This window comes from Ruegeria sp. BF10 (genome assembly GCF_056538725.1).
Genome location: NZ_JBQFTR010000008.1, coordinates 1 through 57,671, shown reverse-complemented (window position 1 = coordinate 57,671; position 57,671 = coordinate 1). Strand labels below are relative to the sequence as shown.

General features: G+C 57.3%; 43 protein-coding genes (1 of these 43 running past the window's edge). 23 read left to right on the top strand and 20 right to left on the bottom strand.

Annotation, left to right across the window (positions count from 1 at the left end):
• The 3 genes in view from ACR0DJ_RS19320 to rfbF are tightly spaced (each overlapping or abutting the next) and all read right to left on the bottom strand, a layout consistent with a single transcriptional unit that may run on beyond the window.
• Positions 1–1,183 carry the 5' portion of a class I SAM-dependent methyltransferase gene (locus tag ACR0DJ_RS19320; RefSeq protein ID WP_170347028.1) on the bottom strand. Its footprint begins 50 nt before the window's first position, so 1,183 of the gene's 1,233 nt are visible here — the first part of the coding sequence; the start codon lies at positions 1,181–1,183; its stop codon lies beyond the left edge, outside the window.
• Positions 1,180–2,265 (bottom strand): NAD-dependent epimerase/dehydratase family protein, encoded by a 1,086-nt coding sequence (locus ACR0DJ_RS19315; RefSeq protein ID WP_480686055.1) that lies wholly within the window; start codon positions 2,263–2,265, stop codon positions 1,180–1,182. The genes ACR0DJ_RS19320 and ACR0DJ_RS19315 overlap by 4 nt, the downstream gene beginning before the upstream one ends.
• Positions 2,247–3,020: a glucose-1-phosphate cytidylyltransferase gene (gene rfbF, locus ACR0DJ_RS19310; protein ID WP_170347026.1), complete on the bottom strand. Its 774-nt coding sequence runs from the start codon at positions 3,018–3,020 to the stop codon at positions 2,247–2,249. The genes ACR0DJ_RS19315 and rfbF overlap by 19 nt, the downstream gene beginning before the upstream one ends.
• Before the next feature lie 672 nt (positions 3,021–3,692).
• Here rfbF and ACR0DJ_RS19305 point away from each other — a divergent pair.
• Positions 3,693–5,177, top strand: a complete 1,485-nt coding sequence (locus ACR0DJ_RS19305) for an NAD(P)/FAD-dependent oxidoreductase (RefSeq protein ID WP_254440093.1) — start codon at positions 3,693–3,695, stop codon at positions 5,175–5,177.
• 15 nt (positions 5,178–5,192) lie between these two features.
• On the opposite strand, the gene asnB is transcribed toward ACR0DJ_RS19305, so the two are convergent.
• The gene (asnB, locus tag ACR0DJ_RS19300) at positions 5,193–7,139 is read right to left on the bottom strand and encodes an asparagine synthase (glutamine-hydrolyzing) (RefSeq protein ID WP_480686054.1); all 1,947 of its coding nucleotides are present in this window, start codon (positions 7,137–7,139) and stop codon (positions 5,193–5,195) included.
• A 157-nt stretch (positions 7,140–7,296) separates the two neighbouring features.
• On the opposite strand from asnB, the gene ACR0DJ_RS19295 reads away from it, so the two are divergent.
• Entirely contained in the window at positions 7,297–7,962 is a 666-nt protein-coding gene (locus ACR0DJ_RS19295) for a response regulator transcription factor (protein ID WP_170347020.1), read from the top strand.
• The gene (locus ACR0DJ_RS19290; protein WP_425080221.1) at positions 7,952–9,337 is read left to right on the top strand and encodes an ATP-binding protein; all 1,386 of its coding nucleotides are present in this window, start codon (positions 7,952–7,954) and stop codon (positions 9,335–9,337) included. Before ACR0DJ_RS19295 ends, ACR0DJ_RS19290 begins: the two co-directional genes overlap by 11 nt.
• A 38-nt stretch (positions 9,338–9,375) precedes the next feature.
• Here the strand turns inward: ACR0DJ_RS19290 and ACR0DJ_RS19285 are convergent, their stop codons facing one another.
• The 3 genes from ACR0DJ_RS19285 to ACR0DJ_RS19275 form a co-directional block, all read right to left on the bottom strand.
• On the bottom strand, positions 9,376–10,401 hold the full coding sequence (locus ACR0DJ_RS19285; protein WP_480686053.1) for a glycosyltransferase family 2 protein: 1,026 nt from the start codon (positions 10,399–10,401) through the stop codon (positions 9,376–9,378).
• A complete protein-coding gene (locus ACR0DJ_RS19280; RefSeq protein WP_480686052.1) occupies positions 10,398–11,891 on the bottom strand; it encodes a hypothetical protein in 1,494 nt (497 codons plus the stop codon). The genes ACR0DJ_RS19285 and ACR0DJ_RS19280 overlap by 4 nt, the downstream gene beginning before the upstream one ends.
• Before the next feature lie 194 nt (positions 11,892–12,085).
• Positions 12,086–12,796 carry a methyltransferase domain-containing protein gene (locus tag ACR0DJ_RS19275; protein WP_170347013.1) on the bottom strand — a complete coding sequence of 237 codons (711 nt, stop codon included), beginning with the start codon at positions 12,794–12,796 and terminating at the stop codon, positions 12,086–12,088.
• 632 nt (positions 12,797–13,428) lie between these two features.
• On the opposite strand from ACR0DJ_RS19275, the gene ACR0DJ_RS19270 reads away from it, so the two are divergent.
• Positions 13,429–13,995, top strand: a complete 567-nt coding sequence (locus tag ACR0DJ_RS19270; RefSeq protein ID WP_170347011.1) for a VPLPA-CTERM sorting domain-containing protein — start codon at positions 13,429–13,431, stop codon at positions 13,993–13,995.
• A gap of 59 nt (positions 13,996–14,054) precedes the next feature.
• On the opposite strand, the gene ACR0DJ_RS19265 is transcribed toward ACR0DJ_RS19270, so the two are convergent.
• Genes ACR0DJ_RS19265 through ACR0DJ_RS19250 form a run of 4 tightly spaced genes read right to left on the bottom strand, consistent with a single transcriptional unit; the run spans position 14,055 to position 18,179 of the window.
• Complete coding sequence (locus tag ACR0DJ_RS19265; RefSeq protein ID WP_480686051.1) at positions 14,055–14,939, bottom strand: glycosyltransferase family 2 protein; 885 nt, start codon at positions 14,937–14,939, stop codon at positions 14,055–14,057.
• Complete coding sequence (locus ACR0DJ_RS19260) at positions 14,920–15,747, bottom strand: CpsD/CapB family tyrosine-protein kinase (protein WP_170347007.1); 828 nt, start codon at positions 15,745–15,747, stop codon at positions 14,920–14,922. Before ACR0DJ_RS19260 ends, ACR0DJ_RS19265 begins: the two co-directional genes overlap by 20 nt.
• 31 nt (positions 15,748–15,778) lie before the next feature.
• Entirely contained in the window at positions 15,779–17,320 is a 1,542-nt protein-coding gene (locus ACR0DJ_RS19255) for a GumC family protein (RefSeq protein WP_170347005.1), read from the bottom strand.
• Position 17,321: 1 nt separating this feature from the next.
• Positions 17,322–18,179 carry an ExeA family protein gene (locus ACR0DJ_RS19250; protein WP_480686050.1) on the bottom strand — a complete coding sequence of 286 codons (858 nt, stop codon included), beginning with the start codon at positions 18,177–18,179 and terminating at the stop codon, positions 17,322–17,324.
• A 655-nt stretch (positions 18,180–18,834) separates the two neighbouring features.
• Here ACR0DJ_RS19250 and ACR0DJ_RS19245 point away from each other — a divergent pair.
• From ACR0DJ_RS19245 to ACR0DJ_RS19215, 7 genes are all read left to right on the top strand, one after another.
• Positions 18,835–19,524, top strand: coding sequence for a sugar transferase (locus ACR0DJ_RS19245; RefSeq protein ID WP_368040377.1), 690 nt, complete (start codon positions 18,835–18,837; stop codon positions 19,522–19,524).
• A gap of 69 nt (positions 19,525–19,593) precedes the next feature.
• Complete coding sequence (locus ACR0DJ_RS19240) at positions 19,594–22,047, top strand: tetratricopeptide repeat protein (RefSeq protein ID WP_480686049.1); 2,454 nt, start codon at positions 19,594–19,596, stop codon at positions 22,045–22,047.
• Between the two features lie 105 nt (positions 22,048–22,152).
• Complete coding sequence (locus ACR0DJ_RS19235; protein ID WP_170346999.1) at positions 22,153–22,764, top strand: polysaccharide biosynthesis/export family protein; 612 nt, start codon at positions 22,153–22,155, stop codon at positions 22,762–22,764.
• Between the two features lie 156 nt (positions 22,765–22,920).
• A complete protein-coding gene (locus ACR0DJ_RS19230; RefSeq protein ID WP_170346997.1) occupies positions 22,921–24,354 on the top strand; it encodes a hypothetical protein in 1,434 nt (477 codons plus the stop codon).
• Positions 24,355–24,555: 201 nt separating this feature from the next.
• On the top strand, positions 24,556–26,106 hold the full coding sequence (gene xrtD / locus ACR0DJ_RS19225; RefSeq protein WP_480686048.1) for a VPLPA-CTERM-specific exosortase XrtD: 1,551 nt from the start codon (positions 24,556–24,558) through the stop codon (positions 26,104–26,106).
• A gap of 178 nt (positions 26,107–26,284) precedes the next feature.
• Positions 26,285–27,832, top strand: coding sequence for a hypothetical protein (locus ACR0DJ_RS19220; RefSeq protein WP_480686047.1), 1,548 nt, complete (start codon positions 26,285–26,287; stop codon positions 27,830–27,832).
• A gap of 44 nt (positions 27,833–27,876) precedes the next feature.
• Positions 27,877–28,977 (top strand): acyltransferase family protein, encoded by a 1,101-nt coding sequence (locus ACR0DJ_RS19215; RefSeq protein ID WP_170346991.1) that lies wholly within the window; start codon positions 27,877–27,879, stop codon positions 28,975–28,977.
• Between the two features lie 6 nt (positions 28,978–28,983).
• Here ACR0DJ_RS19215 and ACR0DJ_RS19210 read toward each other — a convergent pair whose 3' ends face one another.
• Together ACR0DJ_RS19210 and ACR0DJ_RS19205 are read right to left on the bottom strand one after the other, a co-directional pair.
• The gene (locus tag ACR0DJ_RS19210) at positions 28,984–30,240 is read right to left on the bottom strand and encodes a glycosyltransferase family 4 protein (protein WP_425080214.1); all 1,257 of its coding nucleotides are present in this window, start codon (positions 30,238–30,240) and stop codon (positions 28,984–28,986) included.
• Positions 30,227–31,489: a nucleotide sugar dehydrogenase gene (locus ACR0DJ_RS19205; RefSeq protein WP_170346987.1), complete on the bottom strand. Its 1,263-nt coding sequence runs from the start codon at positions 31,487–31,489 to the stop codon at positions 30,227–30,229. The genes ACR0DJ_RS19210 and ACR0DJ_RS19205 overlap by 14 nt, the downstream gene beginning before the upstream one ends.
• A gap of 375 nt (positions 31,490–31,864) precedes the next feature.
• Here ACR0DJ_RS19205 and ACR0DJ_RS19200 point away from each other — a divergent pair, with 375 nt between their 5' ends.
• On the top strand, positions 31,865–33,412 hold the full coding sequence (locus ACR0DJ_RS19200) for an oligosaccharide flippase family protein (RefSeq protein WP_170346978.1): 1,548 nt from the start codon (positions 31,865–31,867) through the stop codon (positions 33,410–33,412).
• A gap of 7 nt (positions 33,413–33,419) precedes the next feature.
• On the opposite strand, the gene ACR0DJ_RS19195 is transcribed toward ACR0DJ_RS19200, so the two are convergent.
• From ACR0DJ_RS19195 to ACR0DJ_RS19185, 3 genes are read right to left on the bottom strand one after another with little or no spacing between them, the layout of a single operon-like run.
• Positions 33,420–34,583 carry a DegT/DnrJ/EryC1/StrS family aminotransferase gene (locus ACR0DJ_RS19195; protein WP_480686045.1) on the bottom strand — a complete coding sequence of 388 codons (1,164 nt, stop codon included), beginning with the start codon at positions 34,581–34,583 and terminating at the stop codon, positions 33,420–33,422.
• 14 nt (positions 34,584–34,597) lie between these two features.
• Entirely contained in the window at positions 34,598–35,230 is a 633-nt protein-coding gene (locus ACR0DJ_RS19190) for a GNAT family N-acetyltransferase (protein WP_170346974.1), read from the bottom strand.
• A gap of 27 nt (positions 35,231–35,257) precedes the next feature.
• On the bottom strand, positions 35,258–36,277 hold the full coding sequence (locus ACR0DJ_RS19185; RefSeq protein ID WP_480686044.1) for a GNAT family N-acetyltransferase: 1,020 nt from the start codon (positions 36,275–36,277) through the stop codon (positions 35,258–35,260).
• 234 nt (positions 36,278–36,511) lie between these two features.
• Here ACR0DJ_RS19185 and ACR0DJ_RS19180 point away from each other — a divergent pair, with 234 nt between their 5' ends.
• From ACR0DJ_RS19180 to ACR0DJ_RS19165, 4 genes are read left to right on the top strand one after another with little or no spacing between them, the layout of a single operon-like run.
• Positions 36,512–37,471, top strand: coding sequence for a glycosyltransferase family 2 protein (locus tag ACR0DJ_RS19180; RefSeq protein WP_480686043.1), 960 nt, complete (start codon positions 36,512–36,514; stop codon positions 37,469–37,471).
• Positions 37,468–38,670: a GNAT family N-acetyltransferase gene (locus ACR0DJ_RS19175; protein ID WP_480686042.1), complete on the top strand. Its 1,203-nt coding sequence runs from the start codon at positions 37,468–37,470 to the stop codon at positions 38,668–38,670. Before ACR0DJ_RS19180 ends, ACR0DJ_RS19175 begins: the two co-directional genes overlap by 4 nt.
• Positions 38,671–38,677: 7 nt before the next feature.
• A complete protein-coding gene (locus ACR0DJ_RS19170) occupies positions 38,678–39,721 on the top strand; it encodes a lipid II:glycine glycyltransferase FemX (protein WP_480686041.1) in 1,044 nt (347 codons plus the stop codon).
• Positions 39,718–40,398, top strand: coding sequence for a polysaccharide deacetylase family protein (locus ACR0DJ_RS19165; RefSeq protein ID WP_425080208.1), 681 nt, complete (start codon positions 39,718–39,720; stop codon positions 40,396–40,398). Before ACR0DJ_RS19170 ends, ACR0DJ_RS19165 begins: the two co-directional genes overlap by 4 nt.
• On the opposite strand, the gene ACR0DJ_RS19160 is transcribed toward ACR0DJ_RS19165, so the two are convergent.
• Positions 40,395–41,753: an O-antigen ligase family protein gene (locus tag ACR0DJ_RS19160; protein WP_170346963.1), complete on the bottom strand. Its 1,359-nt coding sequence runs from the start codon at positions 41,751–41,753 to the stop codon at positions 40,395–40,397. The genes ACR0DJ_RS19165 and ACR0DJ_RS19160 overlap by 4 nt on opposite strands.
• 115 nt (positions 41,754–41,868) lie before the next feature.
• Positions 41,869–43,098 (bottom strand): right-handed parallel beta-helix repeat-containing protein, encoded by a 1,230-nt coding sequence (locus ACR0DJ_RS19155; RefSeq protein WP_170346961.1) that lies wholly within the window; start codon positions 43,096–43,098, stop codon positions 41,869–41,871.
• Between the two features lie 504 nt (positions 43,099–43,602).
• Here ACR0DJ_RS19155 and ACR0DJ_RS19150 point away from each other — a divergent pair.
• The 6 genes from ACR0DJ_RS19150 (at position 43,603) to ACR0DJ_RS19125 (ending at position 52,454) form a co-directional block, all read left to right on the top strand.
• Positions 43,603–45,678 (top strand): right-handed parallel beta-helix repeat-containing protein, encoded by a 2,076-nt coding sequence (locus ACR0DJ_RS19150; protein WP_480686040.1) that lies wholly within the window; start codon positions 43,603–43,605, stop codon positions 45,676–45,678.
• A 268-nt stretch (positions 45,679–45,946) separates the two neighbouring features.
• Positions 45,947–46,660 carry a class I SAM-dependent methyltransferase gene (locus tag ACR0DJ_RS19145; RefSeq protein ID WP_170346957.1) on the top strand — a complete coding sequence of 238 codons (714 nt, stop codon included), beginning with the start codon at positions 45,947–45,949 and terminating at the stop codon, positions 46,658–46,660.
• Positions 46,661–46,835: 175 nt separating this feature from the next.
• Entirely contained in the window at positions 46,836–47,663 is an 828-nt protein-coding gene (locus ACR0DJ_RS19140) for a class I SAM-dependent methyltransferase (RefSeq protein WP_480686039.1), read from the top strand.
• A 48-nt stretch (positions 47,664–47,711) separates the two neighbouring features.
• Positions 47,712–49,562: a hypothetical protein gene (locus tag ACR0DJ_RS19135; RefSeq protein WP_425080205.1), complete on the top strand. Its 1,851-nt coding sequence runs from the start codon at positions 47,712–47,714 to the stop codon at positions 49,560–49,562.
• A gap of 221 nt (positions 49,563–49,783) precedes the next feature.
• Complete coding sequence (locus ACR0DJ_RS19130) at positions 49,784–51,403, top strand: glycosyltransferase family 39 protein (protein WP_480686038.1); 1,620 nt, start codon at positions 49,784–49,786, stop codon at positions 51,401–51,403.
• 52 nt (positions 51,404–51,455) lie between these two features.
• Positions 51,456–52,454: a glycosyltransferase family 2 protein gene (locus ACR0DJ_RS19125; protein ID WP_170346951.1), complete on the top strand. Its 999-nt coding sequence runs from the start codon at positions 51,456–51,458 to the stop codon at positions 52,452–52,454.
• A 10-nt stretch (positions 52,455–52,464) separates the two neighbouring features.
• Here ACR0DJ_RS19125 and ACR0DJ_RS19120 read toward each other — a convergent pair whose 3' ends face one another.
• Complete coding sequence (locus tag ACR0DJ_RS19120; protein WP_425080246.1) at positions 52,465–53,928, bottom strand: glycosyltransferase family 39 protein; 1,464 nt, start codon at positions 53,926–53,928, stop codon at positions 52,465–52,467.
• A 214-nt stretch (positions 53,929–54,142) separates the two neighbouring features.
• Entirely contained in the window at positions 54,143–55,330 is a 1,188-nt protein-coding gene (locus tag ACR0DJ_RS19115) for a glycosyltransferase family 4 protein (protein WP_480686037.1), read from the bottom strand.
• Positions 55,331–55,540: 210 nt separating this feature from the next.
• On the opposite strand from ACR0DJ_RS19115, the gene ACR0DJ_RS19110 reads away from it, so the two are divergent.
• Positions 55,541–57,331: a B12-binding domain-containing radical SAM protein gene (locus ACR0DJ_RS19110; protein WP_480686036.1), complete on the top strand. Its 1,791-nt coding sequence runs from the start codon at positions 55,541–55,543 to the stop codon at positions 57,329–57,331.
• Positions 57,332–57,671: the final 340 nt, after the last annotated feature.

Below are 57,671 nucleotides of genomic sequence, written 5' to 3'. Positions count from 1 at the left end.
CTTTCAGGTCGGACAGTTGATCCGTGACCTCGTCCCGGATGTTCCAGGGCAGGATCAGCACGTAATCCGGCGGCGTCTCGCGCAGGGCTTCGACCCCATGCACGGGGATATGGCTGCCGGGCAGCAGCGTGTTCTGTTTGGCCGGGTTGCGATCAACGCAGTAGGAAATCAGGTCGGGGCCGATCCCGGCATAGTTCAGCAGCGTGTTGCCCTTGGCGGCGGCGCCATAGGCGGCAATTGTATCCCCCCTGGCATTTGCTTCGCGCAGAAAGGCGAGCAATCCGTCGCGCAGCGCTTCGACCTGAATGGTGAAATTCATATAGCCCTCAGGCCGGTCGAACTGCGCCGCAGCCTCATCCGCACGGACCTTGGCCAGACCGGGCCCTTCGCGGTGGCTGGCACCCTCAAGGCAGGCGAACACCCGCAGCGAACCGCCATGGGTGGGCAGTTCCTCGACGTCGAAGACCCGCAGGCCCGCCTTGGCAAAAATCTTTTCCACCGCCAGCAGCGACAGATAGGAGTAATGTTCGTGATAGATCGTGTCGAACTGCACTTCCCTGATCAAGTTCAGAAGATGCGGGAATTCGACCGTATAGACCGCGTCGCCGGTCAGAAGCGTGGCGATCCCGGCGACGAAATCGTTGATGTCAGGCACATGCGCCAGCACATTGGCCGATGCGATCAGCGCCGGAGGTTTCTCGGTCGCGGCCACCTTGCGGGCCAGCGCCTCGCCGAAATAATCGACCAGCGTGCGCACGCCTTTTTCTTCGGCTGCCGCCGCCACGCTGCCCGAAGGTTCGATTCCCAGAACCGGGATGCCTTTCTCGACGAAATACTGCAACAGATACCCGTCATTCGAGGCGATCTCGATCACCAGATCATCCGGTCCCAGATCAAGCCGGTCGACCATCTGTTCGACATAGGCCCTGGCATGGGCCAGCCAACTGTCCGAATAGCTCGAGAAATAGGCGTAATCGGCATTGAAGATCTCATCCGCCGGTACGGCGTCTTCGACCTGTACCAGATAGCAGTCGTTGCAGACCCAGGCATGCAGCGGATAGCGCGGACAGGCCGTGCCCGCGCGCTCGGGCGGGACATAGGAATTGGCCAGCGGCGAAAGCCCCAGATCGACCAGCGTCTGGGTCAGGGCTGCGCCACAGCTCCGGCAAGCGGGGTGTGTCATTGCGGCATCCTCCAGCGCAGATCCTCGCTCAGTGTGCCTGTGCGGATATGCTCTTCAAGCGCTTTCAGCCGCATCAGCGGAGATGACCTGAAATCGGCATCGCCAAAGTTGATATCGTTCAGCAATTGCAGCAAATCCCGGATGGTGCCTGCAAGCGTCTGCACCGGCTGATGTTCGGGTGCCAGTTGTTTGTAGAGCGAAAAGTCGACCTTGTAAGATCGGTTGTCGGGCGAGGCATCGGGATTGATCGAGTAACTGGCCCCGGGGACCGCCTCGGCCACGGCCTGCGCCAGATCGCGGATCTGATAGTTCCACACATCCGACCCGGCATTGACCGCCAGCCATTGACCTCCGGCATCCTCGGTCCGGGTGATGGCCCAGTCGATGGCTCGGGCCATGTCGCGCACGTCGATCAGCGGCCGCCAGGGGCTGCCGTCGCTCAGCACTGTGATCTTGCCGGCGGTGACCGCACAGGCGGCAAAATCGTTCAGCACCAGATCCAGCCGCAGCCGGGGCGACGGCCCGCAGGCAGTGGCGAAACGCAGCGCGGTGCGCAGCATCCCCGGCGTGTCCATGGCCGCCAGCGCGCGCTCGGTCCCGATCTTGCTGCGGGCATAGGCGGTCAGCGGGTTCAGGGGCGCGTCCTCGGATCGCGCATCGCCTTCGGCGAAGCCATAGACCGAACAGCTGGAGGCAAACACGAAGCGTGACACCCCGGCTTCGGCGGCCAGATGAGCGGCCTGCACGATGGCATCCTGATTGATTTCCGTGGTGACTGTTTCGAACCGGGCACCCATCGGGTCGTTCGAGATGGCCGCCAGTGCAACAACCGCATCCGCCCCCTGGAACAGTGACGCATCGATATCGCGAATATCCGCGATGATCTGCTGGTTCAGAACCCGCTCGGGCCACGCATCATGCGTGGTCAGCCGGTCCGAGAAAAACCCGGGATCAAGGCCGATCAGATTGGCGTTGGGATAGGATTTCCGCAAGGCCGCCGCCACGACCGGACCAATATAGCCCAGATTGCCAAGCAGGATGATTTTCGGAGCGGAACCCAGCATCATTCCCAGACCTTCCATGGAGCATTGCCTTCCTGCCAGCGGGCTTCGAGCTGACGGCGGTCGCGCAGCGTATCCATCGGTTGCCAGAATCCCTTGTGGCGAAACGCCATCAGATCGCCGTCTGCGGCCAGCGTTTCAAGCGGAGCGCGTTCCCAGATTGCGCTGTCCCCGTCCAGCAGATCACCTACCGAAGGATGCAGCACGAAGAACCCGCCATTGATGAAACCACCGTCACCGCCCGGTTTTTCGGCAAAGCGTTCGATCTGATCGCTGGCCAGCTCCAACGCGCCGAAACGCCCCGGTGGCACGACTGCGGTGAGCGTGGCGCGTTTGCCGTGGCTTTTGTGGAACGCGACCAGCGAACTGATATCGACATTCCCGACCCCGTCGCCATAGGTCATGCAAAAGGCCTCTTCATCCTTGAGCAGATGCATGACACGGCGCAGCCGCCCCCCGGTCTGGCTGTCCTCTCCGGTATCGACCAGCGTCACGCGCCACGGTTCCGATTTACTGTTTGCAATCTCAAGCCCGCCATTGGCGAGATCGATCGTGACGTCTGAACTGTGCAGAAAGAAATTCGCGAAGTATTCCTTGATCACGTAACCCTTGTAGCCGAGGCAGACGATGAAATCCGTGATGCCGTGTGCCGCGTAGATTTTCATGATATGCCAGATGATCGGTTTGCCGCCGATCTCGACCATGGGCTTTGGAATCTTGACGGTTTCTTCGCTGAGCCGGGTTCCCAAACCACCGGCCAGAATAACACACTTCATAAAATTGCTCCCTCGTTAACAACGAGACTGGCTACCAATTCACTCGTTCGAACCCGGACCTGATGTATCCGAGCCTTTCCAAACATTCACACGCAGTAGGATGGCAGCGCCGCCATCCTGTCAAGATTCACAAGGCCACGAGTCGTGAGGCGCTGAATTCCCTGTTGCTCTGGCGCTCAACCATACACAATGCGGGAAAAGTCACAGCATTGTTGATGCGCGCTTTCGGTCCGTCGACACAGTGAAGGACATCACAGACGCAGCCTGAAAAAAGCGGTCATGGTTCAGGTCAGGCGCCGTGCAAGAGGTGTATGGATCCAATCTATGTTTCGCTTCCGGGCGGGGAGTTTCGGCTGGCTGTTCCAGTCAGCAATCATCTTTATGTTTCAGGGCATTGTGGAAAACGCGTGCTGTTTCGGGCGGTGTGAAAGACCGTCGGTTTCGCAAAACCCAAACCGGCTTTCGGTACAGGCGACCCGGTTTGGGTCTGCCATCGATTTGCAGAGAAGGACGCGAGTGCGGTTCGTCAAACGGAATGGTTGATTTTTCTGCACGGAAGGGGTGGAACTTAATACGCAGAAGCCCCGTTTCGGGGGCTGACAGGATTTTGTTGTGAATCTCGGATAACCTCTTGTAGCTTTAGGTCAGTGTTTTGGTATGGGTGTTAGTCATTTGAAAAAAGATATTGTTCCCGTTGTCGTCATTGGTGGTGGTCCAGCAGGGCTGACAGCAGCCTATGAACTTCAGAAACTGAGCGACACACATGTTCCCCGGGTGTTCGAAGCCTCGGACATGGTTGGTGGCATCTCGCGAACCGAAACGCACAAAGGGTATCGCTTCGACATTGGCGGGCACCGGTTTTTCACCAAGGTGCGTGAAGTCGAGGATATGTGGCACGAGGTGATGGGGGATGATTTCATCACCGTGCAACGCCTGAGCCGCATCTTCTACCGCAACAAATTCTACGACTACCCGCTGCGTATCTTCAACGCCCTTGGCAATATCGGCCCCTACGAGACCTACAAGATCATCGGCAGCTTCATCAAATGGAAGATCCGCCCCCGCCAGCAGGAAGACACGTTCGAAGACTGGGTCGTCAACCGCTTTGGTGGGCGGCTTTATATGCATTTCTTCCACAGCTACACCAAGAAGGTCTGGGGTATTCCGCCGTCGGAAATCCGGGCCGACTGGGCCGCGCAGCGGATCAAGAACCTGTCCCTGCCCAAGGCTGTCTGGAACGCGATTTCGGGGGCCAACGACACCGCCAGCCTGATCGAGGAATTCCAGTATCCCCGCCTGGGCCCCGGCATGATGTGGGAAAAAACCCGCGATCTGATCAAGGAAAAGGGCGGTTCGGTCGAGACCCATTCCGAAGTGATCCAGGTGAACCGTGATGGCAATCGCGTCACCTCGATCGATGTGCGCCACTGGACTGAAGATGGCGAAAAACACACAGAACGGGTGGAAGGCACGGAGTTCGTCAATTCAATGGCCGTTCGTGATCTGATCCATGCGTTTGATCCGCCGCCACCGCCCGAGGTCGTCGAGGCGGCAGACCGTCTGCGGTATCGTGATTTCCTGATCGTGACTCTGATCCTGGATCACGCGGACCCGTTCCCGGACAACTGGATCTACATCCACAGCCCGCAGGTGAAGGTGGGGCGCATCCAGAATTTCCGGGCCTGGTCCGCGGAAATGCTGCCCGATCAGAACACCGCGTCGATCGGGATGGAGTATTTCTGCCAGAAAGGTGACGGGTTGTGGTCGTCAAGTGACGAGGATCTCAGGCATCTCGCCAGTGAAGAGCTTGAAAAGCTGGGTCTGGCCAAGGCCAGCGATGTCATCGATCACGCGGTTATCCGGCAGCCCAAGGCCTATCCGGTCTATGACAGTGAATACAAGGACGCCCTGGACACGGTCAGCGGCTGGCTGAAGACGCTGGAAAACTTCCAGACCGTGGGTCGCAATGGTTTGCACCGCTACAACAACCAGGATCATTCCATGCTGTCGGCGATGTACGCCGCGCGCAATATTCTGGGCGAGGATCATGACGTCTGGGATGTCAATGTTGAGCGCTCGTATCACGAAGAGTTTGAAGCCAAGCCCAAGAAAAAGGCGGCCCCGCAATCCGCCGTCCGCAAAAGCACGGCTCTCTGAGGAAGGGGCAGCCCTTCAACTGTGGACCGCAGCGCCCACAGGTTTGTTGGCAGAGGAGGGTCGGGGGCGGAACCTGTCCGGCCGGATGCTGACGTGATCGCGTAATCTGTTGATTTCGCGATCTTCGTCCTGATGGTCCAGCCGGCATCGCAGCCAGACCTCGGTCAACAGCAACCGCAGCCGAAGGTCCGGACTGGCCTCTTCGATTGTATCTGCTACCTGTGCTCGGGTCAGGCTGAAAAGATCCCCCAGATGGGCGTTCCTGAAGTATTCCGGCCGGATCTCAAGCCGCTGAAACACCGTCGTCCAGAACCCGATCTTGATGCGCTGGCTCAGGGTGTTGGGGATGTAGCGGTTGGCAACCTCGCGGACCACCCATTTGTCGCGGATGAAGGGGTGCGCCTTTTCGAAAACGAACGGAGAGGTCCTGAGTTTGTAGCGTGTGGGCAGATTGATCCCGAACCGGGCAACCTGTGTATCCAGAAACGGGAACCGCGCCTCGATCCCGGCAGCCATGCCCATTGTATCGTTGCGATGCAAAAGCGTTCGCAGATGGTGGTGCATGTAATCCAGGCTCCATTGCCGGCCTCTTTCCTGAAACTTGCGAGGCAGCTGTGCCAGGCTGTCGGCTACAGCCCGCTTGTCCTGCGCCATCTCGCGACCATTCAGGATGTCGCGGACGTTTTCCATGTTTCCCATCCGGTCAGGTGCCAGGATCGGGCCAACCCCCGGTATTGCACGTATGGCTGATCCCAACCCGCTGATCATCCTTTCATACCCGTCTGTCAGGCGTTTGCGGCCAAGCCAGGGATAGCCCAGAAACAGCTCATCCGATCCTTCGCCTGACAACAGCCCCTTGATCCCTGAATCCGCCGCGAGCTGGGCGATCATCATCAGTGGCGCGCAATTGGGATGATAGGAGAACGGGTATTCGTAGTGACGCATTACACGCGGGATCATGTCGACGAAATCCTGCTCTTCAGCCTCGATGACATGCAGATCAAGTTTCAGGCTTTTGGCCAGATCCGAGGCGGCGTCCACCTCGCTCCAGGCGCCTTTCACATTGGCGTGGAACAGGGCGATATTCTGGTGCTGGGCCGCTGCGATGGCAACGATCAGGGATGAATCCACCCCGCCAGAGCAAAACGCGCCAACCGGTGCATCCGCGAATAAATGAGAGGCCACGGATTTATGCATGAGATCCGCATATTCATCGACGATATCGGCAGCCGACAGGCCATCGAGACGGGTCATCTCATCAAGGTCGAGAAAGTCGGTCAGGTGGAAGAAAGAGGCGATGTCGATATTGCCCGCTCCGTCATGCCACAGGTAAGTGCCGGGTGTCAGGCTGCGGATCCCCTGATAGAAGGTCGGGCCGCTGGTCGGGCCTCCGAATTTCATCAGGTAAGCCGTGATCGAGTTGACATCGGGTTGCAGGGTTATCCAGGGTTCGAAGGCCTTGATCTCTGAACCGAACAGAAAGGCGGGGCCTTGTTCGGTCATCCCTTGCATCCAGTAGAGAGGTTTCATGCCGAACCGGTCCCGGGCCAGCAGAACCCGGTGTGTCTGCCGGTCGATAAAGGCCAGTCCAAACATGCCATCGAACCGGGCAAGCGCATCTTCGCCCCATTGGATCAGGCTGTGCAGCACCACTTCGGTGTCCGAGGTTGTGCGGAACGGGATGCCCAAAGCCTCAAGTTCAGCGCGCAGGGTTCTGAAGTTATAGACTTCGCCATTGTAGACAAGGATGTAGCGGCCGCTTGGGTCCGTAAATGGCTGATCCGACCGGGTGTCGGTATCAACCAGGGACAGGCGTTGATGGGCCAGGCCAAGACCGGGCTCGCTCAGAATATTGCCGGCATCGGGGCCGCGGTGCCGAATGGCGAAACCGCTTTGACGAAGCCGTGTGACATCAGGGGATGAGGTTGTATCCTCTGGGAAAATTCCAAACAGACCGCACATCCGGCACCTCAAATCGCTAAAACTAAATTTTGGGTTCTAAAACGGATCGCTTTCGACAACCGATCGGGTGAAATATATAAAAGGTGGGGTGAACGGTGCATGTCGGGTCTTGTCATGCTGTGTTCACGTTTGGGCCGTTTGTCCCGTATGAGGGGTTATGAAGGTACTGGTTGCGGAAGATGACGATACACTGCGCGGTGATCTTGAATGTTTGCTGCGCGCCCGGGGTGATATCGTAAGACTGTCAGGAAACGGCAATGATGCGCTGTTTCTGGGAGAGACCGAGGATTGGGACGCGATCGTGCTGGACCTGGGGCTGCCGGGGCTGGACGGGTTGTCGATCCTGCGGGAATGGCGCAGCCGGAATGTGGCTGTGCCGGTTCTGATCCTGTCGGCGCGTGACAGCTGGAACGACATCGTTTCCGGGCTGCGCAGCGGGGCCGATGATTATCTGTCAAAGCCGTTTCATTCCGAAGAGCTTCTGGCGCGGCTCGAGGCCTTGGTGCGCCGTGCAAGCGGGCGTGGTACGCCCTCGATCGATGTCGGAGATCTTTCGGTTCTGCCAGATGAAAAAGCCGCCTTTTTCAAAGGGCGCAGCGTATCGCTGACCGCTTTCGAGTTCCGGGCGCTGGAGCATCTCGCCCGGCATGCGGGATCTGTCGTCAGCCGGGCAGATCTGATCGAACATATCTATGCCGAGGATATGGATCTGCAATCGAACGTCATCGATGTTCTTGTCTCACGTTTGCGTCGGAAAACTTCGGCGGGAATGGTGGAAACCGTGCGGGGGCATGGGTATCGGATTCCGGTAGATGACGCATAATTGGGCCACGATCCCCCGTCGCGTTTCGATTGCCACGATAGCGATCTGCTGCGCCATACTGGGTATCGGGGCAATGATCTGCATTCAGGTCTACCGGGCTCATGAAATCAGCGAAATGGATTTGCTGCTTGGGCAGGATTTGTTGATCGAAGCCCGGCGGGTCGCCTATGACGGGGCACAGGCTGAACTGCTCGAGAGCGTTGGCCCGAGCTTTTATGACCTGACCAATGAGCAATGGTTCTGGCAATTGACGCGCGACGGGTCTGACGAAATCCTGCTGCAATCCCCGTCACTTGGCCCTGTTACTGCGGAAAGCTGGGTTCTGGACGTCCCGGAAGCCGGGGGGAATTTCGTAATCCCGGGCGGAGATGTTCTGCGTGGAAGGCGGGCCGTGTTTCCCGGGATGGAACCGGATGAGACATTGACCTTCCGGATTGCGGCCCCGCTGATGCATGTCACGGAAGAGACCAACCGGGCTGCAAAGCTGATTGCATTGATTTTCATTGGTCTTGCCATAATGGTTTCGGTTTCGGTCTACATCACCGTGAACAGGGGGCTGATGCCGCTCAAGCGGCTCAGCAATTCCGTGAAGGTCATGCGTAAAAACGACACCATCATAGACGATCAGAAATGGCCCCCCGATCTGGTTCCCGTGGTTGAGGAACTGCGCGAGTTGCACTGGCGCAACGGCACGATCATCGAAAAACACCGTCGAAAAAACGCAGAGCTGGCGCATGGCCTGAAAACACCGCTGGCGGCATTGGCGCGCGTTGCCGAAGAGCTTGAGGGGGATAAAAGAGATCAGATAACGGATTTTGTGGGGCGTATGACCGGTGTCATCAAACGGAACCTCAGCCGTGCTCGTACCGAACGCCCCTATGGAAAATCCTCTCCGGTGCATGCCTGTGCCGAAGATGTATCGTTTGCACTTGGCATCACACTCCGAAACAGGATGCCGCATATCGAAAACGCCATAGACGCCGGAACCACCTTTTGGGGCGAGGAGGCCGACATTCAGGAGATCCTGGGCAATCTGCTTGAAAACGCCTGTCTCTGGGCCAGGAGCCATGTGCGCATATCCGTGACGGCATCCGAGCCGGGCATGATCACGTTGAGTATCGAGGATGATGGCCCCGGGATGGGGGCGGGTAAATCAGAGGGGTCGGCTCGGAAAGACAACGCCGATGAGACCGAGGGGCATGGGCTGGGGCTTTTGATCGTGCAGGATATCGCTGAACTTTACGGCGGATCCGTCAGTATCGGAACATCCCCTCTGGGTGGTGCGCGCGTTTCGGTAACGCTGCCGGGCCAGATTGAAGCTGCCAGAAAGCCCAGAACGCGGTCCCTCAAAGGAAACTTGCGCAGGGCAAACTGATCGGTTTGTCCGGTTTCCGACGGGTGAAACCGGACAGGTTAACTTCGCCTGACCGACAAGTTATGCCGTCTGCCCAGCATGTGATATTCGAACAGGCACCAGACATAGATGGTGGCCGAGTAGACGTAATAGACCTGATGGTAGAGCAGACACTTGAACGCAAACCACGGCCCGCCATGCCCGGACATGGCGCGCACCAGATCCAGATTGGCGACAAAGGCCGCAGCCAGTAACACAAAAGGCAAAGGCCAGCTTCCCGGCCAGAACGGCAAAGCCAGAAGCGACAGCAGCAACAGCCCGGCAATTGCGGCTCGGGCCCGCTCGGCCATCGAGGTGTTCAGGTCATCCGTCAGCCCCTCGCGCGAGATCATCAGCCGGGCCCAGGGCAGGGCGCGGCAGAAGATATCCGTGCTCAGGCTGTTGCGAATGGTCCAGACTTTCAGATGTTTGCCCTGCAAAAGCGGCTCGACCAGGATACGGCGGCCGGTGGCCGCGATCCGGTAGCCCAGTTCGATATCCTCGATCGAGGGGACCTCATAGGTTTTTACGTCGAACCCACCGACCTCCAGAAACACGTCGCGCCGGATGGCGCCGCACCCGGCCCAGAAGGTGCGCGCCTCGCGGCGGGCCCGTTGATGGTGATAGCGATGCAGAAGGTTCTTGTAGCGTGAAAACCAGGCCTGCCCGTCCGGGGCATCATCATAGGATCCGAACACGGCACCGACATTGTCTTCGGACATCGCCCGGCGAATATGTTCCGGGCCATCGGGCCAGGCGATGACATCGGAATCCACGAACCACAGGACATCGCCCGTGGCCTGCTGGGCGGCCAGGTTGCGGGCCGCTCCGGGACCGCCATTGACGGGCGTGGCCAGAACGGTTGCGCCCATTTCCCGTGCCAGCGCCGCAGTGCCGTCCGGGGACTGGTCATCCACCACCAGAACCTGCTGCACCTGTCCGGTATTCAGCATCTCAATCAATGGGGGCAAAACGCGCGGCAGCAGATGTTCGGCGTTGTAGGCCGGCATGACCACGCTGATGGAAAGGGATTGATCTGAACTCACGAAGGATCTCCGGCAATGATACGCGAAGCGCCTGGGCGCTGAACAAGGAAAAGAAAGGCCGCTGTAAAGGGCAACAACCACATCACGCGCGCGCCGTAACGATCCGCGGGTTGAGATACTCCTCCGCAGACCAGAGCGTTGACCGCTATTCCGATCAGGATGAACAGCGCAAACAGCTTCATGTCACGCGACACACGACCCGGCCGCAGCAGAACAAACACGATAAAGGCAAAAGACACGGCATAGATCGCGCCGTGTACGATATCGGCCGTTTCTATCCAGCCCCTGTCCCGAGACAATGAACCGCCTTGGAACATATCGGGCCGGATATCTTCCATTCTGGCCAACCAGCGGGCGTTTTCCAGTTCCACAGCCGTTGGGATCGTCATGGCAATGCTATAGCGCAATACCTGCTGATAGCCGTTCCGGGCCAGCGCCAACGAGGTGGAAAGGGGCCGGGACAGGAAAACCGCCTTGGCGAATTCCCGTTGGGACAGGGCAACCCGTTTCTGATCTTCGGGTGACATGAGCCGGAATGAACCCAGGTTGGGCGAGCGTTCGAAAATGATATGGGATGGTGTCAGCCTGTAGGGATCATCTGACCACGACAGCGCTTCGTGTAGCGCGCAGGTGGGCACTTCGGCATTCGGACAGACCTCGTCCAGATAATCCATGCCCGGCCCGTCAACGATGAGCCGCGCGGTGATATGCGGCGTATAGACGACCTCTTTGTTGGTGGCGATTTCCACGGTGACCTGAAAGGCCTTGCGCTCGGCCAGTGCCAGCGCCAGAACCATCATCATCAAGATTGTCGCACGCCAGCGTCGTGGTCTTTTTCCCCAGAGCGCGGCCAAAGCGACAAAAGGTATCATTAACGCTGCAACCGCCAGATGAGACGGGTGCAGAAGGGCACTGAACAGGGCCAGACTGGATACCAAAAACAGTTCCCAGGTTTGCATCATCCGCCCAAAGGCCGTCAGTGAGGCAATCACGATCAGCAGCACCGGTGCAAAAATATCCGGCATCATATAGGCGACATAAAACGGCAATGAAGTGCTGGCTGCCACCAACAAAGGCACTGCGGTCATCATGATTGTGTTCGGCGTCCCACCCGGCGACCGGCCAGCGGTTCGCGCCAGCATCCAAACGGCCAGCAGCGTAGCAGCCAGATGCAATACCGGAAGGACGGACAGGGCATCGACCCGAACAAGCGCAGCCATGATGAGGCCATAGATCAGTGACCGTGATCCGGTTGCGGTGTTATCCTCATCGGCGGCGTGGGTTACACCTGCCGCAACGCTGTCAGCTGTCGGTGGAAGGAAACTGCTCAAGGCCACATTTCCCTGCCGGATGTAACTGCCGGTGTCGAAGTAATAAAGCGGCCCGCCATTGATCATGAGAACGGACAGGCAGACCAGCAGCGCCGCGACCAACAGGAGGAAAGCCCCGACCGTCCAGGGTGGCTTGTCCGAAAGAGCCGGCACGGTCATATCCGTTCTGCGACCAGATTTGCCGCAAGTACGGTGTGCTGAAGGCAAGCAACTATCGCATTCAGCCCGTCTTCCAGTGCCATTTCACAGGGATCAAAATCAGGCGCGTTCATCAGCGTCCTCGGCAGCCTCCATCAATCGGGCCATAAGCGGTGTTATCCCACTCCGGTCTCTGCCGGCATGGCGTTAAGCAATCATTTGATAGCAAGAAAACCTTCGAAACAAATATACTTCTGAATACTCATCACATCCTTGAAACCGGCCCGGCCCAGCAGATCCAGATTGCCCTGAGTGGAAAATGGCTCCAGCACGCTTTTCAGGCTGCGCGCCTTTTCGACGATTTCCTCGCTTGAGAATCCGTTGCCGATTTTGAATTCGTTGTAGAGCTGAGTCACAAGATCCTGAAACCGCGCATCCGGCCCCCGGACCTTTTCGAACATGACAAACGCACCGCCCCAGTTCAGGGTGTTGTAGATCTTGGTGAACAGTTCCTGCCGGTACCGGGGCGGGATGAACTGCATTGTATAATAGCTGACGATCATGTCCGCCTTTTCCATCTCCATATGACGGGCATCGTCATGAAGAATGGAAATGTTCGGGACGTCCGCGCAATGAGCTTCGGCGACCTTCACCATTTCGGGTTCGACATCGATGCCGATCCAGCGTGCGTCCGGCTTTCCCGCATTGTGTTCTGCCAGCTTGCGGATCAACTCTCCGGTCGATGTGCCGATTTCATAGCAGAGACTGTCATTGCGGACGAAGAAATCGGAAACCTGACAGATCAGGCCGTGACCCATTTCATAAAGAGGAACAGACAATTTGATGTGGTCTACAAACGTATCGGGAACACTGCCCCCAAAGGTCCAGTTCGCATTCTCAGCGGCTATGTTCTGGCCAACGCCCATGCGCAATGTCTCCTCGCTAAATAGGCAGGCACAATAGACAAACGGCTAAACAAGGGCTTCCGATTGAAAATGCGTGCCTGAACTTGGTACAATAACAATCCAAAGCTACACGAAACTTTCGGACCGTCGAAGAAGAAATATGGCGGAGCCCGGGTTTGTGGCCTTTTTCCCTTCTGTCGCGATCCGCAGGGCCCTTGTCGCGGGCCGAAAGTGGACAGTGCGCTGAAATGATTTGTATTGTTTCTTGCCTTGTGCGGCACGGGGGCGCCCGTCATGTGAAAAGACGTGCCGGCTGCATTTCATGACAGAGTGATCGGGCGTGGTTCTGCATTGCCTGAACCGGTTCGGATTATGCTTGGTGCAATGTGAAAACGCTTGGAATCGCCGGAAAGTCGGCATGTTCTCCAGACGCAGATTCGCCTTATTCGGGTGATTCTGGTTCACGATAGGGAAACAAACTGTAACTCAGGTATCCATTGTGCTGAGCAATGGGCCCTTGCGACAAAAAAAAGCCACAATTCCGAGGAAAATCCTTCGCAATCAAATAGAAATGAATTATTAATAATTGCAGTAGGTGCCCTGCCGAGATTTCGAGCGGGTTGTGTGTATAAAAATCAAAGGTGGGACTTTGTATGTTTAGAACTTTTAAAATGATGGCGGCGGGGCTTGCTACTGCTGTGATGATGGCCGGATCGGCCAGCGCTCTGACTTCGGTGTCAGCGGGTGGTGGTCCTCTTCCGGGGGGTGGATATGACATCACCTCCGACACGCTCTTCTCCGGTACCGTTTCCACGATGGGTGGACCCGGGGCTTACATGATCAACTTCCAGTCGCCGATTGATCCTCTTTTTGGTGTTGCGAACGCTTCGATCACCATCAATCTGCTGAGCACGTTCACAGGTCTGACGGTGAGCTGGGTCGACGCCTTGAATCCGGCCAACGTGCTGGCATCGACGTCGGTTCTGGGTGGTGTTCAGACGACACTCAGCACGCTGTTCAGCAGCGTCAGCCCGAACACCTTGAGCCAGAATTTGGTGTTTAGCTGGGCCAACTCTCAAGGGGCGACCGATGCCAATGGCAATCCGGTGCCGGTTACGTTTGATTTCGACGTCGCACCAGTTCCGCTGCCCGCCGGTGGTCTGCTGCTTCTGACCGCGCTTGGTGGTTTGGCTCTGACGCGTCGCCGCAGGGCCGCCTGAGCGACACACAAACCTGACAAACAGGACAAGGGGCCGTTTCGCGGTCCCTTTTCTTTTGATCAGATGTCGCCGCCTGCTGCCTGGCGCAACATCCAGATCATCCGCTGACATCTGAGCCGGAACAACGTGATGACCGCCCGACTGGTTTCGCCCGCCGAGGTCAGCTTGTCGCTGGTAAGGATTTTCGGGGTATGCACAATTGCACTGGCCGGCATGGCCAATCCACGGATCGCCCACCGCATGCGCGCGGCGGCGTTGGTGCCATGCAGCAGATATGCCTCTTGGGTCGTGCGCCGCCACTTGGCCTTGAGGGCGGGCCAGTTCTGCCGGGATGGATGGCTGACACGAAAGTCGTCCCGGTAGATCAGGCTATACCCGCGCGCGACCGCGCGCATGGTCCATTCCCGATCTTCCGAGACACCGTTGATGAACCCGCCGATCACATCGAACACATCGCGCCGGGTCAGTAGGTTGCCGGCGCCGGAAAACCCCTGAACCTCGATATACCTGCGGAAGTTGAATGCAAAAACGGCCTCGAACGCTTCTGCGCCGCTGCGCGGGGGCGGGGTTTCGTCAAAGACATCTACCCGGCCACCAATCAGATCGGCCTGATCCGCGACCTGACGCCCGACGCTCAACCAGTCCGGCGCGGGTACGCAATCGGCATCGATGAAAAACAGCCGGGGCGCTCTGGTTTCTGCAACCCCGCGATTGCGGGCATGGGCCGCGCCCTTTTGGGTTTCCACCACGAAACGCACCTTGGGGAAGGCCTGGCGCATCGTGTCCAGCGACACCGGAGAGTTATTGTCAACGACAACGATTTCGGTCGCCGTCAGATCGTTCTCTCTCAGGGCAAGAAGACATCGTTCCAGCCGGGGCAAATCGTTGTAATGGGGAATGATCACCGCATCGGCCGGAGCCGTATCAGTAGGATCCGTACTCATTGCCAAACGTCCCGCTGATGTATCGGCATTTGTTCAGCACGATCCCCATGACGCTGGTCAGTTCCGCCAGTTGCTGTTCGGAAACGTCGATATGGTCGATGCTGGTTTCTTCGGCCGCAGCCAGAAGCAGGGCACAATCGACATTCCTGAGAAAGCCGTGGCTGTCATCGCTCATCATCAGGGGGGGCGTGTCGAACAGAATGACGTCGGGTTTGTAATCCGCCTCGAGCTGTTCGAGAAATTCGATCGCCCGTCGGCTTTGCAAGATTTCCGCCGGGTTGCGCGTGGGCGTGTAATTCAGCCCGAAAATCACGTTCTTGCCATACCGCAGCGCATGTTCGTGAAACGGCACCGATCCCTGAATGACGTCGGCCATGCTGTGGTTGCCGGTTTGCTTCAGAATCTCGGCCAGCCCCCTGCGCCGCATGTCGAAATCGATCACGATCGTCCGCAGATCTTCCTGCCGCCCCAGGCTGAACGCCAGGTTGGCCGTCGTCGTGCTTTTGCCGCACCCGCTGTACGGGGAGGTCAATGCCACCCTGCGCCATTTGTTGGACAAGATCTGTTGCAGCATCTTGGTCCGCAACATGTCATAGGGGGTGGCGTCTCCGCCGCCAGCAAGCGATGCAAGCCGGTTGCGCACTGCAAGTTTGGGGTCGATCTGTATCTCGGGCACGCTTTGCCACCGGGCGTCACGAGCGTCTTCTGACGGGGCATGACGGGGCGGTTGTTCCATGACCGGCGGCGGGCTTTCGCGGCTCTGCCGTTCCTCGCGCGCCTTTTGAATCGCTTTCTGAAGACGGTCCATCACACATTCACCAAATCAATCGAAACAATACTCACCAGTATGTCTCCAGTTTATCCATCACTCTCTCGGTAATAAGATCGAGAGGCAGGTAATAGGTATGCACCGCCCAGACCCCGGCCGGCACTCCGATTAGAATGGCCAGTATGATCCCACCCCATACCGCGCGCTGCATCAACACTTCACCGCGGGACGGAGCATAGGGAATAGTGGCGATCGGCCAGACATCAAGCTTGCTGATCAGGTCTTCGGGCCGACGCACGGAGCGATTCAGGATCTCCAGCAGGACCACAAGCCCCAGCCCCAGTGCGATGCCAAAGGCAGCGCCCCCGCCGGCGATCATCAAGCGGTTTGGCTTGGCCGGCTCGCTTGGCGTAGAGGGATGCTCGATGACGGAAATACGTTGCCCCTGGGACGTGACTTCGATCCGTTCCCCGGTCGAGGCTGCGGCCAGGCGGCTGACCGCGGCATTGTACTGGTTTAGGATGTTGTCATGTTCGCGCTGCAGTTCAGACAGTGTGATGGCATTGGCCGGCGTCTGATCGATGGTCAACGTCAGAGCGTTAAGACGGTCTTCCATAACCCGCTTCTGATCCTCCAACGCCGAAATCTGCGAGTCGACCTGGGCCAGTTGCAGATCAAGGGCCGAATTGCCTGTTTGCACATCAACCGGGGCCGGGTTTGTTGCCTGTTCGGCGGCAACCACTTCCTCAAGCTTTTCGATCCGGGCTTGCAACAACTTAATCTGAGGGTTGTTTTCGGAATAAATCACACGCTGATTATCCAGTTGATTGCGCAACTGGCTCAGCTGTTGTTGCGCGGGGGACAGGTTCTGCTGAGAGACCCCGACAACCTGACCGGTTGAACTGAAGATATTGACCAGCTTTTCGCGCTGCGCTTTGAGAGAAAAGATCTGCTGGTCTGTTTGTTCAAGATTGGTCTGCAATGCCCCCTGCTGTGCCAGCCGAAATTGCAGGCTGTCGGGCAAAGCGCCGGAGTTTTCATTCTTGAACTCGAGAATACGGGCGCTGCGCCGGCTCAACTCGTCGCTCAGCCGTTCTACTTCGAGCTCGAAGAACGCTAGGGTATCTGTGGCCCGTTCCTTGCGATAGGCGACATCCAGCTTCTGGATTTCCGTCAGGTATTTGTTCAACACACCTGCCGCAATCTGGCCACTGCGCGCTTCGAAGGTGATTGTCATCAGATTGGCCTGATTGAGACCACCAGAAGTCCAGATCGAAGTGTTCTTGCGCATGGCTTTGACGATCTGGTCAGGGCTTGCCTCATCCTGGTCGGGCAGCACCTGAAACTCACGTGCGATCTCCAGAAGGACCGGACGGGTCAGCAGGCGCTGTTCGATGATCTGAAGCTGTTCCGCCGCGGGTGTCGTGACGGTACTGGCCGCCAAGGAGCCCGGAATCTGAGGCGATTCAACAATCAGGCGCATCGTCGAGACATATGTGGCAGGCAGTGATCTGGCGACAATGAATGACGCTACAGACACGATCAGGGCGACGATCAGGAAATACGGAAACCGTCTCAGGAAAATGGAAAAGTAATAGCGAACCGGGCCCATATCAGACTGTCAGCTCCTTCTCGAGTGAGTTTCCGCCAAAGAATACGCCATCTTTGACCACCTGCTCCACAACCCCTTCATCCACCTTCTCGGCCTCATTCGTCCAAGCATAAAGCAGGGCAAAGTCGCAGAACTGATTCACAAGTCGCGGAACACCGCGCGTTTGTTTGAAAATCTGCTTGCAGGCCTCTTCGGTGAACTCATCGCCTGAACCGCCAGCCGTTTTCATCCTATGCCTGATATAGGCTTCGACCGAAGACTCATCCATCCGTTCAAGATGAAAACTTGCGGCCACGCGCTGTGTCAGCTGGCGCATCTTGGGATCAAGAACCATGTCGCGCAATTCAGGCTGACCAACCAGAACAAGCTGGATCAGCTCATCCGTGTTCGAGTTGATATTGGTCAGCATCCGGATTTCTTCCAACCCTTCGACGGTCAGGTTCTGCGCTTCGTCAAAGATCAGAACCACACGCCGCCCTTCTGCATATTCCGCGACCAGGAAATCCTGTAATTCCCGGAACAGCTGTACATAGGGGGCGTCGTTGTCGATTGGCAGGCCTAAAGCATGCAGGACCCATTGCAGCAGCTCTCCTCGGCCACCTTGGGCATTCGAGATCAGCCCTACGGTGATCGACTGCTCCATCTCGCTGAGAAGATGCTGTACCAGGGTGGTTTTTCCGGCCCCGATTTCCCCGGTCAGCACGGTGATGGGGGCACAGCTCATGATGCCGAATTGCAGGACCGAGTAACCGCGCTTGTGCAGCGGCGACCAGTACATGAATCCGGGATCCGGAAGCAGCGTGAAGGGCCGTCGGTCAAGCCCGAAATAATCTAGATAAAACCCGTCGCTGGACGCCATTGCACCTCGGTTGCCTTCTGCCTTGTCAAACCTCGTACTGGCCCCCCGGAGATTATCCAAACTCATACTCTGAACCACCAGAAATCCCTTACACAAAGAACACATCACATAAACAAAAAGTACTTGGGTACTAGTTTGTCACAAAATCAAGATAGCAGGCACCACTAAACTGCACACGCGGTGAATTGACCTTTCCGCTTTCTCAATCTGAGGTGACCGGCGCGATTGTTTCCGTTGCGCCCTTATTGGGTTGACCGAGAAAGAGGCAATCAGAACCTGCGGTGATCACACATTAAAAGAGATTCCAGGGGCGGGAATCAAACCTAAAGAGCTAAATTCTTGCCCATTGTGTCCCGCAGGGAAACGAAAGTTCATGAATTTGCGGCCGATCAATTGGTCGCAGCTTCATGATACCGTAAAAAAGCACCTGTATTCAGCGACCAGAGAACACGTTCGCCAGCATTAATGTTTTGCAAGGCAGGTGGAATTTGTTAACAGTTGTATACGGGAAAGCGACCTCGCAAGTGAGTAAGTGCAGGGTCGAAGTGGTATAGAAATATAAGATTTTAAATATATGTAGTTGAGGTCGAGCGTGTTCGGTTCCTGAGTTTGGTAAGTGGTTCATGAGTGTTTGTGTGTGTTGGGGGTTTAAATAGTGACAAGTCATTCGAAAGAAGTGGCCAACGCTGGCGCGGGCTACTCCGGTATTTCTGTTGTATCCACTCCGTTGCCGTGTCGAGGGGTGTACAGAAGTGTGGGCAAGCGTCTTTTTGACATTGCGTTCGCTTTGCTCGCAGCACCTTTCGTTGTGCCTTTTGTTCTTATGCTGGCCGCATTTTTGGCCCTCCAGGGTGTGACGCCGTTTTATCGGCAGGAACGGCTGGGCAAGAACGGCAAGGCCTTCAAGATGATCAAACTACGCACAATGGTGCATGACGCCGAAAACGTGCTGCAAGAACATCTGAAAGCAAACCCTGAAGCCCGTGAGGAATGGAATCGCGACCAGAAGCTGCGGAATGATCCGCGCATCATCAAGTTCGGGACATTCCTGCGCAAATCCTCGATGGATGAGTTGCCGCAATTCTGGAATGTTTTCGTTGGCGAAATGTCCGTGGTTGGCCCCCGCCCCATGATGGTTTGCCAGAAAGAGCTTTATCCAAACAACATGTACTACAGAATGCGCCCCGGCATTACCGGCTCATGGCAGGTCTCCAACCGGAACAATTCGACATTCGCCGAGCGTGCGCAGCATGATGTGGAATACTGGAAGGACATGTCGCTCAAGACGGACATGCATATCCTGTTTCGGACAATTTTTGCGGTTCTGCGTGGGACCGGTTGCTGAAACGGTCATTTTGCAGCCTTTTGGGATGGCTGTATCCTTGTTGCGCCCAGATCGTGTGGAAACCTATCCATGAACCAGTCCGTCTTTTCTCGTCTCCCGCGTCTTGCATCGCTTCTGTGCGCTGCGCTCCTGTTCCTGAGCGCCTGTGACACCGCTGAAGAGCGGGCCGAGAAACATTATCAGGCCGGGCTGGCCTTGCTGGAAGAGGGCGACGTCGAGCGCGCTCTGGTCGAATTCCGCAATGTCTTCAAACTGAACGGCCAGCACAAAGAGGCGCGCCTGACCTATGCCCGGCTTGAGCGTGATCGAGAGAACATCCCTGTCGCATTCGGCCAGTACCTGTTGTTGGTCGAACAATACCCGGACAATTTCGAAAGCCACTTCGCACTGGCCGAGATGGCATTTGACTTGGGCAACTGGGACGCTGTTCGCCGCCACGGTGCGATAGCCGCCGATCTGGAACCCGACAATATCGAGGTTGAGTCCATCAATAACAGCCTGGCCTATACCGACTCGATCCGTAACGGGGATGTGGCCAGAACGGATTCCATCATTCGGACCGCACGCGAAATGATCGACGAAAAACCCGATCTGATGAGCGCGCGGAAAATCGTGATCGACTGGCTTGTCCGCAACGAGCTCTGGGATGATGTGGTCGACGAGATTGATGCCGCACTGGCCGTAGTGCCGAAGCAGGACAATCTGTACGCGATCCGACTGCGTGCCCTACAGGCTCAGAACAAACACGAAGAGATAGCTTTGCAGCTCAAAAGCATGCTTCAGCTTTACCCCGAGGATGAGGGCGTCGAGGCGATGCTGGTTCAGCATTACATCGACTGGAACGAGCTGGATGCGGCTGAGGATATTCTGCGCGGGAAGATCGACCCCCAGGCCGAAGATCACATGCCAACTCAACGGCTTATTGCATTCCTGAACGACCATCGCGGTCCCGAAGCCGCCATCAACGAAATTGATGCAATCATCGCGCAGGACAGCACGAACGCCGCAAAGCTCCGCGCATGGCGGGCCACTTTGAAATTTCACAGCGGTGACACGCAAACCGCACTCGCTGAAATGCGCAATCTTCTGGCAGATGCAGAGCGAACCGCGCAAACCCGGGAAAACGAAGTAGAATTTGCCCGGATGCTGTTCAGCGAGGGAAAATCTGAAGAAGCTCGTGCTTTGGTCGAAAAGATCCTTGAAGAAGATCCGAAACAGGTGGGGGCGCTCAAGTTCAAGGCTGCCTGGCTGATTGAGGACAATCAGACCGGTGATGCGATTATCCTGCTGCGCGAAGCCCTGAGCCAGACCCCCCGCGATCCGCAATTGATGACCCTTATGGCCAATGCTCACGAGCGCAACGGCGATCGCGAACTGATGGGCGAAATGCTTGCTCTGGCTGCGGAGATGTCCCAGAACGCAGGAGCCGAGGCTGCGCGCTATGGTCAATATCTGCTGTCAAAAAATGACTTGGAAATCGCCCAGAGCGTGTTGCTGGATGCCTTGCGCAAAAGCCCGCAAAATCCGGACCTGCTGTCTCTGCTTGCCCAAACCTATATGCGCCAGCAGGACTGGGACCGCCTTGAAGCTGTTCTGAAGTCGCTCGAAGCGCTGACAGACCCAAACGCGCAACGCCTTTCGAACGAGCTCAGGGCATACATGCTGGCCTCCCAGAACCGCTCTGACGACCTGATGGAATTTCTCAACGAATTGGCCGCAGATCCTCAATTCGGTTTGCCCGCGGATATCGCGGTTATCCGACTGATGCTGGCACAGGACAAACACGAAGAAGCCTTTGCCCGGATCGATCAGAAACTTACGGAAACCCCGGATTCCCTGCCATTGCGCTTTGTAAAGGCGCGTGCGCTGGCGGAAGAAGGGAAACTTGACAAAGCCGAACAGATTTATCGCGCGATCATCGATGAGCGCCCTGACGTAACACGGGCATGGGTCGCGCTTCACATGCTGGAAACCGAGCGTGGCAATATCGAAAAAGCCCAGGATGTCCTGGCCGAGGCGCTGATTGCCCTGCCCGAAAATCCCGATCTGCTATTTGTGCAGGCAGCGTTTCACGAACAGGCCGGCGATATGGAGCAGGCCATTGCCGTTTACGAAAAGCTCTACCCCCTCAGTGGCCAGTCGATTTTGGTTGCCAACAACCTTGCCAGCCTGCTGACAACCCAGCGCAACGATGCCGAAAGCCTGCAACGTGCGCATGTCTTGGCGCAGCGTCTGCGGGGCACGCAAGAACCCGCCTTTCAAGATACCTATGGCTGGGTGGCGTATCAGGTCGGCAACTATGAAGAGGCTGTCCAGTACCTGGAATCTGCGGCACAGGTTTTCTCTGGGCATCCTCTTGTCCTGTACCATCTGGGCAAAACATACGCCGCCCTGGACCGGCACGAAGAAGCTTTGCGCAGTTTTCGTGCAGCGGAAGCGACCGGGGCAGCCTCGGCTGAGATTGCCTCATCCATTGAGGCCGAGATCGAACGGCTGGTCACGATGAACAACGCAGGTCAGTAGGCGCCGCCGCTGCATTTCTGCCGCATCTTGTATGTATCAGACTCCCTGCTGATTGTTTTGCAGCTTGTGGGAAGGCATAAGTAGGAAAAAGTGAGAGATTTGAATATGCGTACAGTCATCGGGTCCTTGACCGCACTTGTCATTACCATGATCGTGGCCACCGCATCATGGGCGCAATCCTATCAAATCCAACCGGGTGATGCGCTGCAGGTTGAAGTTCTCGAAGACCCCACCCTGAATCGGACCATCCTGGTTCTGCCGGACGGGTCCATCAACTTTCCGCTTGCCGGCTCGATCCGTGCGGCCGGCCAGTCGACCAGCGGATTGAGCGCGTCGCTTTCATCGGCGTTGGCCTCGAATTTCAATACGCCGCCGACAGTCTTTATTTCAGTGGCGTCGCTGGCTCCGCCGCCGCTTCTGGGCGGACAGGCCGCATCCGGACCAACCATCGATGTGTTCATCATGGGTGAGGTCAATGTGCCCGGCAAGCATCTGGCAACCGAAGGCACGACAATTCTTCAGGTTTTGGCTCAGGCCGGTGGTCTGACCAATTTCGCGGCTCGCAAGCGCATCGAATTGCGCCGGGCTGACAGTAAAACAGGCGTGATGAGAAAATATACCTATAACTACAAAGGCTCGGGCGGTGGCATCCAAGGCAATACAGTGCTTAGACCCGGAGACGTGGTTGTCGTACCAGCACGCCGCTTGTTCGAATAGGGGCTGATACAGGTGGGGAAATCCAGGAGCAGGCTGTCCACCATTCTGGGGGGTGGGATCGCTGTCATAAGTTCGTTTACACCAGCTGTCGGGCAGCAGGCCTCGACACAGCAAACGACTGCGCAGCAAACACAAACCTCGACACAGCAAACATCCGTGCAGCAGACAACCGTCGCATCGACGGTTGTGCAGCAGACACCCAGCCAGCAACTGATCGCACAACAGGCACAGCGAAATCCGGCCCGAAGGGTCGGCCTGCCGACCGGTCAGCAGATTGGGACCGGGACCGGCCTGAGTGTGACCCTGGATTATCTCTCGTCGCTCAGACATGACAGCAATCTTCGCCTGACCGATCCTTCGCTTGGGTCCACGACCTGGTGGGAGAATACGCTGGCCCTGGGTATTCTGAAACAGACCTCGGATTCGAGACTGGCTCTTGACCTTTCCGGGCTGTATCGGATCGCCAATGAGCCGATCATCGGGACGGATTCCAGTTTTGCGGACCCGACTGCCCGCCTGTCGTATCAGCGGTCGCGCCAGAACAGCCAGCTTGACCTGCTATTGGATTACCGCGAACAGGATCTGGCTTTTAATCGTTCACTGACCGACACCAATCTGGATGGCAGAATTGATGCCGCCGATGTGACCGGAACCATCGGGGATCAGGTCAACTCCCTGGGCAACCTGAATTGGCAAACCGGCCTGAATGATCCAATCGGGTTCCAATTCATCTACAGCTATAGCGAACGCACTTATACAAACACAATCGATCCGAACCTGTTCGACAACAAATCAAGCGATTACACGGCGATCACGACATTGCGGGTGTCACCGGTTTTCCAGGCCAACTTGCGTCTCGGCTACACTGATTTCTCGGCAGAAGACAACGTGCGAACCGATGAGCAAACGACGGTTGTGACAGTAGGGGGGACCTATGACATATCCCCTGTCACCACCGTCAGTGCGAATATCGGTTACAGTCAGGTGGATGACACCCAGCGCACAACCAATACCAACACCGTGACCGAGGATTTCGTCTGGGATTTCGCATGGAACAAAACCCTGCCAGACGGCTCGGCGGATTTTCAGATTGACCAGACATTCGGGGTCAATGGGTCACGGATAAACGCAACGGCCGGCCGCAGTTTTCAGCGCGCCAACGGACTATTCAGCTTCAACCTGGGCCTGACCAGAGGACCATTCGACGAAGTCACGCCGATCGGGCAGCTTGACTACAGCTACCAGCTGGCCAGTTCCCGGATCGGAGCAACGGTGCAACGCCGGGTCGGCACCAGTACGCAGAGCATAGAAACACGTGAAACACTGGTATTTCTGACATATGACTATTTCATCAACCCGGTATCGGGTCTGTCTTTCAGCGTCGATTACATCGACCAGGAAGACGAGGGAACCGGTCAACCCAACCCGCGCCAGCGCGGTACGTTCAGCGCGTCCTATACACGGGCGGTCACGAAAGACTGGGCTGTAAACGTGGGATACCAATATGAAATGGACGATCAGAACGGCTTTAAGGCAACTTCAAACTCGGTCTTTCTGACTTTGGGCCGACGCTTTTCTCTCAAACCCTGACGTTCATTCACGCGGTCCATGGTATCGACAATCAGGACAACCCGCGCTCAATGTCCCGAAAACGGATCAAAATAGCGGGAGCTTGGGCCGTCATAATTTCAGGCCACACCTTATTGTGCATGATGGACCGTGATGCATCACCTCGATTCGAAAAACAGCCGCAGTAATATCCTTGAAGCGGCCAGAAGAGGCTTGCCGGTCATGAACACCGTCGGGCTGTTCTGGTTTGTCCTGCTGCTGCTTGGGTCGATACCCGTCTTCTGGATCGGGATCGTGTCTCTGGGCGCCGCCTGGAGCACCCCCGAATACAGCCATGGCCCGCTGATCCCGATCATCTCGCTGTATCTGTTCCTGCGTGAACTGCGGGACATGCCACCACCCAACCCGGTTGTGCATGATCGCTGGCCGGGTGTGGCGGTGATTGCCGTGGCTCTGACCATCGCCATTCTGGGCAACCTGGCCCGTATTCCCGATATCGTCACCTATGCCATGATCGTCTGGACGGGCGGCGTCATGCTGACCGTGTTCGGCTGGCAGCGGGGCAAATACCATCAGTTGCCCGTGCTGCATCTGGTGTTCATGCTGCCCCTGCCGCAGTTCGTCTATTGGAAGCTCACGATCTTCCTGCAATGGATTTCGTCCGAGCTGGGCGTCTGGTTCGTGCAGATGGCCGGTGTTTCGGTTTTCATCGAAGGCAACATCATCGATCTGGGGGTCTACAAACTACAGGTGGCCGAGGCCTGTTCCGGGCTGCGCTATCTGTTCCCGATCCTGAGCTTCTCGTATCTCTTTGCCCTGCTTTACCGTGGCCCGATCTGGCACAAGGTGGTTCTGCTGGTCTCGGCCGCTCCGCTGACCGTGCTGATGAACTCGATCCGCATCGGTGTGATCGGCGTGCTGGTCAACCAGCATGGCATCGAGCAGGCTGAAGGCTTCATGCATTTCTTCGAAGGCTGGATCATCTTCCTGCTCTGCGTCGCCATTCTGTTCCTGATGGCCATCGGCTTGCAGCGCCTGGCGCCGAATCCGCAACCCTTTGCCGAGACCATTGATCTGGATACCCAGGGGCTGGGTTCTGTTGCCTTGCGTATCTTTGGCATTCGCGCATCGGTGGCGCTGGCGGTTGCGGCCCTTCTGACGCTTGCGGTTTCAACCGCCTGGACCCTGCGGCCCGCTTCCGAAGTGCGGCCTGTGGAACGTGACCCGTTTGTTCTCTATCCACGGCAGCTTGGCCCCTGGTCCGGGTCGCCCACCACGTTGGATCCACAGGTTGAACAGGTTCTGGGGGCCAGCGATTACCTCAATGCCACCTATATCAATACCGGATCGGGCGACTTCGTGAACATGTTCGTGGCCTTTTACGACAAGCAGACCGACGGCGACGGCATCCATTCGCCCGAAGTGTGCCTGCCGGTGGGCGGCTGGGAAATCTTCAGCCTTGAACCTTATGAGATCAACCCGGGCAACACGCCTTATGGCAGCTTTACGGTCAACCGCGCCGTGATCCAGAAAGAGCTGTCAAAACAGCTGGTCTATTACTGGTTCGAGCAGCGCGGCAAGCGTATGGTCAATGATTTCCGCGCCAAGATGAGCGTCATTCAGGACGGCTTCACCATGGGGCGCACCGATGGCGCTCTGGTCCGGTTTGTGACCCCCATCCTGCCCGGTGAAACCGAAGCGGATGCGGATGCAAGGTTGCAACGTTTCATGGAGCCAAGCCTGAACCGCCTGCCGCGGTTTGTACCGTTTTGAGGAAGGACCGGACAACACGCAATCAGAGCATTCCCCGCAACACCGTGTATCGTAAAACATGGCACGCCGATTCAAATGATTGCGGCACGGCAAAAAATGCAGGATGACGTGCTCCTGACAGTAAGGGATCAGGTTTTTAGTTTTTAAGTGTATGGTTAGAAATGTGCCCGCGGCAGAAATGAATATTGCTCCTCAAAGCCGTTCTTTGCGTCCAGTTTTGGCGCTGACCTTGTTGGTCAGCCTTGTTCCGCTCTGTGTGACGCCAATCCTTCCGTTGACGGATTTCTATGCCCATATCGCACGCTACTACATTCTGGCCAAACTGCCGGATTTTGACGTATTGCAGGAAAACTACGAAGCCGCCTGGCAACTGCTACCCAATCTCGGGTTGGACATTCTGGGCACAGGTATCATGCATGTGCTGCCCCCGCTTTTGGGTGCCAAGCTGATCGCCGGTCTGATCATTGCGGCCCCGTTCGCGGGTATTCTGTATCTGTCACGTGTTCTGCACGGGCACCTCCCGGTGCTCAGCGTGCTGCTGGCCGGTCTGGTCGCGTATAACCACATCCTGATCTGGGGGTTTTCGAATTTTCTGCTTGGGTTGGGGGTTCTGCTGGGCGCAACCGGCTATTGGATTGCGACACAGGACCGTCCCGTCCGGCAACTGGCTGTCACGGCCTGTCTGGGGCTGATCCTGTTTTTCATTCACGGGCTGGCCTTTGCGTTGTGGGGGCTGCTGCTGAGTATGGTCGAGCTGTCCCTCGCCCTATCATCGGGCAACACGGGCCCCCGTGTACTGATCCGCAGGGCCGCCCGACTCGCCCTGATCGCCGTTGCGCCGGCTTTATTGTTCATCCAGACAAAAACTGCGGGAGGCGGCGTCATCACGCCAGTGACCAACCTTCTGGCTCATGCCGAGCAAGGCACCTTATGGCGTCGGCTGGGTACCGAAGCCTATCTGAGAATGGATGGCATTCTGCGTGTTGCCGACTCGACATGGCGCAATTTCGACTGGGGCTTTGGCCTGGTTCTATGGGGCCTTTTGATCGGTGGCCTTTTGACCGGGATATTGCAGATCGACAGGCGTATGAAACTTGCCGCGGCGGTGTGCGGGGTGCTGGTCCTGCTCATGCCCCCGAACCTGTTCGGTGTCGGACATCTGAGCGAGCGTATTCCGCTTTTGATGTTGGCGCTTCTGGCGGCAAGCCTGTCCCTGAACCCCGACGCGAAACCGATATCACGCCGGGCTGCCGTTGCGTCGATCGCCGGGCTGCTTCTGGTGCGCAACCTGATGCTGACCGTAGGATGGTATCAGGATGGCAAGATCTACAGCGCATATCTTGATGCACTGAGCGGCCACGATACGCGTACCCTGGGGGCCGGGGTTTATATTGAAGACGCCCGGGATGCATGGGTCTTCAAGCCCAGTTGCAGGCCCCTGTCCTTTCTCATGATTTTCAACGGCACCGCCGTTCCAACCTTTGCCAACCCCACCCAACAACCGCTGCGCATCACCGGAGCGCTCACCCATGTGCAAAGCACAGTTCAGAAAATTGCGCTGGAGGCCAATCACACGCTGCCAGCGGCCTTGAATGCACTATCGAACGTAAAAGCCGATACAATCGTGACATGTTCCACGGAATCGTTTCCGCCACAGGTTCAGGGTTTCGAGATACTTGCAGCAACTGAACCGTGGATATTGTATCAAAGGATAACTTCCAAATAATTGCGGACCCATATGTTTATGTCACCAACCCAGAGGACTCGCGGATGAAAGACCAGGATGCGCATGCAACCTCGGGCAATCCTACGCACTGCTATATCGCGGACCGGGCAGACGGGCGGGACAACAATTTCAACCTGATCCGGATTCTTGCCGCCAGCGGCGTGCTTGTATCGCACGCCTATCCGCTCAGTTGGGGTGGCGCGGTTGGTCAACCGTTTGAAACTGCTCTTCACGGGCTGTCCTTGGGCATGGTGTGCGTATGGATCTTCTTCGCCATTTCAGGATTCTTCATCACACGCAGCTTCGATAGAAAACGATCTGCCAGTTCATTTCTGATCGCCCGCGCGCTGCGTCTGTTTCCGGCACTTGCGGTCGTGACAGGGATTACGCTCTTGGTTGCCGGGTTCATACTGACACAGGCCCCTGCATCCGTTTTCTGGGCGCAGGCCGGGGAATTTTTTGTGCGCAACATGCTGCTGTTCAAGATTCAATACGTGTTGCCCGGCGTGTTCGAATCCAACCCTTACGGCCCTGCAATCAACGGCTCACTCTGGTCGCTGTCTTACGAGGTCACCTGCTATATCGGTGTATTGATCTGCGGCATCCTCGGCATTCTGGGGCGGAAAAAAATCTTTGCTGTTGTTACCCTGCTGTTCCTGGTCGTCTATGCGGTGGCCATGGTGACCGACCTGAACCCGCGTATCGAGCAACTCACCCGGCTTGGACTCCCCTTTCTCACGGGGATGGTCTTTTATATCTGGCGCCAGCACATCCCGCTGTCCCCGATCCTGCTCATCACGGCAACGGCGCTGTCCATTGTGGCCTGGTTCACACCACTGTTTCTGCCGGTCTTTGCCGTCTGCCTGTCATATGTGGTGTTTTTCTTGGGCTACGCGAAATCGCCTCTGCTGCTGCATTACAACAAGCTGGGCGACTATTCCTACGGGGTCTACATTTATGCCTTTCCCATCCAGCAGTTGGTGGCGCAGGCCGGGGTCACCACCCCCATCGTCAACATGGTCATATCATTTCCACTAACAATGATCTGCGCGATGCTGTCATGGCATTTTGTTGAAGCCCCAGCCATGCAATTGCGGCACCGGAAGACTCCAAAACCCCTGGAGACCAAACAGGCTGCTGAATAGCCGACCCTACCCCTTCCAGATCCGCTGATACGCCGCGATCAGCGCGGGCACCTGATGCGGCCAGGCCATCTCGGATTCGACCCGGGCACGCCCATAGCGGCCCATGGCGGCGCGACGTTCGTCATCGGCCAGCAATTCGGTGATCTTGTCGGCCATATCCACCGGATCATTGGCCTTGGCATAAAGCGAGGCCTCCTGCGCCGAGAACCGCCCTTCGGTCACGTCGAACTGAACGATGGGTTTCTCGAAGGCCATGTATTCGAGGATCTTGTTCATGGTGGATTTGTCGTTCATCTCGTTCACCCGGTCCGGGTTCACGCAGACATCCGCGGTCGACAGGATCTCGAACAGGTCCTGATCCGGGGCACGGCCGGTGAAAGTGACGTAATCCGACAGGCCCATTTCAGCAGATTGTTCGCGCAGCTTGTCCAGGCTGGGGCCCCCGCCCACAAGGCAGAACTGGATGTCGTCGCGGCCCTGCACCTGTACCAGATGCGCCACGGATTCCAGCAGCAGGTCGATCCCTTCCTGATCGCCCATCACGCCGACATAGCCCACCATGTATTTCCGCCCGTTGCGCCAGGCCGGGTTCGGCGGCAGGTGCTGCAGCCGACTCAGATCAGGGCCGGACCGGACGATAAACACATCCTCGGGCGCCATGCCGCCGCGTTCGATGGCGATCTTGCGATAGCTTTCATTGGTGGCAATCGACACCCGGGCCGAGGCGAAGGTCAGCCGCTCGAACGTCTTCATCAGCTTCCAGAAAAAGCCGCGCTTGTCGAACTTGGCCTCGTAAAGCTCGGGGTTGATATCGTGGTGATCGAACAGATAGCGCACGCCAAACAGCTTGAACGGCAACGCCACCAGAAAGATCAGATCGGGCGGGTTGCAGCCATGGATGACGTGAAAGCCGCGGGTGAACTTGATCTTCAGCGCCAGCCAGCTTTCCCAGAACAGCGCCGCGCCGTATTCCAGCAGATACCCCAGCGCGCCACTGGCATCCAAAGGCAGCGGGTGGCGATAGACCTTGATCCCCTCGTCTTCCCAAACGCGTTCCTCATGGCCCTTGCCGGTGGGGCAGATGACCGAGACCAGCGCGCCTGCGGCGGCCAGCGTGCGCGCCTCCATCCAGACGCGGCGGTCGAAGGGGACGGGCAGGTTTTCCACCACGATCAGAACCTTGAGGCCCTTCAGGGGCTGGCTCTGGCGCAGCTCTTCGAATGAAATCGGCTGAACGGCGGGTACAGGGCTAGTCATATTCATAGGTTCTTACCACCTCTGCATCACCCAGGTTCAGATCATTCACGATCCGGTTTGACCCGACCACCAGATCCCAGGGTCCGGCCTCGGCCGTGGCGCGGTCCACCAGCAGGCTGCCCACGTTGGGCAGGTGGGTAAAGGCATAGCCCAGGTTCTGCCCCCGCAGATCGGCCGGTTTGATGGCCGGATCATAGACCGACAGCTGATAGCCCGCCTGCAACAGACGCCGGGCGATATCGACATTGGGGCTTTCGCGCAGATCGTCGGTTCCGGCCTTGAAGGCCAGCCCGGCCATCAGCACCCGGCCCCCATCGGGCAGCCGCGCCATGATGTCCTGCGCCTGATAGGTCTTATGCGCCTGATTGGTCTGCAACAGGCTGTCGATCAGATGCGTATGCGCACCCACCTCACCGGCGATGTGTTGCAACGCACGCACATCCTTGGGCAGGCAGGACCCCCCGAACGCCCCGCCCGGACGGGTATAATAGGCCGAGATGTTCAGCTTGGTGTCCGAGACGAAAATCTCGTGCATGGTTTTTGCCGACACGCCCATGCTGTGGCAGATCCGACCGACCTCATTGGCAAAAGCCACCTTGGTGGCGTGCCAGGTGTTGTCGACGAATTTGGTGATCTCGGCCTCTTCGAACGCGGTGTAGAACACCGGCGCGTCCAGGCCTTCGTGCATTTCGTCCATCACCGCCGAGCGATTGCCATCGGCCGTGCCGACAACGATCTTGGGCGGGTTGAAGAAATCATCCACCGCCGATGCCTCGCGCAGGAATTCGGGGTTATAGACGATCTCGATCGCCTGCCCCGTCCGATCGCCCAGATAGCTGTGAAAGATCGGCTCGATCAGTTGCCGCACCGTGCCCGGCCGGAAGGTGGATCGGTACGCTACGGTCAGCGGCCGCGCGCGGTCCGGTGACACGGCCTTGGCAATCTGTCGCGTCACCTCGGCCACGAAATTCATGTTGTGCGAGCCGTCAGTGGAACTGGGCGTGCCGACGCAAACGATGGCCAGGTCGACATCGGACAGGTCGGGGATTTCAACCGTTGCGCGGATCAGGTTCTTTGCAAGCGCCTCGGTCAGCAGCTCGGCCACCTTGGGTTCCTTGATCGGAGGCTGCCCGGCATTGATTTCCGAGACCTTGTCGGCATTCACATCGACGCCGACCACCTCATGCCCCTCACGGGTCAGACAGCATGCTGCCGTGAACCCCACATACCCCAGACCAAAAATCGCAATCTTCATACCATTACACCGTTTTGAACCCCGGCTTCCGGGCACTGGCCGCCGCCGGACACATATCAGGCATCACATACTTGACGCGCTTGCCCATGAGGAGCCTGATCTGAGACACTGGGCCAGAAATTCTCCTTGAAACAGCAGATAACTTTCGGACACTAGACCCGCAGGTATCACCGAGTATGAAACAACCTTCTGACATTGAAAGAAAATCATGTGAGTTCGACATAAAAAAGCGCGGTTTTCCTTGAGTAACAGCGACCCCGCCCAATTGCCAGAACGGCACTTCTCTATCCGGTTGGAATACTTGGGAGAGGAGATAAAAAGGAAACACTAAACCGTTATTCTGTTGTTTGTTTTGAATGTGGAAAGACAAAGCTGTTGAAGCCTTCGCCTAAATCCGAACCGACCGGTGCCGCAGTCCCGCGCGGCTCACCCCTTGTCGTCGGGGCCGCAGCACTGTTTGCGTCGGGTGTTTTCAGCCAGATTCTTGGTCTGCTGACGCTTATCGTCACTGCTCGCCTGCTGACCCCGACGGATTTCGGTGTAATCGCCTATTTCGTCATCGCAGTGGCCTTGCTTGAAATCGCGCAGCGGGCGATTTCCATGACCCTGATCCGGCAACCCGAGGTAACCGAAGCGCACCTCAATACGGTTTTCACGATGCAGCTTCTGCTAGGCACTTCCGCCGCTGGCCTGATCTGGATCAGTGCACCCCTGATGGGGTTTCTGGGCTTGCCTGCCCTGACCGAGCTGATACCCGCCTTATGCCTGATCGCCATCGTCAGTTCGCTCAAAAGCACACGGTTTCCCTTGCTGGAAAGGGATCTCAGGTTTGGATTCGTGGCTGGTGAAGAAGCCATCAGCCGCATCACATACACGTTGTTCGCAGTGTGCCTTGCCTGGTTCTGGCGCGATTTCTGGGCCATTGTCGCAGCCAATTTCCTGACCCAGGTCGCACGCGTTATCTGGTCTTTCTCCGTCGCACCGATGCGGCCCCGGCTGACGCTCAGATGCTGGCATGACTGCATCGACGTATCATCATGGTCACTGGGTGCACAGATCACGCAATTCCTGACGACCAACATGCCGCAAATCATTATCGGAGCCACGTTGGGGCTGGCGGATGCGGGTATTTTCAGAATCGGCTTTCGCCTTGTGTCACTGTTCACCAGCCAGGTCATCGGACCACTTGAGCGGGTGATCTATCCCGGGCTTGCCAGCATCTCCAGAGCTCAGGGCAACGACCGCGAAGCCTTTGAACAGGCCAATGCCATTCTGCTGGGCATCATCATTCCCGTCAGTGTCGGAATGGCGCTGGTCGCAAATCACCTGATCGTCGTGGTGGCCGGATATGAATGGCTGGCGGCCTCTCAGGTCATCTGGGTGCTCGCCCCGCTCAAGGCCATTGAAACGCTACAGGCCAATGTCCGTTCGGCAAGCTATGTACAGGGCGACACGAAACGGCTGTTCCTGCGCAACAGTATCCTGCTGGTCGTAACAACCATACTGGTGCTGCTGGGATCCAACTATGGATTTGTGGGCGCGATCCTCGGATCCGGCGCCGCCAGCCTGTTCGCGATCGGCCTGGCGCTGGTCATGGCCAAGGATTTTGGAACCGGGGGGCTTCTTACACCCATTCTCATGGCCTGGCGCACCTTCGCCGCGGCCATCGCAATGGTCACCGCGGTTCTCATCGTCAGCAGCGCCTATGGCAGTGGCGACGCAATCGGCTGGGCTTACGATTCAGCCGAAGACCTGCCGCTGCTGCGCATCCGCTTTGCCGTCAAAGTCATCGTCGGCGTGTTCACCTATATCGCGACCCATCTGTTGCTTTGGCAGCTGTCAGGGCGCCCAAAGGGATTTGAAAGCCTGACGCTCGAACTCGCATCGAAACTGCGCAACAGGATTGTCGCCAGGGTGTCCTGAGCCACACTCACCCCTGCAATGCCCGCGTCAGCTCCGAGACGATGTAATCGACATGCGCCTCGGAAAGATACTGGTGTAGCGGCAGTGACACCGCGTCATTCTTAAGCGCCATCGCTTCGGCCTGTCCGGTCCAGTCGAGATTACGGTTGAATCCCGCCCACCAAGGTGTTGCCCCGATCCCGCTGTGTTGCAAAGCCTGCACGATACGGTCGCGCTCCTCCACCAACACCGGCATGTTCAGCGGGCAGGTGTCGACCGTCAGCTCGGGCACAAGCATGCGCACACCCGCGACATCAGCCAGAAGTTCACGGTACCTTTCCCAGTTCGCCCGGCGCGTTGCAATGGCCTCGGATACGGAAAACGCCCGCAAGGGGCGGGCCGCAAACGCGCTCATACGGGTACTGCGCAGAGCCGGATCAAAGTAGTAATGGCTTGGAATATCTTCCAGTTCTCCCTCAGGGCACATGTCCACGGGTATTTGTCCGCCGCCCCGCAACGCCTGCACCAGCCCTTTCAGGCGCGCTGTACCAAGCACATTGCCCAGCCCGGCACGCAGCAGCATCTTGGTGACCATCTTGCGGGGGGGCGGGCGTGTAAACGGATGCTCAGCATGCAGATCCGGCGCATTGATCACCAAGGCGCCGCCGCCCAAAACCGGAACAAACTTGTAAAAACAGAAGACCGAGACGTCACCCACCCGGCCTTCGGCGGGGGTCTGACCACTCAGCAGGCTCAGCGCGCAATCCTCGATCAACCGCAACCCGTGCCGGTCACACAGCGCCCGCAGCTCGGTCAGTGAGGGTTGGATCGCGCCGAAGTAATGCGTCACGTAAATCGCCCGCGTGCGCTCCGTGATGAGCGGTGCAATACGATCCGGATCAGCCAGCAGATTGTCCGAGACAGGATACAGCCGGACCGAAAGACCCGCGTCGATCAGCGGGTCAACCTCTGAGCCGCAATTATAGGCTGGCACCAAAACCTCGTCCCCGGGCTGCAAGGCCAAAAGATCACAGGCGGCCCGGATCGCCACGCGGGTATTGAAACTCCAGAAAACCGGGCGATTCCGAAACAGGGCTGTATATCCGCCTGCCGGGTCCCGGCGAAACAGATTGGCAAACTGCATGGGCGGGTCGCCGCAATAAAGCGTGGTCTCATGTGTGTTGCTGCTCATGCCAACCCCGCATTTCAATACTGCCGCCAAGTCCGATGATGTGTCAGGCGGTATTCATTACAGTGCCCAACCGGTGAAAACCCCGTTTTCAGGATATTGAGCCTGGAAGGTAAATTGTAATCCCGGCAATTGGTATAAAACCCGTCGATTCCCGCGGATATTTTGCTGGCAACAATCGTGTTCCAAAGCCGACCCTGCAAATTCCTGCCGCGGTATTCTGGCAGGACATAAACATGCCAGAACAGCTCTTCCCTGTCGGTGAGGGGCACAAAGAAATCGCGGCTATGCGCGGCATCCCTAACCCAGGCCACCGCCTGGATGCGCCCCTCTTCCGTCAGCACCCAAAGCTGCCACCCGGCGTCCAGCCATTCCAGCATTCCCCAGTCATGCGCCGCCTCAGGGTCCGTCAGGCTGGCCAGCTCGTCACTGGTAAGGTCTTCGCGTGATCGGATTTCCCGCACCTGTTGCGCGTCCTGCCCGGCTTGTGAGTGGGCAGCGCAACTGGTCGCGCCCAGCCGGAACACCAGATGGCGCTTGCGCACTAAGCTGTCCATCAGGGCCAGCCAAAGCTGCCTGACAAGAACAACTGGTCCACGTCGCGCGGCCCCCCGGATCAGTTGCAATTTGCCTTTTTTAGCCAGATTCATACTTCGCCTTACCAATCGTTCAGGAACCTAACCCGCCGTTGCCCTCTTGAGCTTTTTCAGCTGCCCCCTGATCAGATCACGCGCATTTCCCGTCAGGTACACAGACCTGTTCAACACCTTTTCACGTGCCGAAATCCGCTGCACGACACGCGGATTGAATTCTGACTTGTACTTGTGGATGTTGAACTTCTTCTCACCCGAAACCGGTACGTGATAGCCCTCGACATCCAAGGTTCTACAGCCCTTGCCCTTGGCCCATCTCATGGCCTCCAACCACAAGGCCGGGGCGATACGCAGATTGCCCGCCGCCCGCAGATGATCCGGCTCGGTGGTGAAATGCCGGCCGTGCACAATGTCCCTGCTGCGATACACCAAAAGCCCGGCAAGAAAGGCCTCCTGCTGCCAGGCCATGATCACGGTGCCAATCTCATCGGGCCGCAATACATCTTCAAACATCGCCTCATAGGCGGGAAGGCTCAGCTCGGGCAGCCTGCGCGAGACGCGCAACCGGTTCATGCTCTCGAGAAAAATGCGGAACTCTTCCGGGGTTCGCGCGCTTCGGAACGTCACGCCCTGCCGTTCGGCGCGCCTGACCTCGCGACGGGCGCTTTTGGAAAACGCCGCCATGATCTCTTCGCTCGTGACCGATATGTCGACCCATCCGGTTTCACGAAACTGATCTTCCTCGGCCACGCGCCAACCCGCATGAGCCAGCGCGGCATCCAGTGTGTCGGCCTCTTCTTCGGTCCAGAACGGGGTGACAGTCAGGCTGCCAACCCTTGAAAGCTCAGGCTGCCTGCACAGCCCGTTCAGAAACGCCACCATGTCGGCGGCATCGTCGCAAACCGGGCCGCTCAGGCAATGGGCCCGGGACCAGGCACCGGGTAGATATGGGTGCGGTTCAAGCGAGATCAGGCCGACACCCACAAGCACACCCCCCCGGCGCGCCGAGGCATAAATCACCTTGCGATTCAACCTTTGTTCCGAATTCGTAAACAACGGAGATTGCCGCGGATGCTGGTGCCGGGCCGCATTCAGAAACGTCATCCATTCGGCATTCCGGTCTGCGGTCAGGGTTTCAGTGCATTCAATCGCAACACTATCTTGCCCTTCAAGTTCCTGCACAGCCAAACTAATACCTCAATATACCGGTTTATTCGCTCTGAATTTCACAGCTACTATTTAACAACAGCCGTCGCTTAATGACGTTGAGTGTATTCATAGATCAGAACAATGGCTAAACAATTTGAAAATGTAAGCGAGTAACGAGAACAGGGTTTCATGACTTCACCGTCACACGGCACGCAGAGCGAATGCGCTGTTTCCATTGTCATCGTGAACTGGAATACCCGGGACATTCTTCGGGACTGCCTGATATCCATTTCCCGACAGACCCGGAAGCCGCATGAGGTCATCGTCGTCGACAATGCATCAAGCGACGGATCCGCCGATCTTGTCCGTGACGAATTCCCTGATGTTCGGTTGATCGCCAATGACACGAACCGGGGATTTGCCGCGGCCAACAATCAGGGTCTGGAAATCGCACGGGGTGACAATCTGCTGTTGCTCAATCCCGATACCATCATTCTGGATGGTGCGATCGATACCATGCTGGGCTGGCTGGATCAGCACCCGGATGTCGGCTGCGCTGGATGTCAGGTCCTGGAAGATGAAACCACCATTCAGCGCACCTGTTTTGCCGACCCGGGTCCGGGGAACCTGGCGCTGATCGAGTTTGGGCTGCACCGCCTGTCTCGGGGCAATCCGCTTCTGGCCCGCGCCGAGTACGGAGACTGGGATCGGCGTTCGCAACGCGAGGTCGACGTCGTCTCGGGCATGTTCATGCTTGTGCCGCGTCGTGTCTTCGAGGCCGTGGGTCTTCTGGATGAGGCATTCTTCGTCTACTCGGAAGAGGCCGACTGGTGTCGTCGCATCCGTGATGCAGGCTGGAAATGCGTGTTCACCCCCGAAGCGCGCATCCTGCACCTTGAGGGAGGCGGCAAAAGCACCGCCCAGATCCGCTCGCGGATGTACGTACAGATGCAAAAAAGTAAGATGATCTACCTGCGCAAGCATTACGGCCTTTGGGGTGTGTTCCGAGGCCGGATGGTATTTGTGGGGTCATCCATATTGCGCTTTGTCATGTCGGTCACAAATCAGCGGGAAGAAGCTGCCGCGCGGCGGCGTCTGGCCCGGGCCTCGCTGCGCTATCACCTGACCAGCCAGGAGCCGACAGAGTGACCGACACAGACGTCCGGCTGACATTCAAATGGGTTGATGGGGTCAAAGGCCTTGAGCGCATGGCCGATGCGTGGGCCGCACTGGCCCGACGGACCGGCGCGGATATCTATGCCACTCCGGTCTGGGTCCTGACCTGGTGGGCTCATTTCGGGCGCGGTAAAACGCTCCGGACCCTTGTGGCATATGACGCTCAGGGGCAGTTGGTCGCCTTGCTGCCGTTCATGATCTATCCGGTTTGGCTGGGGCCTGTGAGGATCCGTATCGCCAAACTGGCCGCAACCGATCCCAACACGGTGATTTTCCAACTGGCCGCCACGGAAACCGCGCTAAAGAACAGCTGTACCGAGGCCCTGAACGGCCTTCTCGGCGATGGCCGGGCGCATCTGGTCAGTTTCACCCCTGCCTCGGAACACGGCACCATGCTGGCAGCCATCCGCGATGGGGTGGCACCGGAGCTGGCGCTGACCGACACGCCCGCTGGCACCCATACGGTTTTTGAACTGCCCGATACGTTTGAGGGCTATCTTGCCAACCTGTCCAAGAAACGGCGGGGGCAGTATCGACGGGATCTGAAACATCTACAGAATGACCACGGCCTGACAACACGGATGGTCCATCCTGATGCGCATCAGTTCGGGGATTTCGTCGACTTCCACAACCGGCAATGGCAGGAGGTTGGAAAAGGAGGCCATTTCGCGGATTGGCCTGGCAGCGCCGCCTTCTACAGCGATCTGGCAGATGCCACCTTGCAGGGGCAGGAAATCTGGTTTGTCAAACAGCGGGGCCGGGACGGCCCCCTTGCCACTCAATTCTGTCTGGTCGCGGGACAGACCTGCCATTGGCGATTGCCCGCCAGATCGACCGATCCGGAACTGGAACGCCTCAGCCTTGGCAAAATCGGCTTGGTTCAGATGATCGAACAGCTGATCGCCGCAGGCGTGACGCGGATCGAGGCCGGGATTGGCGCATATGGTTACAAGCTGGTCTATGGTGGTGAATCGGTGCCCACTCACCGCCTGATCGTCTCAAGGCGATCAGGAATATCCCCTGTCTTGCTGAAGCTCTGCCTTGGCTGGGCGCGTGTGTTGCACCTGGTCTATTACAGGCTCTGGTTCGGGCGGGTTGCACCCCGGCTGAGGGCCGTTATCCCGCTGAAAAACAAATCGCTGTGGTCCAGCTGGATCAAAACAAGGATATGAGGCGGATATGATCACAGATCAGCTCTCCGCACGGGTTCTGCCTGAAGAAAAGTGGCCCGCCCTCAGCGCGTCATTCCGCGACCTGACCCTTGAACACAGCCTGACCTATGCCCGCGCGGCGGCCCGACGGATCGGGGCAAAAGTACAGTTCCTGATGCTGACCACCCCGGATGGGCAGCCTGTTGCCGCTGCATGTCTGCGCATCAAACATGTTCCCGGCCTGCGGCGTGGCATTGCATGGCTTGCCGCCGGACCGCTGGTACAGCATGTCGAGCGGCCTGATCCCGATGCTGCAACACTGCGTGCCGTGCTGGCCGTACTGCGTACGTATGCTCAGGAGAGTGGGCATATCCTGCGCCTGCGGTTCCCGGCCACACCCTGGCATGATGTTGCATTGTTGGATCAGCTGGCCCGTAGCGAAGCGTTTTTGCCCACCGATCGATCCCCGACCTATCGAACCGTGGTCGTGGATTGTACCCAGGACGAAGACACGCTGATGCGTGCCCTGCACGGAAAATGGCGCAACCCCTTGCGCAATGCGCTGAAAGCCGGCCTTGATCTGGATATCGTGCCGATTGCACAGGCAGCCGACCGGTTTCATCCGATGTATACCGAGGTTCAAGCAGCCAAAGGCTTTCGGCCGGATATCCCGCCAGAATTCTATTATGCCCTTGAGGGGGCTGATTTTGCCCATGAGGTTCTGTTTGCCCGCAAGGACGGGGCCGACATTGCCGCGATGACGCTGGGACGGGCTGGGTCCAATGCCGTCTACCTGTTCGGGGCCACTCTGGACAGCGGACGGCGCCTGAATGCCGGGCATTATCTGATGTGGCATTCCATGCTGCGCTGTCGCGACCTGGGCCTGAAATATTTCGACCTGGGCGGGATAGACCCTGAAGCCAACCCTTCCGTCACACGTTACAAGCTGCGCACGGGCGGCACAGAGCTGCGCGCAGCGGGCCCGTACGAGTTCCGCCCTGCCGGCGCAAGCTCTGCCCTGATCAGCATCGCCGAAACCATTCACGCCCGCCTGAAGAAGCTGCGCTCATGACAAAGCCCATCGGTATCAACTTTCACGGCATCGGAACACCAAAACGCCCTCTGGAACCGGGCGAGGCCCCCTATTGGCTTTCGGTCGAGCAATTCGAACGGGTTCTGGACAGGATCGCCGCTGACCCTGATCCGAACCGGTTCACCATCACTTTCGATGACAGCAATCTTTCGGATCATGACATCGCCCTGCCAGCACTGTCGGCCCGGGGGCTTCGGGCACGGTTCTTTGTCCTGACCGGGCGGATCGGACAGGCCGGATCACTGGATGCAGACCACCTGCGTCGCTTGCAGGGTGCGGATATGACAATCGGCAGCCATGGGATTGACCATCTTGCCTGGCCGACACTGGATGACGCTGCTCTGGTCCGAGAACTCAGCGAATCCCGCGCGCAGTTGGAAATGATATGCGCACACCCGGTGACCGAGGCAGGCATCCCCTTTGGACGGTATGATGCTCGTGTTCTGCGCGCCCTGCGCATAGCCGGATACACGGCCGCCTGGTCAAGCGATGGCGGAACCTGGCAAAAGAACGCTTTCCTGCGCCCCCGAACATCCTTGCGCGCGGATATGACTGATCACCAGATACAAGCGGTCCTGTCTGGCAGGGTCGCGCCCTTACGCCGCCTTCGGCGCTGCTTGGGAATGGCCAGACGGCGCTGGACGACGACCGGCTAGCGGGTACGTGCAACGCGTCCGATAGACAGGTCTCCGGGCAGGGCCTTGGGAAACCGGGTATACCGCATCTTTCGCCCTCCTTCCTCGGCCTGGGCCTGGTCCCCATCCTGACCGGACCCGTCATCTGCATCCAGAAACCAGACCCCTGCCCCCAGCAGAAACATCAAAAAACAGAACGTGGCATCCCAAAGGTGGACGGTGACGGCCGACACGCAAAGGCCCAGCAGCGAAATCAGGTATCCGAGGCGCGCATCTGCCGTTGCCCCGGTCACGTTTCTGCTGCCCAATTGAAAGAACGTGACGATGACGGCCCCCACCAGCAGGAACAAGGCCGGAAAGCCATGCCGCAACGTGACCACAAGCCAGAAATTGTCGACGCTGCTCAGCAGCACCATCCAGTGGGGGCGGGTCCAGTCATGCAGGCCGATCCCGAATATCGGGTTCCGCAAAATATCGTCAGACGCAAAGTTGAATGTGTGGATTCGCGCCCATGCCGTGCCGGGGGTCAGCGTGAAATGGGTTGCAAAGATCTGGAACATACTCCGGTTCGAACCGATCTCGGCAATGAAATACAGGATGCCAAATATGCTCAGCAGAACTTTCCATTTGCTTTTGAGGAACTGAAAAACCCAATTCCATCCCATGAGCGCCAACTGAATGACGACATTCAGAAACGCACCCGATGAAAGGGAAAAGAACACCGCTCCCCCTACTACCGAGGTCAGGCCAACCTTCTTGAAGAACGATTTATGCCATCCCAGCACATACCAGGTCAGCGCGAAGGCCGGCGCACAGAACACGCCGAACAGGATGGGATGCGGCATCGTTGTCTGCGCCCGCAGCAATCCAAGCCGAGGTTCGAAAATCCATTTCTGATAGACGCTTAGAACCTTGCCGAACAGGTTCAACAGCGGGGTCTTGCCCGTAAAGGATTCGAACAGGGCAAAGGGCAGCAGAATAAGGATGAGCAGGAACAGGCATTTCACGAAATACCGAAACGATTCCAGGTTGCGGATATAGGTGCGGGCAATGAAATAGGGCGCCAGGGTTTCGATCATGAACATCCCGATGAACTGCCACATCGACGCCAAACCGTGATTGACGGAAAAAGACAGGGCCGACCAGAAGCTGAATGATATCACCAAAATATCAATCGGCCTGATCTTTCCAGCCTTGCCGCTCAGCCATCCGATAATCGCAGGAAACATGAACAGCAGCAGGATCACCCGATACCCGCTGAGCTTGAGCCCCCCCAGGTGGAAATAGAACGGCATCGCAAAGGAGAAAATGAGCAAGGCAAGAACGATCGGCTTTGTCGCCGGGGCGCTGGCTTTCGCTGACAAAACGGCTGTCATCTAAAATTCCTGCCTTCAAACGGATAACACATTACAGATTGCACTAACATATTGTCAGTATTCTGGCCGTGCGCCCGAAGCCAATCACTTTTCCACAACATTGCCTGCAATGTCCTCATCGCGAGGGGTAGGATTGCGACAGGCTGGACCCCGCATTCAGGCGATCAAGCTGGCTGCCGGGGCGTACGCCGTATTCGTTGTATCCGTCTTTCCTGCCTTGCGCGTAATAGATGAACTGGCTGTCATAATACCCACCCTGAGAGGGGGTCTGATCCTGAATCAACGCATTGTTGAGCACAACCCAATCGCGCTGGTTCTCGTGCCCGATGATATTGGCCACCGCATTCTGCTCAATGACCACCGAGGTCGAATCCGGAGAAATGTTGATGACCGGAACCGAATGACCGCCGGGCACATGGATCACCGAGTTCTTTCTGATCGAGATATTGTCCGAGCCATGGATCGAAATGCCGTGAATATGACCATTGTAGATCATGTTGTTTTCAACCAGCACATTGCGGTGTCGCATGACTGGGTTGCCGAGGTCCTTGCCGTCTCCGCCAGCCCAGATGGTCTGGGTGAAATCACCACCGGCCATGTCGAATATATTGTCACGGATGACGATGTCCGAAGATCCCCGGGGCGATACCCGCATAATCTGGATCATGTCGCGGTGATCCTGGGATCCAGCCGCACCGCCGAAATCGTGAAATCGGTTCCGCTCGATTCTCAGGCCATCCGCAGCATCCACATCAACCCCATCGGACCGGATCGTGTGAATGTTGTTGCCCGTAAAGACAAACTGCCGCGATTGCACGGACAGAACTGCTGTCCACCATCTGCGAAACTCGTTGCCTGAAAGGGTCAGGTTCCCGCCCCGCTCGATTTTCAGACCGATCCCGATACTGTACCCGTCCGCCTCGGACCCTGTTCCTCTTGCAGTCCCACCGTCGAACACGGAATTCGATATCACAATGTCCGTACTGTTCAGGATGACGAAATAGGCAATGAAATGCGGATCGCCCCCATTGTAGGTGTAATCGAAATAGACACCATCCAGATGCACATTCCTGGCTCCTTCCAGAACCAGACGGGTAAAACAGGCCGGCGCGGCAGGATCGGCGGACCGGATCACCACGGGTGACCGGTAGGACGCATTCAGCCTCAGGGTTCCATAATTCCCCGGCGCCAGAAGAAAGATTTCCCCGCCTCGGGCATTTTGCAGGGCTGCGCCAAGATCGGCGGCATTTGCGACCGGCTGCCCCTTGGTCTGAGTTGCGGGAAGATGCGTTCGCACGTCTCGCCCCTGACAGGGGGTCTGGGCCGCCACATCAAAACCCAACATGAGCAGTAGCGCCCCTGCCAAGACGAGAATCCGGGACCCGGCCATAACGCACCTTTCTGATAACCACACTTGCAGGAAAGTGTAGGCAAGGCGGGTTCCACTGTCTATCGCGCCTGCTTGCCTGTCTGGCGCCACGGCACGTCCGAATGGCCCTGCAACGCCCGGGTTTCCCTTACGGCACCGGGCAATTCATTGCCGATACCTATCGCCCATACGCAAGGACACGCCTGAATGATGGCTATTTTGTGGCCATTGTTGCCCTATAGGAATCAATTCGCCAAACCCTAGGCAACCGCTAAGGGAAGTGGAACAATTCCCGGTATCGAGTATCGAGTTCACTCGGAAATGACTGCAAAAGGGCAGAATTGTCCTCATACAGGCAACAGTTTCCAAACATAGCCATATTCCGGCCAATCTGTCGCCCTTGTGCGACTGTTCCATACTCCTTGGGTGAGCGGGATCTTCAGCGCTTTGGGTAAGCGCATTTGGAAACACAGGTGAAAGATGTCGACGACTATCATTGTAACTTCCGCCGCAGAGCTGAACCAGGCTTTGTCACAGGCCAGCGGTGGTGAGACGATCCTCCTTACTGCAGGTGACTACGGGTCACTGAACCTCCACAATACCAATTTCGCATCGAACGTGACGATCCAGTCCGCGGATCCTAATGCGAAAGCCAGCTTCTCGGATGTGCACCTCAAGCAATCGTCGAACATCACGTTCGACAGCATCAAGTTTGACTACAGCTTCAGTGGTGGCGACCACCACTTTCAAAGCAAGTTCGGCGTCTACGACAGCCAGAACATTACGTTCAACAACTCGATCTTCGACGGCGATGTTGCCAGCGGTACCGGAACATCGGCGGACGGTACCGGCTATGGCACAGGTCTGAACATCGCCGGCTCGACCAATATCAACATCAACAACACCGAATTCTCACAATGGTGGAAAGCTGTCATTGCGGTGAATTCCGACGGGATCAATGTCACCGGCAACGACATCCACACGATCCGCTCCGATGGTCTGGTCTTTGACAATGTCGACAACATCCTGGTTGAGAACAACCACCTGCACGATTTCGGCGGCGCGGCTGGCTCGGGCGATCACCGTGACATGATCCAGATTCAGCGCGCCTATGGCAGCGGCAGCGACAACATCACCATCCGCAACAACCTCTTTGACATGGCCAACGGGGATTTCACCCAGACCATCTGGGCTGGCGGTGACGGCAAGAACATCGACGACCCCAGCGTGATCCACCACAACGTGCTGATCGAAGGGAACACGATCTACAACGGTCACTTCCACGGGATCTCTCTTTATGGTGTGGATGGACTTACGATCACCAAGAATTCGGTCCTGCACGTAGACGAAAAGACGCTGACAGGCGGGATCGAAATCCCGGCGATCAACGTTTCCGCCGGTTCCAAAAACGTCACCATCGATCAGAACATTACGTCTCAGATCGTGGGGTATAACGGGCAGGCTGACTGGAACGTAACCAACAACGCCCTGATCCAGCCCAGTGAGTACGACCAGAACTTCACCTATCAGGCAACGGCACAGGGGAATGGCTACAACCAATATGTCGTCATCCCGGGCAGCCTGGCTGACACACTGAACGCCGGCTCTGCCGTCTCGCATGGTGCCACGGGATCCACCCCCCCGCAGCAGGTTCCCCCCGGGGGATCACAACCCAATACCAGCCCCACACCACCGGACAGCGGGTCCGGGCAACCCGATACCGGGTCCGGGCAACCCAATACCGGGTCCGAACAGCCTGACACTGGGTCCGAGCAGCCCGATACCGGGTCCGAGCAGCCCGACACCGGGTCCGAACAGCCTGACACTGGGTCCGAGCAACCCGACACCGGGTCCGAACAGACCGACACCGGGTCCGAGCCTGTTCTTGGTGCCGACCCGCAGGGCGAACTGATGATCGATATAACCCATCAGGACAGCCCGGAGACTATCGGACGCCTGGACGGGGTTTCTGAGGTTGGCAAAACCCATGTTCCGGCCGATGAAACACAGGCAGAAGGCGATACAAGCGCCGAGCAGCCTGACACCGGCTCTGAACCTGTCCATGGTGACGGCTGGCAAAGCGAGTTGTCGATGATCGACATATCCAATCAGAATAGCCGGGGGAACATCGGAACCCTGGACGGAATTTCTGACGCGTCGCAGGTTAGCTTCTCGGTCGACATAACCCGTGACGAAGGTGAAACGGGTGCTGAACGGCTTGTATGGAACCATTCGAATTTCGGTCTGAAGCTGAACAAGAAAGGGCATCTGGTCGCAAAAGTCGACAACAATGATGACGGGTTCCGTAAAGGCTTCAAGGTCAAGGATGTCGAGTTGAACGACGGTGAAACACATCAGGTCACCCTGATGGTTGATCAGGACACCGACCGCCTTCAGATTCTGGTCGATGGTGCCGTTGTCCTGGACGAAACCAATACGGATTTCGATTTCGCCGACGGACAGGAAAGAGACTGGTACGTTGGTGACAGCGTTGACACCTTTGCGGTCGGCGAAGAAGCCCCGTTTGTCGAGCCGTATTCTGATTTGTTCGCGTAACGGCAAAGATCGCTGAAAATACAGCCTATTGATTACCACTGCATGGGCGGGTACCGAAAATTCGGACCCGCCCATATCTATTCCGCCCCCTGGCATTGCCAGTCATGTAAACTTGGGTGCATACGTTCTTTGAATGCTGCCGGCATTCATCTAAAGATTGGTCAAACAGCCATGTCACTGCCTTAAAAGGCGTATTGCAAAAATCTTTTTATCGCGATTGGCCCCGTTTCGAACGCCGCGCAAGGTTACGGGTTTTTTGGGAGAGTAAATGGTACAGTCAGAAATACGCTGGCACACGGATTGCAGACAGGATTATCTGGATACGGTCTGGAACATCATAACAGATGAAAAACCGGCCCGGATCATGGAAATCGGTGGCACGACCAGCCGATCGACCGGCGACAAGACACTGCCTGATCATGTCACATCCTTCACGATCAGTGACATAAGTGCCGAAGAGCTTTCCCATGTTTCCGATGAGTTCGACACCCTTCAGATCAACGCCTGCGGCGATGTCAGCCATGTGGATCAGAGGTTCGATCTGATCATGTCCAAGTTTTGTGGCGAGCATATGCCCGACGGCAAGCAGTTCCACAAAAACATGCATCACCTTCTGGCGGATGGTGGCGTTGCTGTTCACTTGGTGCCAACCATTTTCGCCTCGCCGTTCCTGATCAACTGGCTGTTTCCCGAACAACTGACACGCAAGGCGGTTCAACTGTTGCAGCCCCGGCGCTTTGATGGCCAGAATACCGGCAAATTCCCCGCCTACTACTCACTGTGTCGCGGCTCGACCCCGTACATGCGAAAGGCGCTGGCGGATGTCGGGTTTTCGAGCATCGAAGTACATGAATATTACGGGCACCATTACTATGATAAGATTTTCGGCCTGCGGCAGCTGGATAACGGGCTGGCGCGCCTGTGCGCCCGGCGCGAATGGGCGGTCTATTCTTCCTATGCCATCATCGTAACGCGCAAGTAAGTGCCCCAGACCGGGCCCACGGCGTTTGACAGGAAGCCACCAAGGCCTGAGGCTGTGGAAAGAGCGGAGCCACAAAACAGCCAAACAGACGAAGTAATGGAATTGACGCCCCAGTTTATGAATACCCGCTTCGACAGGTGGAGCGCATGACAAGTTGAGATCCGAGGACGTAGAGATGTTAGAGTCGAAAAGTTATCAGGCCTATATGAACAGCCCATACAAAAGCAGTAAGCATTCCACTTACTTCGATGTGTATGACAAACTTTTTTCTCCTTACATCGGGAAAGATATCACGTTTGTTGAGATCGGCGTTCTGGGTGGTGGATCTCTTTTCATGTGGCGGGAGTTCTTTGGCCCTCAGGCGCGCATCATCGGCGTTGAGCTGAACCCCGATGCAAAGCGCTGGGAACAGGAAGGGTTCGAGATTTTCATCGGCAGCCAGAGCGACCCGGATTTCCTTGAAAAAATCGTAAGGGAGGTCGGGGACATCGACATCGTTCTGGATGATGGCGGCCACACCTATGAACAACAGATCATTACGACGGAATGCCTGTTGCCACACATCAAGGATGGCGGAATGCTTGTGGTCGAAGACACGCATACCTCCTACATGGAAGGGTTCGGCCTCAGGCACCGTTCCTTCATCAAATACGCCATGAACATGGTGGACCGTATCAACCATCGGTTCTCGCGACTGACGCCTGACGCCTCGGAAAAGCGTGCCTGGGGGATTAGCTTCTTTGAGTCTTTCGTCGTCTTTGACGTGAACCGCAAGGCGACCTCGGTCGCATCGACACCCACAGAAAACGCTGGCGAGGACCTGCATGCCAAAGACTTCAGGCATGCGGACAATCAGACCTATGAAACTCTTCTGAAAACATCCAAAGGGCTCTCGGCGCTCAAGGCCATTCCGGGGATGCGTGCCGCAGCCAGGCTGGTACGAAACATCGTGTCGCTGCCATCCAACATGAAGCGCGCCCGCAGGTTGAAAGAGTATTTTTGACCGGGTCAGGGACAGCTGTGTGCACGTTTCTTGTGGGAAATGTATAGCATGAGCATTGCACGACCCGCACATATCCTCTCGACTAGGTTCCGCTGGCCGCATGCGATTTCCGCCAGCCTGCTCATTTATGCACTCACAACCGCACCGGGCCTGATCAGGGATGGCAGAAACCCGGATGACTGGCGTCAGGTCCATGGCGCGCCCGAAGGCGGGCTCCCTCTCAACTGGACGACCGAGGAAGGTCGCTGGGCGATGGAGGTGCTGTATGTTCATGTTCTCCAGGAACGTTTTCTGCCCGTTTTGCAGACTGGTCTGGCGGCAGGCGCCTTTCTTCTGCTGTCATGGGTTCTGGCGCGGCAATCCAGCGATCGTGACACCCGGCCCTTCGCGACCTTCCTGATTTTCACGCTTGGCGTTCATCACATCTATATGATCAACGCCCTTACCTTTTCGAGCCACGTGTTTGCTTTCCCGCTGGCGTTGCTGCTTTCCGTTGCCGGTTTCAAATGTTTTGAACGCGGCATCCTTCATGCGTTTGGCGCTCGGGTGATCTGGCTTTTGATCGGTGCGCAATGCATCGCGCTTTGTGCAGCACTCTATCAACCTTTTGTCCCGTTCGGTGCCGTGATCCTGTTTGTCTCGATGATCCGAACCGACCGATACAAGACCACAGATGTGGGCACATTCATCCTGCTGTCGGCAATTGGATCATGTCTTGGCCTTCTGGCCTATGTTGCGCAGGCCCATCTGGCTGCCCAACTGCATGACCATGTCCCCACAACCAACCGTGTCGCCCTGGCCTCGGCGCACGAATTGCAGGACAAATTGGAAAACAGCTTGAGATTGCTTGGCCAGATCTGGCGGGGATCGCTTCAGAGAATACCCTTTGCGGTCAAGACTCTGAACTCAGCCTATATCGGAATAGGGGTTTTGCTGAGCGTCGGGTTGAGCATTCATGTCCTTGCGCGCCCTCCGCGCAACTGGATGAACGCCCTGCGCATCCTGGTGGGTATGATCGGGATTCTCCTGTTACCTCTTCTGATCTGGTTCGCCTATGACGGGCCATGGCTGCCGTCTCGGGCCGTCGCATATGTCGGCTTACTGGCTGCGGTGTTCTACCTGGCTGTTGATGCCGAAATACGGGCAAGAGGGTTCACGGCACCCATCATTCTGGGCCTGCCCCTGATCGTTGCCCTCACATACGCATTCATGGCGCCTTTCGTCTGGAGCGATCAGTCCGAAATGGGAGACCGTGATGAGGCGCTTGCCGAAAAAATCATGGCGCGGGTCGCGGAACTGGAAGGGTATGACGGGGCGCCATTCCGCATCGTCGGCCATACAGATTACCCCGATCTGGCTTGGGGGGACATGATTGGTTGGACCGTATTTCACGCTGGCAACTCCCGCCCGGGCATCTTCAAGGACATGTACGACCTGGACTGGTACGCCGAGGGCGGGCTGTATGAAGGACCGCTGGCCTGCGAGGCCTTCCCGGCCGAGAATTCCGTCTATTTGTATCAAGGTGCCGCCTATGTCTGCCTGTCACGAAGCCCCGGCTTTTCCGGCAACCTCATGTGCGCCGACAGTGACAGGCCCGAAATCGGCCGTGTCTGCGTCACACAAACAGCGGTTCTGCGGTTCTCGGAAATCTGTGCGCCCCCCGTTCGGGGGGACAGAATTGACGTGATACACACCGCGACGCCAACCATCCGCAGCGCTTTTTACGACGTTCAGAGCCGTGGCCACACCATACATGGCGGGTGCTTCTATACCGCAGGCTGGAACGGTGAGGTGCCTGATGTGATCGACGTGTCGATGGTTGGCGGGGATGGTGCAGTCACCTGGTCCGAAAAGCTGACGCTCGGCGCGGCACGATATCCATTCGACAGCGCAGAATAAGGCGTGCCAGAGTGACCTGAGCCACATCCTGTAGTATCATTCCCGGATTACCGTTCCGAGTAGTTGTGTTTCAGAGTGGCTATTTTGCAATGGCATCATCAGATGAGAAAAGCGTTTTTCTAATCAGGCGTGAATATCGCACATATGCTGTCCTGTGCGCCCTTGGTGTTGCTCTTGCATGTGTCGTCCTGCTGCGGCTCTGGGGGATTGAGGAACGCAGCATGTCCCATCCGGAAATCTATGTCCCCGGCATCGAGCTGGTTCCGGGTATTTCCGAGCCACCGCCGCGACATGGTCTTGCCGAAACTCTCTGGTGGCATTTCCATGACGAACCGCATCCCATGGGATGGTATACAGCCATGCTGGGCTGGACCAAGACATTCGGGACTTCGCATTTCGCATTGCGGTTTCCAGGAGTTCTGTTTGCCATGGGGTCGATCCCGCTGATTTTTCTGATTGCACGCAGCATATTCGGATCGTCCATCGGCTGTCTGTCCGCATTGCTGCTGTCGCTTCATGGCTTCCACATCTTCTGGAGCCAAATGGCACGTATGTATGTCGCCGGTGCCTTCCTCTCTCTGCTGGCGACCTGGCTTTTGCTCTGCCTGATGAGAACACCCAGACCACGGCCCTGGCTTGAGTTTGCTTATGTCGCCTCAGTTGTGGCCGGAGTGCTGACAGTCGAGTTTTTCTGGCCCCTGATCATGATCCATCTGCTGTGGACAGCATTGGTTCTGCCTCGGCCCGAACCGGTATCGAACCGCTCTTCACATAGGATCGGCCTGTGGCAGGGGGCCCGGCTGTTTCAGATACAATCCCTTGCCTTCATCCTAGCCGCCCCTGCGCTGGTGCATGCAGTCTATCGCGCGCGCAAGGGCGCAGCGCTTGATCCATCCCCGGACTTTCTGATCGAATACTTCTCTTTCGGATTTCTGTTCGCCAAAGACGAATTCACAATTCCGCAGCTACAGATCGGGCAGGTCTGGGTCTGGTTGCTGCTGGCCTTTGCCCTGCTGTTGCTGACAGCCAGCTTGAAAGCCCCAAAGCGTGAAGCACCGATTTTCACCACGACCCCTCGGATTCCCGTCTGGATTCCGGGCCTGCTGGCTGTCTGCTCAGCCAGCTTCATATTCTGGCTCGCCTCAATCGCACATCGCCGGAACGAAGCTCTGATGGCAATGTCCATCTTGCCGTTTCTGGCCTTGCTCATCCCTGCCCTGGGCGCGGTCTGGGGCAGGTTTGTCCCCCGTCTGCCATCGCACACACTGCATCACCCTCAGGAAAGGGCGCTGCTTTTGTGGCTGCTGGCGGTTGCCGCACCTTTGATCCTTTTTGCGGCATCCCATTTCGTATCCGTCCTTGCCCCGCAGGCTTTTCTGGTTTTTGTACCTTACCTGTTGATCCTCTGCGCGGCGGGGGCGGTCTGGCTGTTCGGGAACATTCGCCTCAGGCTGGCAACGACAGGACTGTGCCTGCTCGTCTTTGCTGCCAGCGTCCCCTACGCCATCAGAAAACCCGGGGCACCCAACGATTATCAAGGAATAGCGCAAGCCGTGTTATCTGAAATGCAATCCGGCGATCTTGTTTTTCTGAGGAACCGGGATTGGGTCGATACACCGCTGTTCTATTACATCAATGACGCGAATTTCGTCGTCTCGGAATATGATGCATCTTTGCAAGCCAACCCCACATCCCGCGTCTGGCTGATCACCTGGCCCCATGAAGAAGCTTTTGTCATCACCGATGCACGGCGTGAGGCATTGAGTGACTATGATAAGACACTGGAAATTGAAAAGTTGCGCGCCCGGGCGGAACTTTTTGAGCCTGAGGGAAAACCATGATCACCTGTGCCCAAATGAACGGAAAAAGGCCCGCGTCATGGTGACGTTGAACATGAGCACCCCCACATCTCCATCCCGGGGAAAAGCCCCGGGCCAAAGCGCTCCGACGCTCAGCATCATCGTGCCCATGTTCAATGAAGAAGAGGTTCTGCCGGCCCTGTTCGAACGTTTGGGGCAATTCCTCGGTCAGCTTGGGGAAAGCTACGAGATCATCTGCGTGAACGACGGCAGCACAGACGCGACCGCCAGGATTCTGGCTGCTGCGCATGAGCGCGATGATCGTATCAAGGTGCTGAACTTTTCACGTAATTTCGGCAAGGAAATCGCATTGACGGCGGGGCTGGATGCAGCTGCGGGTGAAGCCGTTGTTCCGATAGACGCGGATTTGCAGGATCCGCCCGAACTGATCGAGACATTTCTGGAAAAATGGCGCGAAGGATTCGATGTCGTCTATGCCGTCCGGCGCCACCGCGACAGCGATACCGCGATGAAACGCTGGACAGCGCGGAAGTTTTATAAGGTCATCAACCGGCTCTCAGGCGTGCCGATACCCGCCAATACCGGCGATTTCCGCCTTATGGACCGGCGCGTGGTTCAGGCTGTCGTTCAACTGCGCGAGCACAACCGCTTTATGAAGGGCCTTTTTGCCTGGGTCGGGTTTCGGCACACCGAGGTGGCGTATGACCGCCCCGAGCGTGCGGCGGGGCAGACCAAGTTCAACTACTGGCGCCTTTGGAACTTTGCGCTGGACGGTATTACCGGGTTCAGCACCGTACCTCTCAGGATTGCAGGCTATGTCGGCATGCTGACTGCGTTGGCCGCGATCATCTACGGTGTTTTCCTGATCTCACGTACCCTTGTTTACGGGGTGGATGTACCCGGCTATGCCTCATTGATGGTTGCAGTGCTGTTGATCGGCGGCCTGCAACTTGTCGTGCTGGGCGTCATCGGGGAATATCTGGGGCGGCTTTATGCAGAGGCTCAGAAACGGCCGCTTTACATTGTCGAAAGCAGCCTGGGGTTTGAGCCCCTGGACGGTCATTCATCCTGATCCCTCCGCCTCATCTGCGCCGGTAGACAAGAACCTGCCCGTCCCCCAGTGTCCCGGCAAACGCATGCACGCGTTCCAGCCGCCCTTCGGCATCACGTCGCAGATCAGGAATGGCGCGGAACATCCGGTCCGGGAACAGAACAACCAGCGCCACAGGGCCAGGTTGGGCCATCGCTTCGGAATAGTCCTGCGCATCCCCGATGGTTCCCCAGTCGGCGTCGAAGTGGTCTTCGAAAAGGGGGCCGCCCGGGTTGATCGCATATACCCGTTCTGACGGGCTGCGGGTTTCTTCCACAAGCGCAAAAGCCCCCGCCAGATCCTGTTTCGGAGCAGAATAGTTCCGCTGCACCAAGAACACGGACACCACGATCATCGCCAGAACGCCCAACGCAAAGAGCGGCGATCCAAGCCGGGGCTGTTGAGCCCACCGTGCCACCGCATCAGCACCGTATCGACACCCCACAACGGCCAGAATAATGATCAGCCCGATATCGACGAAAAAGAACCTCGGCCAGATCCGCATCTCAAGCGACAGCAGAAGGATCAGCGTCACGGCGATATGCATGGCGATGGACGGGAAAAACAACGGCTGCGTCGCATGCGCCCCCACGGCACCGAAGACGATGACGGCCAGCCCTCCGATCGCGATGAACAACATCAGCGGGCCGGTATCCCCAACCGCGGTCCGCAAACCTTCGACAATTGTCCAGAGCGGGTTCTGATATTCCTGCATGGGGTCCACGGCGGATGTCGCCGAAACCTCGCTCACCGTGCCCGCTATGCTTGGCAAGATCGGCAGATACGCGAACAGGACCAGAACCAGCGCAACCGCAACACCCACCAGCGGATGCAGCACCCATTGACGGGTCAAGGTGCCCCGACCGAACCCGGTCACCAGGGAAAGCAGCCAGATGAGGCCCAATGCAACAAAGAAAAATGCACCGGTCAGATGGGTGAAAACAGCGGCCGCGGCAGTAAAGCCGAACGCAACCCAGGTGCCGGTCGCTGGCTGGCGCATCCCCCGCAGAAAGAAAATGAAGCCAAGCGTGCTCCAGAATGCAAGCTCGGTATATCCGCGCGCGTTCTGAGAGAACCAGACCTGATGATAGGACAGGGCCACCAGCAAGGCAGAAACATGCGCAATCGTGCTGTCTGCAACCTCTTTTGCCAGCCACCAGATTACCCCGACAAGACCGACGCCAAACAGGACGGCCGGAAACCGGTACGCCCAAGCCTGATCTCCGAATATCTGGGAAACCAGCTTTGCCTTCATGCTGAAAAAGTAATGATGGTTCATCGAATATTCGCGCATCATCTCATTCCACGGAAGGCTGACATGCGTATCGACGGTCCGGATTTCATCATACCACAGGGGCGCGTTCAGCCCGGCGCTTCTGAGGACTGCGGCAAGAAGAAGAATGAACAGGAGTATTGCCAGATCGTTGCGGTCAAGCGCGGGGGAAGGCTGTTTCATGGGCTTCTCCAGTCCACTCGGTTCAGGTCAGGCACCCGGCAAAATCGTCGGCCTGGGCGCGGCGCATGCAGGGGACGGTCCTTCTTTCGCATCCCACCGTATCCGGGGCGCATGCTGACACAAGACTCGGATGCAGGCGGTTTCACCTCAAAGCAGCCCAAATACTCGATAATATACAAAACATCCCCTTATTGTTTCCGTTTGCTGCGCTCTGTCAGGCCACCCCATCCAGCATCTGCCGATAAATCTGTTCGATCCGTTCATGCACATGGGTTGGGTCGAAACGGTCCTCACGTGCCAATGCGCGGGCGTTGACCCCCAGGGTTTTGCGCAGCCCCCCGTCCCCTGCCAGTTCCAGCACGGCAGCCGTCAGGCTTTCAACATCACCGACAGGGCAAAGCCGCCCAACCCGGTCCGACACAAGCTCACTCACACCGCCGCAATCGGTCGCTATCACGGGCAAACCGGCGTGAAAGGCCTCGACGATTGAAATCGGCAGAGCCTCCCACCGGGACGTGAGCAGCATGAAATCCGCGGCGGCCATATGCAGGGGGACGGTATCGATCGGCCCCAGAACCCGGATGTTGTCATGCACCCCGGCCGAAGCAATCCAGTCCGAAAGCACGTCCGCCAGGGGACCGTGGCCAGCCAATGCGATCACGATATCGCGCCGGACCTTCACCAGCCGGGCCAAAACATCGATCATCACGTCGATACCTTTTTGCGGATCCAACCGGGCCGGGCTGAAAATCAGCACGCCTTCCCCATCGCGCAAAAGCTCCTGTCTCAGCGCCAGAACTGCGGCGGGATCCTGATCCGGTGGCGGCGGCACACCAAGCCCAAGCTGGGCGGTGCGCGCCCGCGGCAGGCCACGCGCAATCAGTTCATCAAGGGTTTTACGGCTGGGACAGGCGGTGACATGCGCCGCGAACTGAGCACTGCGCGCCACCCCGCCATACCGTTCGGGCGTCGAACCATGGAAGGTGAAAAGGCGACGGGTCGGCAGACCGGCAAGCGCCAGCCGGGCGACAAGCGCGGGGGCGGTTTCGTGGGAATGAACAAGGTCGAAACGGCCGCGGGCTACGATCTTTCGCAGTTTTTGCGCGCATCCCATGGCGGCTCCAAGCCGTCTCGTCATGCTGAGACGCTCATCTTCCGATACACGTTTCAGGTCCAACGCATGAAACCCGACATCCCGCCCTTCCCGGCCCCATGGGCCCGGCGATCCGCCCAGTTCGACATGATGCCCCCGATCCCGCAGATGATCTGTCAGATCCAGAATATGGCGCTGAATTCCACCTCGTTCGAACGCAGGACCCAGCTGCAAAATTCGCAACGGTCTGGTGGATGACCCGGCCGCAGCATTCGGATGTATCCCCGGCTGCCCCGAAACACACGTCATGGACGAAACCCCTTACTCTCCCTTTTCCGGACACATGCGGGCACCATGTGCCCCTGCGACCCGAAAGGGTTTTACACAATAGATTACAGACTCCGCGCCTCTGATCTGATATTGTTCAAGGCTGAGCCATACTAAAACATGGCCATCATATGGCAGGTGCGCAGTACGTCAAAGGTATCCTCGACAAAGATACGTCGGGAGGGTGAGTGGATGTACGAAGCAATTGGCCAGCCTGCTGGCGAAGAAAATTTTGAAAGCAATGAAACAGCCGTAACCGACAAGGTTCTCATCGTCACGGGTGGAGCTACGGTTGGCGGCAGCATGGTGGAAAGCAACAGCACCATCGTCGATGCCCTTGGCCGACAATTGGGCATCATGCGCACGTCCTCGGCCATCTGGCAGGATGTGGCGCTGAAGGCGGTCAGCGCTGAAATGCTGTTGGCCCGCACACTTTTCAAACGGCGGCCGAAGTTCCGGCGGGCGCCTTACCGCGCCGCAGTTGACCGGTATTTCTCATCTCAATCCTATGTCAGTGCTCCTGAACTGACCGAGGTCGTGCTTGCAGGCGATCTGCGCAAGGAAGGGATTGCTTTTGAAGCGACCACTTTCGCCGGGCTTGCTGATGCCGAAACACGCAACCGACTTCTGGGTGAATGCAAATGCGTCTTTGTTTCAAGCACATTGATGCGAGATATGAGCGAGCTCATACCGCTGGTCAAGATGCTGAAACAACCGCATAACAAGGTTGTTGTCGGGGGTGCCTTGGTTTCACTTCTGCATGATGACTGGACACATGTTCCGGGTGCTGATCTTGTCGCCATAGGCTATGGGGAAATGCTTGTTCCCGTATTGGCACGCTGGATCAAAAGCGGCTATCGCGATATTGAGCCTCCTGAAAACGGTCGTGTCGTGGAACGTCTGGGCAATACGCTGGTCTACAGCGGCAGCCCATCCGGAAAAAGCCTCGACTGGCTGCCCACTCCGGACTGGAAACTGGCCGAGGCATATCACGGCCGCAGTTTCGAGATGATCAATTATGAATCCGTCCGCGGCTGCCCCTATCGGTGTTCTTTCTGCAACTTCCCCTTCCTGTTCGAAGACACCATGTTCCGGGTCAAATCCGCCCGCAAGATTTTCGACGATTGGATGATCTACGCCAAGGGAGGAGCAAAGATCATCAATTGCATGGACAGCCTGTTCACCATCCCGCCCAAGCGCCTCAAGGAACTGTGCGAGCTGTTGATCGAAGCAGGCAGTCCGGTCGGCTGGACCTGCTATGCGCGCGCGGGGGATCTTGCCAAACCGGGCACCGCAGCGCTGATGAAAGCGGCAGGCTGCCAGCTGGTGCACATAGGGTACGAGACCGGCGATCAGGGCGTTTTGGACAACATGAACAAGAAATCCGATGTCGGGCACAATGTTCAGGCCCTGGTCAATTGCCGCGAAGCGGGGCTGACAACGGCCATTACATTGATTGTGGGTTTCCCGGGTGAGACAAAAGCCAGCCTGCGCGAAACACTCAACCGTTTGAAAGAAGCGCCACCGGACCTGTTCTTTGGCGGTGGCTTCAACACCCGCATGGTGTCCATGCCTGTACTGCAACCCGATCAACGGCGACGTTTTGGACTTGTCACACAACTCGATCATCTGTCCTCTGCGCCTTACTGGAAGCATGACACCATGTCATGCCGCGACGTGCCCAGCGGATTGCGCTGGCTCAACCGCAGTTTGATAGAAGAAAAAGTCGCACTGGAAGGCAGCCTCTTTTACGAGGGGCTTTTGGGATATGATGCTTCTGACCGCGACGACCTCCTTGATTTTCAGGCCGATCTTGTGGCGACGCTGGGACCGTTGAAATACGGGTTCGATCTGGCCCAACAAGTTCTTCGCGGAATTCTGCATTTCGATGTCTGGCGCAAGCTCCGGCACATAACCCCGGAAACCGAGATGCGAACCCCTCAGATAGACCGCACTCCTGAGCAGGTTGAACAGGCGGGATAAGAGGCCGCCAAATCCGCTCAGACTGTTTCAGAACCGGGCTGTGCAGCAATTGTGCCGGCATGGCCGAAGGCTGCGGCCGAGTACGCTGTGGCGCAGGAGGAAAGGACCAAAGACACGATCCTTTTGCTTCAGCGGGCTCAACAAATTAGAAGCCCTGCCGATATTACGCTCATTATCCCCTGGTTTTGTTCACTTGTTGCCTGATCTGGATTCCTTTCATTCATACTCGATAAGTATCGCTTATCATGTTTGTTTGATTTTTCCGCGAAATGCACGCAGAGTGGCTGCCATGAAGCCCCCTGCCCCCTATCTCCCTTCCGCCTCCCCTGCCCTGTCGCAG

What these genes read in the sequence shown, in the direction of transcription:
- ACR0DJ_RS19315 (WP_480686055.1), bottom strand. Translation starts at nt 2,265, where the DNA reads ATGGAAGGTCTGGGAATGATGCTGGGTTCCGCTCCGAAAATCATCCTG.
- rfbF (WP_170347026.1), bottom strand. Translation starts at nt 3,020, where the DNA reads ATGAAGTGTGTTATTCTGGCCGGTGGTTTGGGAACCCGGCTCAGCGAA.
- asnB (WP_480686054.1), bottom strand. Translation starts at nt 7,139, where the DNA reads ATGTGCGGTCTGTTTGGAATTTTCCCAGAGGATACAACCTCATCCCCT.
- ACR0DJ_RS19295 (WP_170347020.1), top strand. Translation starts at nt 7,297, where the DNA reads ATGAAGGTACTGGTTGCGGAAGATGACGATACACTGCGCGGTGATCTT.
- ACR0DJ_RS19290 (WP_425080221.1), top strand. Translation starts at nt 7,952, where the DNA reads ATGACGCATAATTGGGCCACGATCCCCCGTCGCGTTTCGATTGCCACG.
- ACR0DJ_RS19280 (WP_480686052.1), bottom strand. Translation starts at nt 11,891, where the DNA reads ATGACCGTGCCGGCTCTTTCGGACAAGCCACCCTGGACGGTCGGGGCT.
- ACR0DJ_RS19275 (WP_170347013.1), bottom strand. Translation starts at nt 12,796, where the DNA reads ATGGGCGTTGGCCAGAACATAGCCGCTGAGAATGCGAACTGGACCTTT.
- ACR0DJ_RS19270 (WP_170347011.1), top strand. Translation starts at nt 13,429, where the DNA reads ATGTTTAGAACTTTTAAAATGATGGCGGCGGGGCTTGCTACTGCTGTG.
- ACR0DJ_RS19265 (WP_480686051.1), bottom strand. Translation starts at nt 14,939, where the DNA reads ATGAGTACGGATCCTACTGATACGGCTCCGGCCGATGCGGTGATCATT.
- ACR0DJ_RS19260 (WP_170347007.1), bottom strand. Translation starts at nt 15,747, where the DNA reads ATGGACCGTCTTCAGAAAGCGATTCAAAAGGCGCGCGAGGAACGGCAG.
- ACR0DJ_RS19255 (WP_170347005.1), bottom strand. Translation starts at nt 17,320, where the DNA reads ATGGGCCCGGTTCGCTATTACTTTTCCATTTTCCTGAGACGGTTTCCG.
- ACR0DJ_RS19250 (WP_480686050.1), bottom strand. Translation starts at nt 18,179, where the DNA reads ATGGCGTCCAGCGACGGGTTTTATCTAGATTATTTCGGGCTTGACCGA.
- ACR0DJ_RS19240 (WP_480686049.1), top strand. Translation starts at nt 19,594, where the DNA reads ATGAACCAGTCCGTCTTTTCTCGTCTCCCGCGTCTTGCATCGCTTCTG.
- ACR0DJ_RS19235 (WP_170346999.1), top strand. Translation starts at nt 22,153, where the DNA reads ATGCGTACAGTCATCGGGTCCTTGACCGCACTTGTCATTACCATGATC.
- xrtD (WP_480686048.1), top strand. Translation starts at nt 24,556, where the DNA reads ATGAACACCGTCGGGCTGTTCTGGTTTGTCCTGCTGCTGCTTGGGTCG.
- ACR0DJ_RS19220 (WP_480686047.1), top strand. Translation starts at nt 26,285, where the DNA reads ATGAATATTGCTCCTCAAAGCCGTTCTTTGCGTCCAGTTTTGGCGCTG.
- ACR0DJ_RS19215 (WP_170346991.1), top strand. Translation starts at nt 27,877, where the DNA reads ATGAAAGACCAGGATGCGCATGCAACCTCGGGCAATCCTACGCACTGC.
- ACR0DJ_RS19210 (WP_425080214.1), bottom strand. Translation starts at nt 30,240, where the DNA reads ATGAATATGACTAGCCCTGTACCCGCCGTTCAGCCGATTTCATTCGAA.
- ACR0DJ_RS19205 (WP_170346987.1), bottom strand. Translation starts at nt 31,489, where the DNA reads ATGAAGATTGCGATTTTTGGTCTGGGGTATGTGGGGTTCACGGCAGCA.
- ACR0DJ_RS19195 (WP_480686045.1), bottom strand. Translation starts at nt 34,583, where the DNA reads ATGAGCAGCAACACACATGAGACCACGCTTTATTGCGGCGACCCGCCC.
- ACR0DJ_RS19190 (WP_170346974.1), bottom strand. Translation starts at nt 35,230, where the DNA reads ATGAATCTGGCTAAAAAAGGCAAATTGCAACTGATCCGGGGGGCCGCG.
- ACR0DJ_RS19185 (WP_480686044.1), bottom strand. Translation starts at nt 36,277, where the DNA reads ATGACGTTTCTGAATGCGGCCCGGCACCAGCATCCGCGGCAATCTCCG.
- ACR0DJ_RS19180 (WP_480686043.1), top strand. Translation starts at nt 36,512, where the DNA reads ATGACTTCACCGTCACACGGCACGCAGAGCGAATGCGCTGTTTCCATT.
- ACR0DJ_RS19170 (WP_480686041.1), top strand. Translation starts at nt 38,678, where the DNA reads ATGATCACAGATCAGCTCTCCGCACGGGTTCTGCCTGAAGAAAAGTGG.
- ACR0DJ_RS19165 (WP_425080208.1), top strand. Translation starts at nt 39,718, where the DNA reads ATGACAAAGCCCATCGGTATCAACTTTCACGGCATCGGAACACCAAAA.
- ACR0DJ_RS19160 (WP_170346963.1), bottom strand. Translation starts at nt 41,753, where the DNA reads ATGACAGCCGTTTTGTCAGCGAAAGCCAGCGCCCCGGCGACAAAGCCG.
- ACR0DJ_RS19155 (WP_170346961.1), bottom strand. Translation starts at nt 43,098, where the DNA reads ATGTTGGGTTTTGATGTGGCGGCCCAGACCCCCTGTCAGGGGCGAGAC.
- ACR0DJ_RS19150 (WP_480686040.1), top strand. Translation starts at nt 43,603, where the DNA reads ATGTCGACGACTATCATTGTAACTTCCGCCGCAGAGCTGAACCAGGCT.
- ACR0DJ_RS19145 (WP_170346957.1), top strand. Translation starts at nt 45,947, where the DNA reads ATGGTACAGTCAGAAATACGCTGGCACACGGATTGCAGACAGGATTAT.
- ACR0DJ_RS19140 (WP_480686039.1), top strand. Translation starts at nt 46,836, where the DNA reads ATGTTAGAGTCGAAAAGTTATCAGGCCTATATGAACAGCCCATACAAA.
- ACR0DJ_RS19135 (WP_425080205.1), top strand. Translation starts at nt 47,712, where the DNA reads ATGAGCATTGCACGACCCGCACATATCCTCTCGACTAGGTTCCGCTGG.
- ACR0DJ_RS19130 (WP_480686038.1), top strand. Translation starts at nt 49,784, where the DNA reads ATGTCCCATCCGGAAATCTATGTCCCCGGCATCGAGCTGGTTCCGGGT.
- ACR0DJ_RS19125 (WP_170346951.1), top strand. Translation starts at nt 51,456, where the DNA reads ATGAGCACCCCCACATCTCCATCCCGGGGAAAAGCCCCGGGCCAAAGC.
- ACR0DJ_RS19120 (WP_425080246.1), bottom strand. Translation starts at nt 53,928, where the DNA reads ATGAAACAGCCTTCCCCCGCGCTTGACCGCAACGATCTGGCAATACTC.
- ACR0DJ_RS19115 (WP_480686037.1), bottom strand. Translation starts at nt 55,330, where the DNA reads ATGACGTGTGTTTCGGGGCAGCCGGGGATACATCCGAATGCTGCGGCC.
- ACR0DJ_RS19110 (WP_480686036.1), top strand. Translation starts at nt 55,541, where the DNA reads ATGTACGAAGCAATTGGCCAGCCTGCTGGCGAAGAAAATTTTGAAAGC.